Here is a 43,034-nt window from a genome sequence, read left to right as displayed (position 1 = left end):
GCCCAACCCGCTCCCGTCAGGGCCACCCGACCCACCCGGCCGTCACCCAGGGCCGCCACCAACGACGGCCGAGCCCGCCAGACCGCCCTCCCCCACCCGGCCGTCGCCCAGGGCCGCCACCAACGACGGCCGAGCCCGCCAGGCCACCCAGCTCCCCGGGCTACCGCACGCTCAGGCCGGCAAGGCACGCCGTGGACTACGGCAGCCCAACCCGGCCGTAGTCCACGGCTCCCCACGACCTGCAAAACCGCCACCGACAACGGCTGGGCGATTCGGGCCGTCCGCTACGGCTCGTCGGAGACCGCAAAACTGCAGCCGACGACGGCTGGCCGAGGCGAGCCGTGGGCTACGGCTCATTTCGGTAGGCAATAGCGCCATGAACGACGGCCCGGGTCGAGGAGCCGTCGCCGGCGGCTGCCACGGACTCGGGAATCGCCTTACACTACGGCTGGGGAGCACTCGAGACTCGAAGAAGACGCCGGGACCGGTCGAGCATCAGAAACAGACGGATCTTTCTGCATAAAAGGTGCCTCGTCTGAACACGAACACCTGACCGACCGTTGAACGTGCCTGACTGACGGCCGGGCACACCTCTCTGACGGCCGGGCAACACCTGCCTAACGGGCGGACACACCTCACCGACGGCCTGACTACAACTGCGGCCGCAACCGCGACTGCGACTGCGACTGCGACTGCGACTGCGACTGCGACGAGGGTGCAGGTCAGATCAGGGATGTGCCGGGCGTCGATGGTGATCGAGAGCGGACAGGGCAGCCATCACCATCCGAACCGTCGGCTCGGGGCGGCGAAGCACGTCGTCAGCTGTACAGCGCAGAATCATCCAACCGGCTAGCCGTAGGGCGTTCAACCGTTCCACATCGCGACGGAACTGGGCCGGCTCACGGTGGTGGTCGCCGTCGTATTCCAGGGCGAGCCGCCACTCGGGCCAGGCCAGGTCGACTCGGCCGATGGGACGGCCCGACAGGTCGCGCACCTCGAACTGGGTCACGGGCCGTGGCACGCCGCCGTCGATGAGCAGCAGCCGGAGCCGGCTCTCCATCGGCGATTCGGCTCCGGGGTCGGCCAGTGTCAGTATGGTGCGCAGCCGGTCGGTTCCGGGCCAGTTCTCCCGGCCTCGGATCAGCCGGCTCAGTGATTCCGGAGCCAAGATGTGACGGTGCAGCATGGCGTCCAGTACGGCCACCGCGTCGTCCCGCCCGGCCCGGCGTCCAAGGTCGAAGACGGTACGTTCCGGTGTCGTCAACGGGAGTCCCGGCCCGGACGTGACGAGACCCGCGGGGCCCCGGGCGGTGTGGACGACGCCGTCCGTGCCCGGCGCCGCGCGAACGAGGTCCGCCGGGCCTGAGGTCGTACGGACGATGTCTGCCGGGCCCAGGGTCGTGTGGTGGATGCGGAGCCGCGGGTCGGCCCGCATCTTCCGATCGCGGGGGATGACGAGGGATACCGGATCGGACGGCGGGCGGGTGCCGGCTCCCCACAGATGCGCGGCGCTCAGTGCGCCGACCGCGCTTCCGGCCGGCGCCACCAGCAGCGCCGCCGTGCACCAGTCGCGATGTGTCAGAGCGGTGGCACGGCAGGCGTACACGTCGGGGAAGAGCCGGACCCACCGCCCGCCGCGCAGCGCGCCCCGGGAGATCAGACCCGCGGTGACCGCGTCCGAGCCCCGGAACGGGCCGGTGGGGAGACCTGTGGGGAGACCCGCGGGGAGGCCGGTGGGCAGATCGGGCTGAGGCATGCCGCCACGGTGTCGCTATGCCGAGGCCGCCGCCGAGGAGACTGTGGACGACGCGGCATTGTGGAACCAGCCGTCGTGCAGGACCGGAACGGCGGTCGTGGCGTCGAGCTGGGCGGCGATGGTCACGTCGGCGGTGAAGCCCTTCGTGGTCAGTTCGCGGCCCGAGGCGGATGCGGCGAGTGCGGTGCCGAGCGTGTCGGCGACGGCACAATACGCCGCGACGGCGACACCGGCCTCCGGGGAGAGGCCGTCCGGGGGCAGGGCGTTGAGGAAGGCCCCGGCGCCCCACAGGTCTTCGATGGCCGGGCGCAGGGAGCCGTCGGGCCAGCGTTCGCCGGCGGCGACGACCGCGATCGGGCGTCCCGCGGCCTGGGCCCGCACCCAGACGGCGGCCGCGGTGGCGTTGCGCAGGCTGACGCCGACGACCGTGGCGCCCGATTCGGCGAGCAGGGCGGAGACGGTCGAGCCGTTCGGGGACGGCAGGACGAGCCGGTGCACGGTGCGGCGGGACGCCACCTGGGGGATCGTCGGCGGGGACAGGCTGATGTCGTCCGGGCCGGCCTGGCTGCGGCCGACGGCCAGGTCCGCGTCGTGGGCGGCGGCGGTGGTGGCCGCGGTGGCGTCGCGCCAGCGGTACGGCAGGACGGCGATGTCGTGTTCCGCCGCCACGGTCAGTGCCGTGGTGAACGAGAGCACGTCGATCACCGCGACGTAGGCGGCGCCGGATGCGACGGCGGCGGCCCCGGTCGGCCCCCACTCGAATCGTGTCAGGTGTTCGGTCTGCCGGAAGCAGGGATCCGTCATCGGAACTCCCTCGTCACCGTGATCGTCCCGACGATGTGGTCGTTGAAGGTCTCCAGTTCCTCGGCGGGCACCCACAGCTCCAGGATCGTGTCGCCGCCGGCCTGCCGCACCGGGTACCGCGCGGCGAACGCGGCGTCCACCTCGAACCGTGTCACGTATCCCACGCCGGACGCGGGCACGTTCCAGTCCCGGGCGATCATGATCGCGTACTCCTCGTTGAGCACCGGGTAGAAGATCGGCTGGTCCGGGAGCCGGGCCGGCCAGCGCCGGAATCCGCTCTCCCGGACCAGGTCGAGTTCCTCCGGGCCGGTCGGCCGCCAGAGCGTCATCGTCGTGGTCATCGGACGAGTCTGGCGGAGCGGACGACCACGATCAAAGGCGTTTCAGAAGTACGTGTCGAGCACGTCCACCACCCGATGATCGTTGTCGACGACCGGGATGTGCCGCCATTTGTCGAACGCCGTACACGGGTGGGAGATCCCGAACCGGATCAGGTCGCCCGGCGTCACCGAAGCGTCCGGGTCGGCCAGGTAGGTGTGGTGGTCGTTGAGTTTCACCACCTGCAGTCCGCCGGCCGGGGAGGTCGTGTCGCCCCGCCGGATCTCGATCGGCACGGGGAGCCCTTCGTCGATGGGTGCGTCCCGTTTGCCCATGCCGGCGATGGCCAGGCCCGGTTCGGGGGTGGACTGCACCTGCGCCCAGATCTCCAGGGCCGGGGCGAGTCCGCCGTCGATCCGGTTGAACGGGGTGTGTTCCCGGTAGAACCCGTCGTCGTGGGTGATCGATGCGCCGCTGCGAAGTATCAGCTGACAGTCGTCGAGAGCGGCGAACCGTTCGACGACCCGGTCGAACCACGCGCTGCCGCCCGCCGACACGATGGGCCGGTCCGGCAGGAGTCCGGCGGCCCGCAGCTGCCGCACCCCGTCGACCATCGTCGCGACGAACCGGTCCACGTCGTCCACCGTGGAGAGTTGACCTTCGTAGCCGGTCACGCCGGCGAGGGTGAGCCCGGGCGCCGCGGCGACCGCCTGCGCCACCTCGGACAGCGCGGGCAGTGACCGGATTCCGGTACGCCCGTTCGCATGCCCCAGCTCGACCAGGATCCGTAGTGGCCCGCCGGTCGCCGCGGCCGCCGCCACCCCTTCGAGCGAGTCGACCTGGAAGTAGACCTCCCAGCCGGCCGCCGACGCCGTGGCCAGCCAGCCGAGGGCTGTCGGGTCCAGGATCTGATTGGCGATCAGCACCCGCGGGATGCCCAGTTTGTGCAGTACCAGTGCCTGGTTGGGGGTGGCCACCGTCAGGCCCCACGCGCCCGCCGCCATCTGCGCGTCCAGCAGCCCGGGCGCCATCGTCGTCTTGGCGTGCGGCGCGAAGTCAAGTCCGTGCCGGGCGCAGTACGCCGCCATGGTCGCGATGTTCGCCCGCACCGCGTCCCCGCGGACCACCATCAGCGGCCAGGTGAAGTCGCCGTCGAAGATGCTCGGTTGCCGCGACGGGTCCCAGGTCCCGTCCGGGAGCCAGAAACCCTTGCTGCGCCAGTCGATCGTCACGCGGATCCTCCTATAGAAAGAGTGGATGCTTTCCACGACCATCGATGAGCTCATGACGGAGTGGGACCTGGAACCGGCCGGGGACCTGCCGTTGAGTATCAACTGGGTGGGCCGGGTGCGTCGGGCGGACGGTTCCGGCGCGGTGCTCAAGCTGGCCGTTCCGGGCGGCGGCCACCTCAACGACGAGGCGACCGCGTTGGAGTTCTTCGACGGCCGGGGTGCGGTGCGGGTGCTGGCCCGGGACCGTGAGCGCAACGCGCTGCTGCTCGATGAGGCCCGCCCGGGCAATCAACTTCGCGATGTGGTGCCGGCGAAGGACGAGGACGCCACGGCCGCGCTGATCACGGTGATGCGCGGGCTGCACCGTCCGGCCCCGGACGGCATCGCGCTGCCCGAGCTGTCCGACCGGGCCGCGAAGTTCACCGCGTGCCCGCCGCGACTGCCCCGCCGTCTGGTGGAGCGGGCCGGCCGGCTGTGGACGCAGTTGTGCGCGTCGGCGACCGAACGCGTCGTCCTGCACGGCGACCTGCACCACGACAACGTCCTGGCCGCGGAGTCCGGCTGGCTGGCGATCGACCCGCACGGCGTGGTCGGCGATCCCGGTTACGAGGTGGGCGCGATGCTCTACAACCCGTTCGGGTCGCTCGCCGACGACACCGTGCTGGACCTGGTGCCGGCCCGGATCGAGCAGCTCGCCGACGGTCTGGGCATGCCGGCCGAGCGCGTCGCCGCCTGGGGGTTCGTGCAGGCGGTGCTCTCCGAGATCTGGACCCTCGAGGACGGCGGCGTGGTGACCGGCCGCCCACTGCTGCTGGCGGAGCGGCTGCTGCCGCACCTTCCCTGAGGGCCCGGCGGTCATCGCAGCTCGGCGGTCATCTCACGCAGTTCGGCGAGACGATCTTCGAGGGTACGGGGATGGCCCGGAGCACCGTCGCGGCCGTCCGCGGGCCGGGGTCCGCTGAGGGGCCGGTAGTTGACCCCGAGCTTGTCGAGGCGTCCGAGGTGTTCGGTGAGTCGTGCGGAGAATTCGGCGAAGTCGCGGTCGGCCGGTCCCCACACCACTTCGGCGAACGCGCACAGCCGCGGGAACGCCATGTATTCGACGCGCCGCAGCGACTCCATGTGCTCGGTCCAGAGGTTGGCCTGGGCGCCGCGCACGAGTGGTGACGACGGCGGCTCGTAGGAGTAGACGTCCTCGAGCGTCAGCAGGGTGCCGACCGGTGTGGGTTCGCCGGGGTCGTCGGACTGCCGGTAGTCCAGGTAGAGCTTGACGTCGGGACAGCACACCACCTGGTGGCCCGCGGCGATGGCGACCTCGGCGGGTTCCTCACCGCGCCAGGCGGCGATCACGGCGCCCTCCGGTGCTCCGCCGGCCAGGATCTCGTCCCAGCCGTAGATCCGGCGTCCCCGCCCGGCCAGGTGTTCGGCCATCCGCGCGGTGAAGGCGGTCTGCAGTTCCCGGCCGCCGGGCCACTCGTCGGTGGGGCACTCGTCGCCGCCGATGCCGATCAGCTTGGACGGAAAGACGTCGCAGACGTGGTCCAGGACCTGGCGGCAGAAGTCCAGCGTCTCCTGGGAGAGGTTGAGAACGTGCGGCGAGATGCCCCAGCTGGTGCGGACCGGGCCGTCGAAGCCGTTGCCCAGTTCCGGGTACGCCGCGATCGCCGCCTGCATGTGGCCGGGCATGTCCACCTCGGGCACCACGGTCACGTGCCGTTCCGCCGCGTACGCGACGATCTCCCGCAGTTCGGCGGTGGTGTAGAAACCGCCGTGCGGGGTCCCGTCGTGGATCCCGTGCTGCCGGGAACCGAGCATCGACTCGGTGCGCCAGGCCCCGACCGACGTGAGGCGCGGCCATCCCGGCACCTCGATCCGCCAGCCCTGGTCGTCGGTCAGGTGCAGGTGCAGCACGTTGAGCTTGTGGAAGGCCATCAGGTCGACGAACCGCAGCACGTCGGCCACCGGCATGAAGTGCCGGGCCACGTCGAGGAGCACGCCCCGCCAGCCGAAGCGGGGCTGGTCGGAGATCCGGCCGCACGGCACGTCCGGTCCGAGCTGATCCAGCGTCTGCCGGCCGTAGAAGATGCCGGCCTCGCTGCCGCCGCGGATGAAGATGCCGGACTCGGTGCAGTAGAGCACGTACCCCTCGGGTGGGAGCGACGTGTCGATGCTGGTCTCGATCGGTCCGGGGGCGGCTGTACCGGGCAGCGCCCGTACATTCAAAGGTTTAGGTATCAATCTTTTACCGCTCCTCCCAGGCCGGCCACCAGGCGGCGGCGCACGATCAGGAAGAAGATCATGACAGGCAGCGTCATCAGGGTGGACGCGGCCATGATCGCGCCCCAGTCGTTCTCGTCGGGCTTGAAGAAGACGAGCAACGCCATCGGCAGGGTCTGGTTGTCGGCCGCGCTGATGATGAACGTCCGGGCGAACAGGAAGTCGTTCCACGCGTGGATGAAGGAGAACACGCTGACCGCGGCGAGACCGGGCGCCACCAGCGGGAACAGGATCCGCCACAGCACGGTGAAACGGCCCGCGCCGTCGAGTTGCGCGGCCTCGTCGAGTTCGTCGGGGATCGCCTGGACGAAGCCGCGCAGCATCCAGATCGCGAACGGCAGCGTGAACGCGGTGTGCACCAGCATCAGCGAGCCGAGCGTGTTCAGTCCGATCCCGGGCACGACCGTGCCGACGTCGCGGACCAGGAAGAACAGCGGGATGGTCAGCGCCTCGATCGGCACCATCTGCGCGATCAGGAAGGTCACCAGCAGGGTGGTGCGGAACCGGAACTTGAAGCGGGTCAGCGCGACCGCGGCCAGGAACGCGATCAGCCCGGAGATCAGCACCACGACCAGGGCCACCAGGAGGCTGTTGAGCAGGTACCGCCCGAAGTCGTTGACCGCCAGGACACGGCGGAACGCATCCAGCGAGGGCGCGAGCGTCCACGGCTTCTGGTCCAGCGACTGGATCTCGCCGGCCGGTTTCACCGCGGACAGCACCATCCAGTAGATCGGGAAGACGGTGATCAGCGCGATCAGCACCGCCACCGCGTCGAGCATCCGGCGTCCGGCTCTCATAGGGTCTCTCCCGAGCGGCGCAGGGTCCGCAGATAGAGCAGCGTGACGGCGAGCAGGATCAGCATCATCACCACGCCGATGGCAGCACCCCGGCCGTACTCGCTGGAGGCGAAGGCCTGCTGGTACGCGTACACGTTGAGGGTCATGTTCTGGCCGGCCAGGCCGCCGCCGCGGGTCATCACGTAGATCTGGGTGAAGACCTTGAAGTCCCAGATGATCGACTGGATCACCACGATGGCCAGCACCGGCCGCAGGATCGGCACCATGATCTGCCAGAACGCGCGCCACGCGTTCGCGCCGTCCAGGGCGGCCGCCTCCAGCACGGACTTCGGGATGGCCTCGATGCCGGCGTAGAGCGTGACCATGACGAACGGGAACGACGCCCACACCACCACCGCCCCGACCAGGGCGAACGCGGTGTACCTGTCGTACATCCAGTTGAAGCCCTCGATGCCGAGCAGCTGGTTGACGTAACCCAGGTCGGTGTCGAAGAGGAACATCCAGGTGGTCGACCCGGAGACCGCGGGCACCGCCCAGGCGGCCATCGCGGCCAGCGACAGCAGCAGTCGCGGGATCCGGCTGATCCGGGTCAGCAGGACGGCCAGGCCGGCGCCGACCGCGAGGGTGGCGAGCACGCACGCCGCGGCGAACAGCACCGTGGCCAGCAGCACGTCCCAGAACCGCGGATCGGTGAACAGCCGGGTGTAGTTGTCCGCGCCGACGAACCGGGTCGGCTGCCCACCGCTGACCTGCGCCTGGGTGAAGTCGAGCACCGAGAGCAGGCCGAGCTGGTACATCGGGTAGAGGAAGAGACCTCCGAGCACCACCGCGGCCGGCAGCAGCAGCCACAGTGGTGCCCGTGTGCGGACGCGAGTCACTTGGTGAGGGCCTCGTCGATCAGCTTGGCGGCCTCACCGGTGGCCTCGTCCACGCTCGCCTTGCCCGTCGCCACCTTCTCGATCATGGTGGGCAGCACCGCGGAGGCGTCGACCTTGCCCCAGCCCGGGTTCAGCGGGACGAACTTCGTACCGGCGGTGATGGTGTCGAGGAACGGCTTGACGAAGGCGTCCTTGGCGGCGACCTCGTCACTGGCCGACTTGAGGGTCGGCAGGTTGCCCATCGCGTCGTACATCTTCGCCTGGTACTTCTTGCCGGCCAGCAGGGTGAGGAAATCGGCGGCGAGGGCCGGGCGCTGGGCGTTCTTCATGACGCCGAGGTTGTTCCCACCGGCGAACGCGGGGGCCACCGAGCCGGCGGTGACACCGGGCAGCGGGACGACGGCGTACTTGCCCTTGGCCACGCCGGCGTCGACGGCGGCCCGGTTGAAGTTGCCGAGGATGCCCATCCCGGCCTTGCCACTGGCGAACAGGTCGACGGTCTTGCCGCCGGTCAGGTCGGCGCAGTTCTGCGGCGGGCAGTTGTCCTCGGCGATCAGGTCGGTGTAGCTCTTCAGACCGGTCTTCGACGCCGCCGAGTCGATCTCGGTCAACTCACCGCCGTTGGCCCAGACGAAGGGCATCGCGCCGTACGTGTACTTGCCGCCGACTGCGATGCCGTACATGTCCGGTTTTTTCGATCGAATAGTGCGGGCCGTGGTGGTCAGCTCGGCCAGTGTGGTGGGAGCAGTCAATCCCAGTGAGGTGAACACGTCGGTGCGGTAGTAGAGGGCGCGGACGCCGACGTACCACGGGACGCCGAGCAGGGTGCCCTCGTAGGTGGCGCTCGCCTTGGCGTCGGCGCTGAGGTCGGCGCCCTCGGACCAGCCGGAGACGACGGTCCCCAGGTCGGCCAGGCCACCGGCGGCGGCGTACTCGGGCAGGTCGGTGTTGCCGTACTCGACCACGTCCGGGGCACTGGCCGGGTCGTTGAAGGCGCCCTTGAACCGCTCGCTGCGGGTCTCCACCGCGATGTACTGGACGTCGACGCTCGTATCCGGGTGCGCGGCGGTGAACTCGGCGACCGCCTCCTTGACGACCGCCTCCTTGGGCGCGCGGTTCGGCTCGTCGAAGAGCCACACCTTGAGGGCGCCGGTGCGGGGGCCGCCGTCGGTGGCGGTCGCGGCGGGGGTGGAGGTGGAGGGGGCGCAGGCAGTCATCGTGAGGGCGAGGGCGGAGGCCACCGCGAGGCGTAGTCTCATCAACACTCCAGACGAACCAGGTTCGTTAATAGTTCGTTTCAGTGCGCAACAGCCTGCGGGTCTCATCGCTGGTCGTCAACCCTCTGTTTCCGCTTTTAACCGTGGAAACACGATGGTGACTTGACCGCGCCCGGCAGGTTGCAGCACGCTACGACGACTATTACGAACTACTTGAGAACCCCGGGGGCGAGATGATCGGACTGGTCGTGCACGCCGCACACCGGCAGCGGTTCGCCGACGCCGCGAGCACGCTCACCGGCGTCACCCTCGCCTGGGCGGTCTACGAGCACGAGGACGAGATCCGCGACCGGGTCGCCGGACTGCTCCGCGGCCACCGCCTCGACGGGCTGCTCCTCGGGCTCGTCCCGTACGCCCGGGCCCGCGACCTGATCCCCGCCGACCTGCCGGTGACCGTCACCCGTTCCGCCGCCCTCGACCTGGCCCTGGCCTGGGCACGCGCCCGCGGCAACGGCTGGCCGGCCACCCCGGTCAGCATCGACACCTTCGCCGGCGAGACGATCGACGAGGTCGCCACCGCGCTCGACCTGGACCGCACCGCCATCGCCGCGCTGCCGTTCGAACCGGGCCAGCCGGTCGCCGACGTCGCCGCCTTCCACCGCGAGCAACTGGCCCGCACCGGCGCGTCCTACGTGATCAGCGTCCGGATGGGCGTCGCCGCCGCCCTCGACGGGCAGACCGCCGTGCTGCACGCCCTCGCCACCCCCGGCACGATCCGCGCCGACCTGAACGAGCTGGCACTGCGCGTCCACACCAAACGCGCCGACGGGCAGCGCTTCGCCGCCGGGCTCTTCCGCACCGAGAAGATGAACGGCCTGCGCCAGCTGCTGCTCAACACCCCCGAGTTCGCCGACGCCTGGATCGACCAGCACGGCGCCCGCGGCGTGCTGGTGTTCGCCCCGGTCTCGCTCTTCGAGACGGTCACCCACCAATGGGTCGGCCTGCCCGTGCTCGCCGAGGCCCGCGACACCCTCGGCGTACGGACCGTGGCCGGCTTCGGCATCGGCGCGTCCGCCCGGCTCAGCGTCACCCTCGCCGAACGGGCCGCCGCCCGCGCCGAACAGGACACCGACCCGGGCGCCTACCTGTTCACCGGCGACGGCATGACGATCGGCCCGATGGGGGCGACCGCCGCGCCGCTGACCTACACCTACCGCGAACACGGTGACATCGAGGACCTGGCCGCCCGGGCCGGGCTCAGCGCGGCCACCCTGTCCCGCCTGGCCGCGATCGAACGCGGACTCGACGGCCGGCCGCTCTCCCCCAGCGAACTGGCCCGCGCCCTGGGCATCACCGACCCCAGCGGCCGCCGGCTGATCCGCAAACTCACCACCGCCGGACTGGTCAGCGAGTCCGGCAGCGCCCAGGAACACCGCAAGGGCCGGCCCACCCGCCTCTACCGGCTGTCGATCACGGCCGATCCCCAGGACCGCCGATGACCTGGGATCTTCTTCTCACCGGCGGTGATCCGCACGACATCGCGGTGCACAACGGGCGCATCGCCGCAGTAGGGTCCGACCTGCCCCGCGACGCCCGCCAGGTGCTCGACGTCTCCGGACGCCTGATCACTCCCGGACTGATCGATCTGCACACCCACGTCGGCCCGGGCTACTGGGGGATCGACCCGGACCCCGTCGCGTGGTACTCCGGCGTCACCACCTGGGTGGACGCCGGTTCGGCGGGCGCGTACACGGCAGCCGGACTGCGCCGCGTGGTGGCGGCGGCGACGGTCCGGGTGCGCGCCCTGCTGAACATCTCCGCCGTCGGCCTGGCCGGGCGCACCGGCGAGAGCCGCGACCTGGCCAACTGCGACGTGCCCCTGGCCGTCGACACGATCCAGGCGAACCGCGACCTCTTCCACGGGATCAAGGTGCGGATCGACCGGGAGACCGTCGGCGACAACGGGGTCGAGCCGCTACGCCGCGGACTGGCCGCCGCCGCCGCCTGCGACGTGCCCGTCATGGTGCACATCGGCACCGCGCCGCCGTCCCTCGACGAGGTGCTCGACCTGCTCCGGCCCGGCGACATCGTCACCCACTGCGCCAGCGGGATCGCCGCACCGCTCGGCCGCGCGGTCCGCGAGGCGGCCGCCCGCGGCGTACTCCTCGACCTGGGACACGGCTCCGGCGGCTTCGCCTTCGACGTGCTGGAACGCCAACTGGACGCGGGGCTTCACCCGTACACGATCTCCACCGATCTGCACGCCCGCAGCCTGCACGGACCGGTCTTCGACCTGCCCACCACAATGGCCAAACTGCTCGCCTGCGGCGTCGCCCTCCCCGACGTGCTCGCCGCCGCGACCACCCATCCGGCCCGCGCGCTGGGCCTGCCCGGCGGTTCCCTCACGGTGGGCGACCCCGCCGACTTCGCGATCTTCCGGGTACGCGCGGAGCCCACCCCCGTGGCCGACGCCCACCGCCAGATCCGTGTCTCCCCGGTCCGCCTGGTCAACGAGGCGACCTACGTGGACGGGCGTCCCCTGCCGCCGCGGCTGCCCGCCCCGCCCGCGCCGTGGATCCCGCTCACCGACACCCAGCGTGCCGCCCTGGACCGCCGGGCCCGCGACATCCGTGCCCTGCTCTCCACGCCGCTCGTCGACGTGGACGGCCTGGCCGAACAGTTCCCCCGCAACTCCCTCCACCACTCCCTTCGCAACGACCAGGAGTCTTGACATGCCGAAACGCGCCATCACCACCGACACCGCGGCCCCGGCCGGCGGCCCGTACTCGCACGCCGTCGTCGCCGGCGACACGATCTACCTGGCCGGCGCCATCCCGGCCCTGCCCGACGGCACCCGCGTCACCGGCACCTTCGCCGAGCAGGCGCACGCCGCCTTCAAGAACCTGGCCGCGGTCGCCGAGGCGGCCGGCTCCAGCCTGGACGACGCCGTGAAGATCGGCGTCTACCTGCGCGACTTCGCCGACTTCCCGGAGATGAACAAGATCTACGCCGAGTACATCACCGGCACCGACCTGCCGGTCCGCACCACGATCCCGGTCGCCCTGGTCGGCTTCGACATCGAGATCGACGCGGTCCTCTACACCGGCCCCTGACCGACCGCGGCCGACGGCCGAGCCGACCTGGACACCCTTCGTGGCCAGGGTGCGAAGCCCATCCGCGTGGCGACTTCGGGCGCGCTGGCCACCCGAATTCACCACGCTCGCAGGGGTGTGGTGTTTTCGGGCGCGCTGGACGCCCAAAGTCCCCACGCTCGCGGGGGTGTGGTGAGTTCGGGTGGTCAGCGCGCCCGAACTCACCACGCAGACCCTGACTGCGAAGGTGTCTAGCCGTTCACCACGGCTACCCGGACGACGAAACTCAGCCGCCGACAACGGCTCGGCCCGCCCAGCCGTCGTTGGCGGTCGACGCCAGCACCAGAACCGACCATCACCGACGGCTGGACGCCCTGAGCCGTTGCTGACGGCTGAGTTTGATCTCCGAAACAGCCGTGGCCGACGGCTCACCCAATCCAGCCGTCGGCCACGGCTCATCCACGAAGCAAAAACAGCCGTCAGCGACGGCCGCGGCCCCCGACCGTCGTTGACGGCTGAAAACTGCCTCCGAAACAGCCATAGGGGACGGCTCGTGCCCGGGCTGCGGGCTGCGGGCTGCGGGCTGCGGGCTGCGGGCTACGGGCTACGGGCTACGGCGGCCACGGGCTACGGCGACCACGGGCTGCGGGCTGCGGGCTGCGGGCTGCGGGCTGCGGGCTGCGGGCTGCGGGCTGCGGGCTGCGGGCTGCGGGCACTGAAGAGCGTCGATAGTGGCTACCGTGGCAGGCATGCCCTCTGCTGGAGAGACGCTCGGTGGGCGCTACCACCTCGACGACCGGATCGCCTCCGGCGGCATGGGCGAGGTGTGGCGGGCCACCGACACCGTGCTGGGGCGGTCGGTCGCGGTGAAGACACTGCTCGCGAGGCATGCGGGCGAGGAACGGTTCCGGAGCCGGTTCGAGCATGAGGCCCGCGTGATGGCCTCGCTGCGGCATCAGGGTATCGCGCCCGTCTACGACTACGGGACCACCGACGACGGCGCCTACCTGGTGATGGCGCATGTGGACGGGGAGCCGCTGGACCGCCGGCTGGACCGGGTCGGACGGCTGGAGCCGGTGGAGACGATGGCGGTGGTGGCGCAGGCGGCGCGGGCGCTCGCCGTCGCGCACCGGGCCGGGATCGTGCACCGCGACGTCAAGCCGGGCAACCTGATCGTGGAACCGGACGGGACCGTGGTACTCGTCGACTTCGGGGTGGCCCGGTCGGCGCGGTCACTCACCCTCACCGGCACGGATCACGTCGTGGGTACGGTCGTCTACATCGCACCGGAGCAGGTGGCGAAGCGGGAGGTCACCCCGGCGGCCGACCTGTATTCGCTGGGCGTGGTGGCGTACCACTGCCTGGCCGGGCAGCCGCCGTTCTTCGGTGACAATCCGGTGGCCATCGCGGTGCAGCACTTCCAGGAGGAGCCGCCACCGCTGCCGGACGATGTGCCCCGGCCGGTGCGGGACGTGGTCATGCGGGCGCTCGCCAAGGAACCCGAACAGCGGTGGCCGTCCGCGGCGGCGATGGCTGAGGCTGCGGCCGTCGCCGGGGCACCTTCGACGGAGGCTTTGCGGGCTTTGCGCGTACCCCCGAAGAAGCGCAACCGGCGCGCTGCGGCCCTGATCGTCGGGGGTGTGATCGTGTTCGCCGGAGGTGGCGCCGGCCTGGTGTTCGCCGACCCGTTCGGGATCATGCCGGGGGTGCTGCCGTCCCCGTCGGCGCCGATGTCGGTGTCCCCCACGCCGTCGCCGACACCACGGCCGTCGCAGAGTTCGGCGACGCCGAGCAGGACCGTGGTCGAACAGGAGAAGACCACCACTCGGAACCGGCCGCGGACCAACCGGCCGCCGGACCCCGGTGACGACGACGAGCCGACGTCACCGTCCGATTCGAGTTCTGAGAGTGAGCCGGACCCGGAACCGGACGACGGCGGTTCCGGATCGGCACCTGATGAGCCCGACGAGCCGGAAGGGTCCGCGGGATAGTCACGGTCTTAAGTGGGTACGTGTCTGCCCATGCCCTTTCCCGGAGAGACGCTCGGCGGCCGTTACCGACTGGACGACCGGATCGCGGCCGGCGGCATGGGTGAGGTCTGGCAGGCGACCGACACCGTGCTGGGCCGGTCCGTGGCGGTGAAGACGCTGCTCACCGACTATGTGGGCAACGAGGGTTTCCGCAACCGGTTCGAGCACGAGGCCCGGGTGATGGCGGCGCTGCGGCATCGCGGGGTGGCGCCGGTGTACGACTACGGCCGCACCGACGACGGCGCCTGGCTGGTGATGGCGCACGTCGACGGCGAGCCGCTCAACCACCGGCTGGCCGAACGCGGCCGCCTCTCCCCGATGGAGACCATGTCGGTGGTGTCGCAGGCCGCGGAGGCGCTGGCCGCCGCCCACGAGGCCGGCATCGTGCACCGCGACGTCAAACCCGGCAACCTGATCATCGAGCCGTCCGGCACGGTGGTGCTCGTCGACTTCGGGGTGGCCCGGTCGGCGCAGTCGGTGACGCTGACCGGGGCACGGGAGGTCGTCGGCACGGCCCTGTACATCGCGCCGGAACAGGTGGCGAAAAGCTCGATCGGCCCCGCCGCGGACCTGTACGCGCTGGGTGCCGTCGCCTACCACTGCCTCGCCGGCCACCCGCCGTTCGAGGGCAACAATCCGCTGATGGTGGCGCTGGCCCACATCGAGGAGGAGCCGCCGCCGCTGCCCGCAGACGTGCCCGATTCGGTTCGTTCCCTGGTCAGCACCGCACTCGCGAAGAACCCGGACGACCGTTTCGCATCGGCGTCGGCGATGGCCGCGGAGGCGGAGACGGCGGCGTCGTCCGGCACGGCCACGGTGATCCCGGTGTCGCCCGGCCGTCCCGGCCCGCTGACCGCCACCCTGGTGGGCCCGGCGCCGGCGGTGGGCGCGGCCCGCGTGCCCGATCCGTCCGGCCCCGCGGCGACCATCGCGCCCACGTCGCCGTTCCCCGCAGCGGATGCGGCCTCGTCGCCCTCGGCAGCCGTTCCCTCGGCAGCCGTTCCCTCGGCAGCCGTTCCCTCGGCTCCCGCTCCCTCAACCTCTCCTTCCCTTTCGCCCTTTCCCTCTCCTTCGCCGGTACGCAACCGGCGCCGGCTCGCCGTCGTCGGGCTGGTGCTGCTCACCCTGATCGGCCTGGGTGCGGTGGTGGCCCTGGCCGATCCGCTCGGCTTCTTCACCGACAAGCCTGCGCCGACGACCCCGTCCGCCCCCGCCGCGGTCCCGTCGAAGGCGGCACCCTCCCCCACCGAGGAGGAGACGGAGGAGTCCGGCACCGAAACCGGCCAGGAACAGACCACCAGGCCGACCGCGAACGACGAGGACACCTCGGAACAGACCGCGGCGACCACCCGGCCCACCACCCGCCCTGCCGAGACGACCGAGCCCACCTCCGCCCCGGAGACGACGACTCCGGAGGAGGAAGAGCCCACCGAGACCACCCCGGCCGACCCCGAGCCGACGACAACCACCGTCGCCCCGGAGCCCACCGGCACGTCGGACGAGACCGCGCCCTGACTTTCGGAGCCGTGACACCGGCCAGCGACGCCGGCCCGGAGACCAGGTCGGAGCCGCCGATGCTCTCGATCTCACCCCAGGCGACAGTGGTCGAACTCCCCAGAGTGCGGACCACCATGCCCTTCGGACCGGCGAGGACCCCCATCATCAGGGAACGGCCCCTCGCATACCCGCCGACAATCGTCATGCCCGCGAAGACGACGTTCCCCACGTTCCACGGGTCCAGAATCCGCTCGTACGTGACTCCAGCACCGAGGGCGGCGAATACACCCGTTCCGAGCGACGCGACGCATCAGTGCAGCCGTTTGTCGCAGCGCGGGGCCGCGTCCAAGGTCAACTTGAGCTGAGTGGCATGGCACGACTGCCGGCCGTCGACCACGGTCGTTTTCGGCTCGCGGACAGACCGCAGCAGACGGCCGAACCGGCCGGAACGCCACTCGACCTCTTCCCGATCTCGGCGACGGCCCCGAGGAGGCCGCGAGTGGCTGACCGGCGCCGACGCACGAGGCGACCGGAGACAGCGACCGGCAGACGGCGACCGGAGATGGCGATCGGAGACGTGATCGCAACCGCAGCAGAATCGACGGCCACATTCATAATCAACTGAGGGAAGGGTCACCGGGCAGGTCGGCGACCCTTCCCTTTTCGGTACGTACCGAACGGCGTCGCCTGCGTGTTCGCCGAAATCCCCGGTACTATCGCGAACTCCGTTCCGATGTCGCCCACCGCACCCCGAAGACAGGACATGTCGGTCACCTACGACAGTGCATCCGAGGTCACGCCGACTCCGGCCGCTCCGAGCCGTGCCGGTTTTCGGGGGGACATCGAGGGGCTGCGGGCCATCGCCGTCGTGCTCGTGGTGGCGGCGCACGTCGGCGTTCCCGGGTTCGCCGGGGGTTATGCCGGGGTCGACGTGTTCTTCGTCGTCTCCGGGTTCCTGATCACCACGTTGCTGCTCAAGGAGCTGGACCGGACCGGGTCGATCTCGCTGGGCGGGTTCTTCGCGCGCCGGATCGTGCGGCTGTTGCCGGCTGCCACGCTGGTGCTGGTGGCGACGCTGGCCGGGGCGTGGCTGTGGCTGCCGCCGACCCGGGTGCCGGAGATCAGCTGGGATGCGGCGTTCGCCGCCTTCTCCGGGATCAACTGGCGTCTGGCGTACGAGGGCGTGCAGTACCTCAACGCCGACGCCGTGCCGTCGCCGTTGCAGCATTACTGGTCGCTCGCGGTCGAGGAGCAGTTCTACCTGCTGTGGCCGTTGTTGATCCTGAGTGTGGCGGTGCTGTTCCGGCGGCGCGGACACCATCCGCGCGTACCGCTGGTCATGATCCTTTCGGTGATCACCGGGGCGTCGCTGGCGATGAGCGGCTCGCTGACCTCCTCGTGGGCCTACTTCGGGACGCACACCCGGGCCTGGGAGCTGGCCGTCGGCGCGCTGGTGGCGCTCTCCGCCGCCTGGCCGACGGTGCTGCCGGCCCGGCTCGCCGCGGTGCTGACCTGGGGTGGCGTGGCGGCGATCGGGCTGGCCGCGGTGCTCTTCGACGAGGACACCCACTTCCCCGGGACGGCGGCGCTGCTGCCGGTGCTGGGCACCGCGGCGGTCATCGCGGTGGGCATCGCCAACCCGGACGACGGCGCCGTCCGGTTCCTGCGCCGGCGACCGTTCCAGATCATCGGGCGGTACTCCTACGGCTGGTATCTGTGGCACTGGCCGCTGCTGATGATCGGCCCGGCGGCGCTGGGCACCACGTCGTCGGTCTGGCTCGGGCTGCTGCTCGCGGTGATCGCTTTCGGTCTGGCAGCGGCGTCGTATCACCTGCTCGAGCACCCGCTGCGGCGGATGGCCAGGTGGCGGGAACGACCGCGGCGCGGGCTGTGGCTCGGCGGCGGGCTGATCGCGGCCAGCACGGTGGCCGCCCTGCTGGCGGGCCTGTTCGCCCCGGCGATAAGCACCGGGGCGGCGACCACCGACGCGGCGAAGGAGCTCGCCGGTTCCCGCGATCAGGAGGCCCAGCTGCGGGCGCTGATCGCCCAGTCGACCTCGCTGAGCGACCTGCCGGCCAACCTGCGTCCCTCGATCACCGAGGCCAAGGCCGACCAACCTGTGGTGTACGCGGACAAGTGTCACCTCGACTACGACGCCACCCAGGTGACCAGCACCTCGGCGTCCTGCGTCTACGGGGTGCGCGACGGCGAGCAGACCATGGTGTTGTTCGGCGACTCGCACGCGGCGCACTGGTTCCCGGCGGTGAACACCATCGCCGGTCAGCGGGGCATGCGGCTGCTGAGCCTGACCAAGAGTGCCTGCCCGGCCGCCGACGCGCCGGTCTGGAACCTGGGGCTGGACCGGCCGTACCCGGAGTGCACCCGCTGGCGGGAGTCGGTCTTCAAGGAGATCGCCCGGGTCAAGCCGGCCGTCGTGATCCTGTCGTCGAACGGTGGCGACGGCGGCGGGCTGCTCGACGCAACCGGCAAGAAGCCGCTGACCGGGACCGACTCCGATCAGCAGTGGGTGGCCGCGTGGACGAAGACATTCGACCGGATCAAGGCGGCTGGGGCCCGGCCGGTGCTGATCCAGGACACGCCGTGGCCGTCCGGTGACGTCCCGGACTGTCTGGCCGGTCACGCCGACCGGGTGGAGACGTGCAGCCGGTCGGTGGCGAAGGCGATCCCGTCGCCGGCCCGCCGGGCGCTGGTCACCGCGGCGGCGAAGGCGCGGGGTGTGACGGTCGTCGACCCGCGTCCGTGGTTCTGCACCGAGACGGTCTGCCCGCCGATCGTCGGCAACGTCATGGTGTGGAAGGACGACAGCCACATGAGCACGGCCTACGCGGCGGTGCTGGCCCCGCTGCTCGCCGCCCGCCTCAAATAGACACGTTTCGGGTGCGAAGCCCGTCCGCGTGGTGACTTCGGGCGCGCTGGACGCCCAAAGTCACCACACCGGTGGGGGTGTGGTGACTACGGGCGCGCTGCACACCCCAAATCACCACACCCGTGGAGGTGTGGTGACTACGGGCGCGCTGCACACCCCAAATCACCACACCCGTGGAGGTGTGGTGACTACGGGCGCGCTGCACGCCCCAAATCACCACACCCGTGGAGGTGTGGTGACTACGGGCGCGCTGCACACCCCAAATCACCACACCCCTGGTGGTGTGGTCAGGCGAAGACGTCCTGCTGGAAGCGGCCGGACTCCTCCAGGTCGCTCAGCCAGGCCTCGGCTTCGGCATCCGTCGAGCCGGCCCGGCTCCGGTGCAGCGCGAGCAGTTCGGCGCGGACCGCCGGGGCCATCCGGGCGCCGTCGCCGCACAGATAGACGTGACCGCCGGCGGACAGCAGCTCCCACACCTCGTCACCGGCCGCGGCCAGCGCGTCCTGGACGTACCGGTGCGGGTGGTCCGCCTTGCCGGAGAACGCCAGGCGCAGGTCGACCACGCCGTCGTCGGCCCACCGGCGCATCTCGTCGCCGTAGAGCCAGTCGTGCTCCGGGTGCCGGCAGCCGAAGAACAGCAGTGCCGGACCGCGCGTCGCCAGTGCCGCCCGCTCCTGGAGGAAGCCCCGCAGCGGTGAGAAGCCGGTGCCCGGACCGATCAAGATCATCGGCACGCCCGGGTCGGCCGGTGCGCGGAACGGCGGCGCCGGCACCCGGACGTGCCCGAAGAAGGTGTCGCCGGGCGTCAGACGGGCCAGGTACTGCGAGCACATGCCCCGGTAGCGGCCGTTCCCGGTCAGCGCGGGACCGTCCACCAGGCCGACCGTGATGGTCGCCAGCGACGGGTCGGCCAGTGGCGACGACGAGATCGAGTAAAACCGCGGCCGGATGGTCCCGACCAGTTCCAGGAAGACGCCGAAGGGCAGTTCGATCGCGGGGAACCGCTCCAGCAGGGCGAGGATCGAGAGGCGCTTGGCCCGGACCTCGTCGGTGTAGGCGACGTCGTCGGTGGCCCAGCCGGTCAGCTGTCTGGTCGTCCACGGGCACTCGGTGTGCTGGACGAGAGTGGCGATCTGGCTGCGGGTGGCCGGCTCCTGGAGTTCCACGAACTCGGTGAGCAGCAGTCCGGCGGTGATCGGGACACCGATCGGGAGTCCGGTCGGCCGCTCGCCGTCCTGGCCGATCCTGATCACCAGGTCGGCGCGTACCCGCAGGACGTGCAGTGCCCAGTCGACGAGGTCGGGTTCGTTCTTCGCATAGACCGCGAGGTGATCGCCGGCCGCGTAGGAGACGCCCTCCGGCAGCCGCACGGTGACCGCCTTGACGCCGGGGCGGGGCGCCCGGGCGGTGAAGTCGGTGAGCCCGGCCGGGTCGCTGACCAGTTCGTCGACGGCGACCACGGTCATCGGGTACGCCTGCGCCGACACCACCGCCGGGCGGACCCGGTCCTCGCCGAGCACTTCGACGACGAACCGCGGTCCGGCCGGGACGGCGGTGGACTCGGCGCCGAAGTCGGCGGCGAGCGCCGTCCACAGCCCGTCGAGCCAGGCGGTGGCCATCCCGTCGAAGTCGGCGGACGCGTCGGTCTCGCCCCGTTCCACGATCGCCGCGGCGCCGGCCCGGGTCAGCTTGTCCTGCACCCGCTTCGGGAACGCCTGGTAGGTGTTCCATTGGGTGTTGCCGTTGCCGAGGAGTGCGAACCGGACCCCGGTCAGCGCACCGTCCGGGATGTCCAGTTCGTCGAAGCGTTGCGCGTTGTCCGGTGCCTTGCCGTTGTAGCTGGAGGTGACCACGGTCAGCAGGCCGTCGGTGGGCAGGTCGGCGGCGAGTTCGTCGAGGGTCTGCACGGTCACCGCGAACCCGGAGCGCCGGGCCCGGTCGGCCAGCTGCTGGGCGAGGTCCTCGGAGGTGCCGAGGTTCGAGCCGTAGGCGACACGGAGGCGTACCCCCGAGGCTTTGATCTCCGCCACCGGCGTGGCCGTGGCCGCGGCGACCGGGTCCACGCCGAAGACCATGCGTTCGTAATCCTGGCGGGACCGGATCCGCAGCCGGAAGTCGGTCGGCTTGATGGTCAGGGCCTGCTTGATCTGCAGCCGGTAACCCACCGGGTCGGTGATCGCGAACCGCTGCAGGATCATCGCGAGCGCCAGTTTGGCCTCGGTGAGCGCGAACTGCCGGCCGATGCAGGCCCGTTCGCCGTTGCCGAACGGCTTGTACGAGTGCGGATGGTGCCCGGCCTTGCCCTCGGTGGTCCACCGGTCGATGTCGAAGGTCTCCGGGTCCGGCCAGGCGGACGCGTTGGTGTGCAGGGGACGCAGCAGCACCGCGATCTTCTGGTCCGCCGGGATCTCGTAGCGGCCGGCGAGCGTGGTGGCCTCCCGGCTGGCCAGGCCGATCGCCGGGATCGGCGAGAGCAGGCGCAGCGTCTCGTCGAGGATCCGCGGGATCACGTCCAGCTTCATGATCGTTTCGTAGGTCGGCACCGTGTCGCCGGGCAGCAGCCGGTCCACCTCGGCGTAGGCCTGCGCCAGCACGTGCGGGTTGCGCAGCAGCAGGTGCAGCGCGAACGACAGGGTGCCGCTGGTGGTCTCGTGCCCGGCGATCAGGAAGGTGAGCACCTGGTTGCGGATGTTCTCGTCGGAGAGCGCAGCGCCGGTGACCGGGTCGGCCGCGCCGAGCATCAGGCCGAGCAGGTCGTTCGCCTTCTCGCCGCTGGTGCGCCGCTGCTGGATCACCTCGTCGACGAGCTCCTGCATGATGCCGATGTCGGCCTGGTACGCCGCGTCGGCCTTCTTCTTCAGGCCGGTGACCACCGGGAGCTGCCGGGTCCGGTGCATGGCCTCGGTGAGTGCCCGGCCCATCGCCTCCAGGAACGGGTGCAGTTCCGGCTTGTCGAAGGATTTGAACTTCTGGCCGAATCCGGCGAGCGTGATGGTGTCCAGCGTCAGCCGGGTCATGTCGTCGGTGACGTCCACCTCGGTGCGGTCCGACCAGGCCGCCACCAGGTCGTCCGCGATCTCCAGCATCTGCGGGAAGTACGCCTTCATCGACCGCTGGCTGAACGCCGGGAGCAGGATCCGGTGGGCCTGGCCCCAGACCTCCTCCTCGCCGCGGGCGGTGAACAGTCCGTCGCCGGCGAAGTCGCGCACGTGCGCCAGTGGTGGGTCGATCGGTTTGTAGAACCGGGTCTCGTCGCACACCTCGGCGACCAGGTCCGGGTCGTGCACGAAGACCACATGCCGGCCGGCGAGGTTCAGTTTGAAGACGCCGTCGGGGTGTTCGGCGGCCAGATCGGCGAGGAAGCGGTACGAGCCTTCCGCCGGGATCTGCAGTCCGTTGCCGACGATGGGCAGACCACGTGGGGCGGGGATTTCGGCGGTCACGGGGGAACCTCCTCAGCCATACGGTGTATGGCGCTACCATACGGCGTATGGCTGGGGGTACAAAGTCCGGTGATCGGCGTCTCACCAAGGACGCGATCCTGCGAGCGGCGTTGCGGATCGTCGATGCCGACGGCGTCGAGGCGCTGAGCATGCGCCGCCTGGGGGCCGACCTCGGGGTGAACCCGATGTCGCTCTACCACCACGTGGCGAACAAGGCGGCGCTGCTCGACGGGATCACCCGGATGGTCACCGACGGGGCCCGCGACATCGTGCCCACCGACGGGACCTGGCAGGACCAGCTGCGCGAACTGGCCGGCGCGTTCCGCGAACTCAGCCTCGCCCATCCCCACCTGATCCGGCACTCGTTCGCGGCCGACGACTTCATCCAGCGCGACGGGCCGATGTGGCGGTCGCTGCGCTCGGTGCTGCACGGCGCCGGACTGCCCGACGACACGGTGGACCAGACCGGGGCGGTCCTCGTGGTACTCGTCGGCGGCCTGCTGCACACCGAGGTGAACGGGACGATGCGCCGGCTCATCGGCGCCGGGGAGGCCGACGACACCGGATTCCGGCTGGCAGTGGAACTGCTGATCGACGGCGTGGCCGCCCGGATCTGAGGCGATACACGTGTTTTGATCGAGAAACACGTCCGAAACTTCCAGCTGCGAGCATTCCGGGGCGCATTCAGGAGGTCCCTTTGTTCCTCAGCCAGCATGAGCAGGACCGTCTGCTCATCCACGTCGCCGCCGACGTCGCCCAGCGCCGTCGCGACCGAGGCCTGAAGCTCAACTATCCCGAAGCGACCGCGATCATCACCGCCTTCCTGCTCGAGGGCGCCCGGGACGGCCGGACCGTCGCCGAGCTGATGGACTCCGGCCGCCGGGTGCTGACCCGCGAAGACGTCATGGAGGGGGTGCCCGAGATGCTGGCCGAGGTACAGGTCGAGGCGACCTTTCCGGACGGCACCAAGCTCGTCACCGTGCACGGGCCGATCTCGTGATCCCGGGCGAGGTCGTGTTCGGCACCGGGGACATCGTGATCAACCCGGGCCGGCCGGTTTTGAGCCTTCCGGTACGCAACACCGGTGACCGGCCCGTCCAGGTCGGATCGCACTACCACTTCGCCGAGTCCAACGCCGCTCTGGAATTCGACCGGGACGCCGCCTGGGGACACCGGCTCGCGGTGCCGGCCGGGACCTCGGTCCGTTTCGAGCCGGGCATCCCCCGCGACGTGACGCTGGTGCCGCTGGCCGGCCGCCGCATCGTCCCGGGCCTGCGCGGGCTGGCCGGTGGGGAACTCGACCGGGCCGCCGCGGCGGCGGCCGACCCCGCCGACATCGAACCCGCCGGGAGCCTGGACGAGGACACCGGCGAGGGCGCACACAACGGGAGCCCGCGATGACGCACTCACGTGGCTCTTCCGCCGCCGGCCCCAGCAACAGCGGAGGACACCGATGACTTCCCTGGAGCGCAGTCGCTACGCGGCCCTCTACGGGCCGACCGCCGGCGACCGGATCCGGCTCGCCGACACCAACCTGTTCATCGAGATCGAAGAGGACCTCAGCGCCGGCCCGCGGCCGGGCGACGAGGTCGTCTTCGGCGGCGGCAAGGTGATCCGCGAGTCGATGGGGCAGTCCCGGGCCACCCGGGCCGAGGGCACCCCGGACACCGTGATCACCGGCGCGGTGATCCTCGACCACTGGGGCATCGTCAAGGCCGACATCGGCATCCGGGACGGCCGGATCGTGGCGATCGGCAAGGCCGGCAACCCGGACACCATGGACGGTGTCCACCCGGACCTGGTGATCGGCGCGAGCACCGAGATCATCGCGGGCAACGGCAAGATCATCACGGCCGGGGCGATCGACAGCCACGTGCACCTGATCAGCCCGACCATCCTGGACACCGCGCTGGCCAGCGGCATCACCACGATCATCGGCGGCGGGACCGGCCCGGCCGAGGGCACCAAGGCCACCACGGTCACCCCGAACGCCTGGCACCTGGCCCGGATGCTCGAATCGCTGGACACCTGGCCGATCAACGTGCTGCTGCTCGGCAAGGGCAACACGATGTCCACCGAGTCGATGTGGGAACAGCTGCGCGGCGGAGCCGGCGGATTCAAACTGCACGAGGACTGGGGGACGACCCCGGCCGCGATCGACGCCTGCCTGAGCGTGGCCGACGCGTCCGGCGTGCAGGTGGCGATCCACACCGACACGCTGAACGAGGCCGGGTTCGTGGAGGAGACGCTGCGGGCCATCGCGGGACGGTCGATCCACGCGTACCACACCGAGGGGGCCGGCGGCGGGCACGCGCCGGACATCATCACGGTGGCGTCCCAGCCGCACATCCTGCCGTCGTCGACCAACCCGACCCGGCCGTACACCCGGAACACGCTCAGCGAACACCTCGACATGCTGATGGTGTGCCACCACCTGAACTCGGCGGTGCCGGAGGACCTCGCGTTCGCGGAGAGCCGGATCCGGCCGTCGACGATGGCGGCCGAGGACTATCTGCACGACCTCGGGGCGATCAGCATGATCGGCTCGGACTCGCAGGCCATGGGGCGGGTCGGCGAGGTCGTCACGCGTACCTGGCAGACCGCGCACGTGATGAAGGACAAGGTCGGATCGCTGGCCGGCGACGGTCCCGCGGACAACAACCGGGCGAAACGCTACGTCGCGAAATACACGATCTGCCCGGCCGTCGCGCACGGGATGGCCGCGCAGATCGGCTCGGTCGAACCCGGCAAACTCGCCGACCTGGTGCTGTGGGATCCGGCGTTCTTCGGCGTACGGCCGGCGCTCGTCCTCAAGGGCGGCATGATCGCCTCGGCGCAGATGGGCGACGCCAACGCCTCCATCCCCACACCGCAGCCGATGCTTCCCCGGCCGATGTTCGGCGCCTACGGGGTGGTGCCCGCGCAGACCTCGCTGGCATTCGTCGCGCCGGCCGCCATCGACGCGCTGCTCAGCGACCGGATCGGGGTCAAACGGGCCCTGGTGCCGGTGGCCGACACCCGGTCCGTGGGCAAGGCCGACATGCCGCTCAACGACGCCATGCCGCGGATCGAGGTCACCGCCGACACGTTCGAGGTGCGGATCGACGGCCAGGTCATCGAACCGTCGCCGGTGTCGGAACTGCCGATGGCTCAGCGGTACTTCCTCTTCTGATGAGCCTGGCCACCCTGCTCCTGCTGGCGGACGGACGGCTCCCCTCCGGAGGGCACGCGCACTCCGGAGGGCTCGAACCGCAGATCAGTGCGGGACGGGTCCGGGACGTGACCGGCCTGGAGGGCTTCCTGCACGGCAAGCTCGCCACCAGCGGGCTGGTCGCGGCGGCGTTCGCGGCCGCGACCTGCGCGGACGTGCGCCGCTGCGGCGAACTCGACGCGGGGATGGACGCCCGGACCCCGTCACCCGCGCTGCGCAAGGCCTCACGGGCCCAGGGCCGGGCCCTGCTCCGGGCGGGACGGGCGATGTGGCCGGTCTCCCCGCACACCGGCCGGGAACCCCACCAGCCCGTCGCCCTGGGCGCCCTCGCCGCGGCGGCCGGACTCCAGCCCCTCGAAGCGGCCGTCGCAGCCGCCCACGGGGTGACGACCGGGACGGCCAGCGCGGGGGTCCGGCTGCTGGGGCTCGACCCCTATGCGGTGCACGCGCTGCTGGCGCGGCTCGCCCCTGTTTGTGACCGGATCGCGGCACAGGCCGCGGACCGGTGCGGCGACGCGGTCGACGATCTGCCGGCCGCGGGCGCTCCCCTGCTCGACATCGGCGCCGAGCACCACGCCACCTGGGAGGTGCGTCTCTTTGCATCCTGAACTGCATGAACACGGTCCTGAAGAGGTTCCGCACACGCACCCCGACCCCGGGGTGGATCCGCACGAGCCGCTGCACGCGGGCCCCCGCGCCCTGCGGATCGGCATCGGCGGACCGGTCGGCTCGGGCAAGACCGCGCTGGTCGCGGCGCTGTGCCGGGCCCTCGGCGAGGAGTTGCGGCTGGCCGTCGTGACCAACGACATCTACACCACCGAGGACGCGGACTTCCTGCTGCGCAACGGGGTGCTGCCGGCCGAGCGGATCCGCGCGGTGGAGACCGGCTGCTGCCCGCACACCGCGATCCGGGACGACATCTCGGCGAACCTGGACGCGGTGGAAGACCTCGAGGCGACACTCGGCCCGCTGGACCTGGTGCTGGTGGAGAGCGGCGGCGACAACCTGACCGCCACCTTCAGCAAGGGCCTGATCGACCAGCAGATCTTCGTGGTGGACGTGTCGGGCGGCGACAAGGTGCCCCGCAAGGGCGGCCCCGGCGTCACCACGGCCGACCTCCTGGTGATCAACAAGACGGATCTGGCGCCGATGGTGGGCGCGGACCTCGCGGTGATGGACCGGGACGCCAAGGCCCGGCGGCACGAACTGCCCACGGTGTTCCTGTCGCTGGCCGAGGACAAGGCCGCCACTCCGGTCGCCGACTGGATCCGGGGGCTGATCGCGGCCCGGACCGACGCCGCCGTCGTCTCCTGAACCGGGGAACACGTCGTGCGCGCTGAGGCCCGCGTCGTCGCGGAGGCGGACGGGCGCGGCGGGACCCGGCTCGCCGTCCTGCGCGGCGAATCGCCACTGCTGCTGCGGCAGACCGGCCCGCGGTCCGGCACGGCCACCGTGCACCTGGTCGGCGGGGCCGCCGGCCCCCTGCGCGGCGACGAACTGCGCCTCGACATCACCGTCGGACCGGGCGCCGCGCTGGACATGCTCAGCGTGGCGGCCCAGCTGGCGCTCCCCGGACGGGCGGCGCCGGCATCCCGGATGACGGTGACGGCGTCGGTCGCGGACGGCGGGGTGCTGCGGTGGATGCCGGAGCCGCTGATCGCCGCGGCCGGATCCGATCACATCGTGGAGACCCGGGTCACGGTCGAGGCGGGTGGGACGGTGCTCTGGCGTGACGACCTGGTCTGCGGGCGGCACGGCGAGGACTCCGGCGACGTGCACACGGACGTCATCATCGGGTACGCCGGAACGACGGTCTACCGGCACGAGCTGACCGCCGGCCCCCGGGCGCCGGGGTGGTCGGGGGCCGCGGTGCTGGGTGAGGGCCGGGCGGTGGGGACGATCGTGGTCGCCGGGCCGGGGGTGTCCGCGACGGCGGGAGTGATGGGGGCCGACGCGGCGGTGATGCCACTGGCCGGGCCGGCTTACCTGGTGACCGCGGTCGGGGCGGACAGCCGGCGGGTCAAGGACGCGCTGGATCCCTACTGTTCGCGGGCGCTCGTCGCGGCGTGAAGCAGTCGCGGACTCGTCGTCTGCGGGGCGCTCGGCGTGGCCGTCAGCGGATCGCCGTCGTGTGCGGGGCGCTCGGCGTGGCCGTCAGCGGAACGCCGTCGTGTGCGGGGCGCTCGGTCGTGGTGCGGGCCGGACCAGGGTGCCTGTGGACGTCGGGGCGGGACGGCCGGCCCCCATCGTCAGCCCCGGGACGGCCGGACCGCTTCTGTGGGAGGTGTGGGCGTACCCCACACGGTCTTGATCCTGGGGCGAGGGCGGCAGACGACCGCCCTCGCCGCAGAGAGAGCGCGGTCAGGCGGCGGCCGCGATGGGTACGCCGTGACTGTCCGTCAACGCCAGGCGCGTGCGCAGGCTGCCCTGTTCGGCCACCTTGGCGAAGTACTCGGTACGACGGCGCTGCAGACACCCCTTGCGGGTGCGCGGGCCGCCCGTCGTCACCGTGAGCAGCTCCGGGGCGAGCGAACTGTTCAGTCCCTCACGGAGCAGGCGCAACGCCTCGGTCCGCAACTGGGAGATCCGGGACTCGGTGACCCCGAGCCGTGCCGCCACCTCGCTCAACGGCTGCTCCTGCAGGAACGACTCCTCCACCACCTGACGCAGACGCTCCGGGAGAGCCTGGATCGCCTGATGCAGGTAGCCGAGCCGTTCCCGCTTGAGCAGCAGGTCCTCCGGGCCGTCGGACAGCTCGGGAACCATCTCCTCGGCCGCCCCGGTCGGGAAGCCCTGCAGGCTGAGCAGCGACGCCTTCTGCACGTCGTCCTCGACACTCGCCAGTTCCGAGACGCCGATGCCGAGCACTTCGGCCACCTCGGCGTCGCTCGGCGTGCGGCCGAGCGCGGCGGTGAGTTCCTGCCGGGCGGTGGCGGCACGCCGCGCCCGGGCCCGCACCGAACGGCTCGCCCAGTCCTGGCCGCGCAACTCGTCGAGCAACGCACCACGGATCCGCACCGCGGCGAAGCGGTGGAAGGGGATGCCGCGGCTCACGTCGAACGAACGGGCCGCGCCGAGCAGGGCCGCGAATCCGGCGGACGAGAGGTCATCGGCGTGAACATGGCCGGGTACCCGGTTGAGCAGCTCCCGGACCAGATGGCCAACCATCGGCATGTGTTCGCGGATCAGGTCCTCGATGTCGCGCGCGGAGGGCGCGTCGGGCGTCGTGCCGATGGTGGCGGGGAGTTCGGTCGTGGTGGTCACGTGGTCCTCCTCGCTGGGGTTAACCGGCGTGGTGATGCCGGCTGACGAGGAGAACAGTGGTCGCCGTTGGGTGCAGCGTGGCCCGAACTCGGTTGCTTTTATGGAGTTTTTTCACAAAAAGCCTCAGTCTTGCCGGAGGCCGATATGGAACCGGCACGCCTCGACGGGCGTGCCCAGGCTCACCGTAGTCCCGGGTCCGGGGGTTTGTCCGGCGAGCAGGCGTGGACAAACCCCGGGGGGACACGTCAGTGCAGCGCCGGTGTCCTCGGCGCGAGCACGACGGCGAGCTCCTCCTGCACCCAGGTCATCCGGCGCACGGCGGCATCCGGGTGATCCCCGAACTCGGTGGCCACACCGGCGGCGCACCCGTCGCTGCCGTGCCGCAGGATCATGGTGGTGATGGCTTCCTCCACCGTCTGACGTGTCGGACTCTCCGAGGGCTGCAGAAACGAGACGAAGAGCGCCTCCGCAGCCAGGTCCTTCACAGTGTTGATCATGTCGAACTCCCCGATGTCGACGACCTGCTTGAACTCCGGGCATGCACCCACAGGGGCACGGACCGCCTCGGCCCATCTTCCCCACGGATGTCCCACCGGCCGGCAGCCACGCCGTGCGAGAGTGCCGCGATCGGGGCGCCGAAGCGGAACAGGCCCGTCGTCGTCCACCGCGCGGCTCAGAGCGGGAGCGCGTGTCGGTCCGGTCAACCGTATCGCGGCGATCGGTCCTGTGGCCTGCTCTTTTTCGCCCGATCGCCGCCTTTCACTCTCCGCTTCGCTCTTCGGCCCACACCCGCTTCGCTCTTCGGCTAGCCCCTGCTCCGTTCCCCGGCCGGCACCCGCTTCGCTCTTCGGCCAGCCCTGCTCCGTTCCCCGGCCGGCACCCGCTCCGTTGCCCGGCTCACTCGCCGCTGACGGAACAGTCCGCCGGATCGCACTCCTCCAGTGACGTGCCCGGATCGGGCGGCGGTGAGGTGCTCTCGGTCGGATCGCCGTCCGGCGGGTTCTGCGAGGCCGACGTCGGCGGCGGATCCGGTTCGATCGAGATCGACGGCTTTCCGGTCGGCGACTTCGAGCCGGACGAACTCGGCACCGGCTTCACCGGCGGACGCGGCGTCCTGGACCGGCTCGGCACCGGCGTGGGCGTGATGTGCACGTTGCCGTCCGGGTCGATCGAGACCCCGCCGGAGGGCGTGCTGGTGGTGCCCAGCCGGATGTGGCCGTCGGAGAGGTGCTCGACCTGCCGGGACGGCTCGCCCGGGGTGCTCGAAACATACGTCTCGCAGGTCTGGTTGTTGAGCTTGAAGACCAGCGGTGCCGCGTTGCTCTCCACGAACCGCCCGGTGATCTGCATGGTGGCGGTGCGCTGAGCGCCCAGTGCCTTCGTCGAGCTGATGTCCACCGCCGGGCCCTGCTGGTCGAGGTCGACCTTGCCGTTGCCGGAGACGGTCTGGTCGCCGGACATCAGGAACCACAGGTGCCAGTCGGTGACCGGCGTGTCGGTCCGGTTGGCGAGGGTCACCTGGGCCTTGAACCGCCCGTTCGCCTCGGACCAGACGGCGTAGCTGACCACGCAGTCGTCGGAGACCGGGACGATGGTGGGCTGCGGGGCGCTCGTCACGCCACCGGCCGCACCGGCCGGCTTGTCGTCGTGCGGCTGGCCGATCGCGGTCCAGCCGTACGTGAGGCCGCTGAGCATCGCCACGGTGGCGCCGACCACCACGATCCGGCGCAGCGCGACGTGCCGCCGGCCGGGACGGGACGGACGGGCCGGCGGTGCGGTGGCGGGTGCGCTCGCGACGCTGCGCCGCAACGGCGGCGGCGCCGGCTCCGGGACCGGGACCGGGTTGGCCGCGTCCGGCGACCCGGTCGGGGCGTCGTTGTCGGCGGTCTGGCCGAAACCGGCATAGGGGTAACCGGACGGGAGGATGAACGTGTCCTCGCCGTCCTCCCAGTCGGCGTCGAAGCCGGAGGTGACCGACGGCGCACCGGCCGCGAGACCGGCCAGCACATGCGCCAGTTCGGCCGACGGCGGCCGGTCGGCGGGCTGCTTCTCCAGGCAGCGGGCGATCAGCGCGCCCACCGCCGGCGGCAGTCCCTCGACCGGCGGGAGCGGCTCGGGTTCGGTGTATTGATGGGCGCGCAGCAGTGCGGTGGTGGTGCCGACGTCCCACGGCAGCTGGCCGATCAGCATGCGGTAGATCAGCAGGCCGACCGCGTAGACGTCGGTGGCCGGGCTGACCTGGCCGCCCTCGAGACGCTCCGGCGCCAGGTAGGCCGGGGTGCCCATCAGGCTGCCGTCCGGATCGGTGTCGTTCTCCCCGATCAGGGCCGAGATGCCGAAGTCGACCACCTTGGCGCCGCCCGGGGTCAGCATCACGTTGGCCGGGGTGACGTCGCGGTGCACGATGCCCCGCGAGTGCGCCGCGGCCAGGGCGGCGGCGACCTCGGCGCTGATCCGCACCGCGCTGGGCCACGGCAGCATCCGGACCCGGGCCAGGACAGCCGCCAGCGACTCGCCGTCGACGAGCTCCATCACGACGTAGGGCACCGGCTCGCCGTCGGCGGTGGTGGCCTCGCCGTAGTCGTAGACGTTGGTGATGTTGGGGTGGGTCAGCCGGGCGGCGGCCTGCGCCTCCGCCCGGAGTCGGCGTCGGAACGAGGGATCGGCACTGGTGGAGGGCGGCAGGACCTTGACGGCGACCTGACGCCCCAGCACTTCGTCGAACCCTCGCCACACCACTGACATCCCGCCGGCGCCGAGACGCTCGACCAGTCGGTAACGACCGGCGAGCAATCCCGGACCGGGCAGGTCCGTCGTGCTCATGTGCCCCCACATGCGCGCTTCGAGAAGAACACCGGGCCGCACCGCCATGCCGCCCGACGCCGGGCGAGTCGGGCTCACCATCGGACCCCGAGCATCCCCCATCGACGGCGTGGATGTTAGTCCCTATCGGTCACGGGTTCGACCCGTCACCAAGCGATCTACCAGGGGCTCGTTACCGACAGTTGGGCAGCGTGAGCCGGGTGTGCCTCGAAGATCACCCACACCGGTTGACCGTTGCGCCACCAGCCGGACACGTTGTGCCATCGGTCAGCGCGGGGTATGCCCGCTTCGTCGGATCTTTCGGCCCAACATGCGGGACCGGCCCCGCGGAGCAGAGTTCACGATCGGTCAATATATCGCTACGGAGAGAGATCGAAAGTGTCCAAGATCTGTCATTGATGGACCCGGGAATGCGACGCCGTCAGCGACCGGGCGATCGGAGCCGTCGCCCCGTACGCGATCGACACCGGCAGCGCCGGACCGGCCCCCATCGGCGCGCTCCCGGCCGGCACCGCACCCAGCTCGGTGAGGAACGCCCGCATCGGCGCCCACTTCTCGTAGATCGCCAGCACCACGTCACCCGGCGCCGCCAGCCGCACCGCCGCGGTCACCGCCTCCCGGAACCCGGACGCCTGGATCGCGTTCAGCTTCGGACGGCGGGCCCGCATCTCCCGCTCGACCAGGGCGGCCACCTCACCGCGCTCCCGGCCCCGCGGATCGGTGTCCTCGTAGAGCACCACCCGGGTCACCCCGTCCGCCAGCACCTGCGCCGACGCGGCCAGCAGATCGTCCCGACGGTCGCCGGGCAGGGTGACCGCGGCCAGACACCGTTCGGCGCCCCACAGCCGGTGCAGGGTCCGCAGTGTGGCGGCCAGCGCCGCCGGGTTGTGCGCGTAGTCGACGAACAGCGCGACGTCGCCCACCCGGAACAGCGTGCCCCGCCCCGGGTTGTCGACGGTCGCGTCGAACTCGCCCAGCCGGTCGACGAGCGTCTCCGGGCGGGCACCCAGTGCCCGGGCCGCGGCGATGGCGGCGAGCGTGTTCGCCGCCACGTGCAGGGCGGCGCCACCGTACGCCCCCGGCACCTCGGCCAGGCGCACCAGCGGGGTCCGGCGCGCCCCGGTCGCCTGCACCAGCCAGCCGTCGTGCAGCACGTACGCCGTGGCGCCCCGCGCCAGGTGCTCGGTGATCACCGGGTTCTCCGGGTCCAGCCCGAACCAGACCAGCCGTTTGCGGTCGGCCCGCACCCGGGGGCGGACGGCGATGGTCCGCACCCACGGGTCGTCGGCGTTGAGCACCAGCGTGCCGCCGTCCCGGACCCGCTCGGCCACCACCGCCTTCACGTGCGCCAGGTCCTCGATCGAGTCGAGACCGTCCTGCCCCAGGTGATCAGCGGTGATGTTGGTGATCACGCCGACGTCCGACCAGTCGTAGCCGAGCCCGCGCCGCAGCAGGCCGCCACGTGCGGTCTCCAGCACGGCCACCTCCACCTGCGGGTCGCCGAGCACCATCTGTGCCGACCGGGGGCCGGTGGCGTCGGCGACCTGGACCGCGCGCCCGTCCACGTAGACGCCGTCGGTGCAGGTCGCGCCGACCCGGGCACCGCCCGCGCCGAGGAGGTGCGCGGTGAGCCGGGTGACGGTGGTCTTGCCGTTGGTCCCGGTGACCGCGACGGTCGGGATACGCCCGTCCGAGCCGCCCGGGAACATCGCCCGCACGATGGCGTCGCCGACGTCCCGGGCCCGGCCGTGCACCGGCGCCAGGTGCATCCGCAGCCCCGGCACCGCGTTCACCTCGATCACCCCGGCGGTCACCAGGTCCGGGTCGCCGGTCGGCGGGACCGGCGACCCGATGTCCGGCAGCCGCAGGTCGATCCCGGCGATGTCCAGGCCGACCAGCACCGCGACCCGGCGGCAGAGCCGGGTCACGTCCGGGTGCACCTGGTCGGTGACGTCCCGGCTGGTCCCGCCGGTGGAGAGGTTCGCGTTGTCGCGCAGCCAGACGGTCACCCCGTCGGCCGGGATGGTCTCCGGGGTCAGGCCCTCCCTGCCGAGCACCCGCCGCACGACGTCGTCCACCACGATGCGGGTCAGCACCCGGGAGTGGCCGACACCGCGGCGTGGGTCGGCGTTGGTCCGTTCGACCAGCTCGGCGATCGAGGCGGAACCGTCGCCGACGACGTGCGCGGCGACCCGCTCGGCGGCGGCGACCACCTCGCCGGCCACCACGAGCACCCGGTAGTCCCGGCCGCCGAGCTGGCGTTCCACCACCATGTCGCCGCCGGCCGCGGCACACGCCGCCTCCACCTCGGCGGGACAGGTCAGGTTCAGTGCCACGCCCCGGCCCTGCCGGCCGTGCCGGGGCTTGACCACCACCGGGGCGCCCAGGTCGGCGAGCAGGCGTACCGCGTCGGCCGGGCTGTCCGCCGCGCCGCCCGGGGCGACCGGGATGCCGGCCTCGCCGAGCAGCCGCCGGGTGACGTGCTTGTCGCCGGCGATGTCCACGCCCACGCCGCTGGTCCGGTCGGTCATCGCCGCCCAGGCCAGCCGGCGGCGGATGCCCCAGCCCAGCCGGATCAGGCTCAGGTCGTCGAAACGCTCCACCGGGATGCCCCGCCGCCGGGCCGCCGCGATGATCGACCGGGTGCTCGGGCCGGTCGCCTCCCGTTCGGCGAGCGCGGCCAGCCCGGCCAGGCGCTGGGCCAGCGCCGGCGCGGACGAGCCGTGCCCGTCGTGCACCTCCTGGACCAGTTCGGCGGCGGCCCGCAGCAATTCGCCGGGTACCGGGGAGAGCGGCGACTCGTCGGCCGGGCACTCGACGATCACGTCGTACACACCGGGTTCGCCCGCACCGACCGTCCGGCCGAAATTGATCTCCCGGCCGATGAGCTGGGACATCTCGATGCAGGTGTGCTCGGTGACGTGCCCGAAGTAGGTGCCGTTGCGCAGCCGGCTGACGAACCCCCCTGGTACCCCGGCGGCGCAGTGGTGCTCGGCGAGTCCCGGCAGCACACGCAGCAGACGTTCGGTGAACCCGGTCACGTCCGCGGTCTCCCGGCCGGCGAGTTCCTCCAGGTGCAGCCGGGCCACCACGGCGGGCCGGGACAGGTAGACGTTGGGGCCGCGGAGGCGGCGCAGACTCTCGATCTTCATGCGGCTCGTTCCCGTTCCGGATCACGCGTGCCGGTGACCGGTCCGCGGCGCGTCAGATGAAAGGTGTAGCCGGCCGGCAGCACGTGGATGCGTGCCCCGGTCAGCGCGATCGGCCCGGCGGGCGGCACCCGGATCTCGGTGGCCGCCCCGGCGTCGACGACCGTGACCGCGCCGCTGCCGAGGACCTCGAAACAATTGCCGTCGGTCAGGATCGCGGTGTCCTCGTCGATGCCCAGGCCCAGTTCGTGCGGATACCGGGCGACCGCGCTGAGCAGCCGGTTCAGCCGTCCGCGCTGGGCGAAGTGCTGATCGATCAGCAGACCGGGCAGGAACTCGAGCCCCGGGCCGGTCCGTACGCTGTCCGCGGCCACCCCCGGCCGGTCGCCCCCGGTGATCATGGTGCCGGACATCATCGCGGCGCCCGCGCTGGTGCCGGCCAGCACCAGGGCACCCTCGGCGACCAGCTGGTGCAGCAGCGAGTCGGTCGCGGTGCCGCCCAGCACGCCGGTGATCCGTTCCTGGTCGCCGCCGGTGAAGAAGACCCCGGTCGCGGCGCGCAGCACCGCCTCGACGCCGGGGGCGTTCGCCTCGGACCGGGTGGAGAGGCGCAGGGGGCGGACGCTCGCGGCGGCGGCGAATCGTTGCGCGTACGCGGCCTCGGCGGTCTCCGGCGACTCACTGGCCGTCGCGATGATCACGATGTGGGCGCCGGGTCCCCCGGCCAGCTCGACGAACCGGACGAGCAGCGCCGGTCCGGCCGCGCCGCCCATGATCAAAAGCCGGCCACTGCCCTCCACCGATCCTCCTCGTTCGGGGTACCTACGAGGTTAATCGGAACAAAACCGAAACATCCGGCTAATCGGCATGCAAGAGGTGGGTGATCCGTGCCGGGCCCTCCGCCAGCGCCACCGCGTGCGTCTCCACCTTCTCGTCGTCCCCGGTCAGCCGCCCCTGGTGCTGACGCAGATGCTCCTCCCACGTCGGCACCAGGTAGACCTCGACGAACGCGGCCGGATCCGCGCCGTCCCGGAACAGGCCCCACTGCGTCGCGCCGGTCCGCTGCCGGGACAGCCGGACACCGTCCATCGCGGCGACGAACGCGGACCGGTTCTCCTCCGGCACCCGGTAGGCCGCGGTCACCAGCACCGGCCCGCGATCCAGGTGCGGCTGCAACATCAGGTGCGGCTCCGGCCAGTAGATCGCCGGCGTGTGGTCGTCGTCCTCGTGGGTGTGCACGGGCAGCAGGCGTACCGTCGCGGCGCCGGCCAACACCAGCAGACCGGCCGCGGTGAACGCGGGGACCAGCCCCAGATGCTCGGCGACCTGACCCCAGGCCAGCGCCCCGGCGGCCTGACCGCCGGCGAAGACCAGCTGATAGACGGCCAGGGCCCGGGCCCGCACCCAGTTCGGCAGCACGAGCTGCATCGCGGCGTTCATCCGGGAGACCAGCATCATCCAGGCCAGGCCCGCAACGACCAGGGCGAGGACCACCGGGACGACATGCCGGACCGTGGCGGTGACCAGCAGCGCGGCCCCGTAGGCGAGACCGGTCCCGGCGATCATCTGGTTGGTGCGCAGGAGCCGGCGGGCCCGGGGCATCGCCAGGGCGCCGGCTATCGCGCCGACGCCCAGGGCGGCGAGCAGGACGCCGTAACCGCGGGCGCCCATGGCGAGCCGGTCACGGGCCACCAGCGGCAGCAGACTCCACACCACGCTGCCGGGCAGGACGAAGACGGCGACCCGGGTGAGGATCTGCCGGACCTGCGGGTGATAGCGGATGTACCGCCCGCCGGCCTTCACCGCGGCGCCGAACCGCTCCGGCATCCGCGGCACCGCCTGCGGTTCCCGCCGCCAGCGCAGCAGCGCCACGGCGAACACGCCGAACGACAGGGCGTTGAGAGCGAACACGGTCGCCGACCCGAAATGCGCCACCAGCAGACCGCCGACGGCCGGGCCCGCGGAACGCGCCAGGTTGGTGTTGACGGCACCGAGAGCGGACGCGGCCGGCAGCCGGTCGTGCGGCACGATCTCCGGGATGACGGCCTGCCAGGCGGGCAGAGTCAGCGCCTGTCCCACCCCGAGCAGGAAGGTGAAGACCAGCAGGACCGGGGGCGCGATCCGGTCCAGGCCCGCGAGCACGGCCAGGACGACCCCGATCACGAGCATCGTCATCTGTACGCCGAGAAGCAGTCGCCGCCGATCCAGTGCGTCCGCGAGCGCCCCGGACGGCAGCGCGAACAGCAGGACCGGCAGCACGGTGGCGGCCTGCACCAGGCTCACCCAGGTCGCCGCGCCGGGCTCACCGACGACCAGCCACTGTGCGCCGACGGTCTGCATCCAGGTGCCGAGGTTGCCGGCCAGCACCGCGATCCAGAGCCCGCGGAACACGGGTTCCCGCAGTGGCGCCCAGGCTCCGTCGTGTTCCTTCGCGTCGGTCACCGCGTGAACCTATCGACCGCCGGTTGCGCCGCTCCACCCCCATTTATCGGTTTTTATCGCGCAATCTGGTGCCTGGACCGGGGCGCGGCAGGACGGCACGACGGTCGTCGATCACGTGACCGGCGGCGCAGTGCGTCTCCAGGTGGACCTTCGCGCCGCAGTCGCGGTGCACGTACTCGATCGGCGGGCCCTCCGGGTCGGCCAGGTGGCGGTTGCCCCAGCCGGCCAGGGCGATCAGCACCGGGTAGAGGTCGAAGCCCTTCTCCGTCAGCCGGTATTCGTGGCGTTCCCGGGCACCCGGCTCCCGGTAGGGCTCGCGTCGCAGCACGCCGTGCTCCACCAGGCCGGCCAGACGGTTCGCCAGCACCTGGCGGGGGATCTTCGTGCGGACCCGCATGTCGTCGAAGCGCCGGATGCCGGTGAACACCTCGCGCAGCACCACGATCGTCCACTTCTCCCCCAGGATCTCCATGGCCCGGGCGATCGTGCAGTTGTCGACGTCGAGGTCGAGCGGGTCCACCATGCCGTCGAGGCTAGCGCCTGCCCGCAGGCTAGGTCTGATTGACAGACTCAGCGGGCCCGTGACAGCCTGCGTCCATGACACAGACTCAGGATGCCGCCACCGCCGCCGACCGGCGGACCCGGACGTTCGAGTGGTCCGACCCGGCGGAACACGCGAGCCTGCTCGGGCAGCGCAGCGGCCTGGAGCTGATGCTCGCCATGGCATCCGGAGAACTCCCGCCGCCGCCGATCATGCGGCTCATCGACGTCGCCGGGTTCCACGCCCGGGAAGGCAGCATCACCGTCGAGATCGACCCGCAGGAGTTCCACTACAACCCGCTGGGGACGGTGCACGGCGGGATCATCTCCACCCTGCTGGACACCGCCGCCGCGTGTTCGGTGCACAGCACGCTGCCGGCCGGCGTCGGATACACCAGCATGGACCTCAACGTGAGGTTCCTGCGCGCCGTGACCATCGGATCCGGGCGGCTGACCTGCACCGGGGAGGTCCTCCAGCGGGGACGGCGGACCGCCCTGGCGCAGGCTCGGCTGACGGACGCGGCCGGCCGGCTGATCGCCCACGCGACCTCGACCTGCATGCTCTTCGACCTGCCGCCCGCCTGAGGAAGGCCCACCGGCCACGGAGGACGGACGGGAGTGAGCCCCCGGCGGTGAAACGGCCGAACCGTCTGGGGCCACCCCGGGACGGTCGGATTTCTCCGGGTAGGTGTGGCTCGTACCCACGAAAAAGGGCGACCCACCAGGGGCCGCCCTTCTCCCGTGAGATCTAGGACCAGGTCATGGTCTTGATCAGAAGTTCCTTCTTGGGGTGACCACCACCGGCCGAGGACGCGAACGCGCCGTCGTCACCGGCCTTGACCACGTCCTTGACCAGGTCGAGGCCGCTGGTGATGCTGCCCAGGAGGGTGTAGTTCGCCGGGAGGGAGGTGTCCTCCGAGCAGATGAAGAACTGGCTGCCGGTGCTGCCCGGCTGGCCGGTGTTGGCCATCGCGATGGAACCCGCCGGGTACGGCTTCTCGGTGTCGGTCGGCAGGTTCTCCTCGGCCATGGTGTAGCTCGGGCCGCCGGTGCCGTCGGTCTCGCGGTAGCCGTCGCCGGTCGCGAACGGGTCACCGCACTGGAGAACCTTGAAGGAGTCCTCGTTCACCAGACGGTGGCACTTGGTGTTGTCGAGGAACTTCTTCTCGGTCAGGTACTTGTAGCTGGCGCCGGTGCACGGAGCCTTCGCCAGGTCGACCGCCGCGACGATCGGGCCCAGGTTGGTGTCGAAGGTCAGCGTGCCGGTGCCGGTGTTCGGCACCGTGGTCGGCGGGGTGCCGACGTCCTTGACCTTGCCACCGGTGGCCTCGTCCGACGGGGTCCAGGTGCAGCTCACGGTGCCGGCCTGGGGGGCCGCGGCACTGGTCTTGTCGTCGTCGTCACTGACCAGTTCCCTGATCCAGAGTCCGGCTCCCACGATGACCACCACCGCGAGGGCCGACCCGATGATCGCCTGACGCTGGCGACGCTTACGTGCGGCCGTCGAGCGCTCGGCCATCTCTTTTTCGAGACGGGCCCGCGCCGCCGCGCGCTGCCGGTCCTTGATCGACGACACGGTGTTCCTCCTGCTGGGTCTTAAGCCTTCACGAAGTCAGGACTGGGCGCTGGCCGACGGGGCCGCACCGGCGGCGCTCGCGCCGACGGTCAGAGTCTGGATGGTGATCTTCTCGGACGGCTTGACCTCGTCACCGGCGCTGTTCGCCTCGGTTTTGATCTTGCCGATCTTGTCCAGGGTGGCGACACCGCCGGTCACGTGACCGACGATCGAGTACTCCGGCTCGACGTCGGCGGCGGGCGCGAAGTCCTTGAAGAAAACGAGGAACTGGCTGCTGTTCGCCCCCGGCGGGTTGCCGATCAGGGCGACGGTGCCCTTGGGGTAGAGCACCGTGTTCGTCGTGCCCGTCGCCGCGCTCGCGCTGGGCTCCGGGCGCACCGGCACGTTCTCGTCGTAGAACGAGTAGGTCGGACCGCCCTGACCGGTGCCGGCCGGGTCGCCGCAGCGCAGCGCGCCGTCGGCGGTGATCTCGTGACACTCGGTGTTGTCGTAGAAGCCCTTGCCCGCCAGGTAGGACAGGCTGGCCGCCGCGCACGGCGCGCTCGCCACGTCGAGGGCCACCGAGATCGGCTCACCCTTGTCCGTGGAGATCGTCATGGTCTCGGTTCCCGTCTCCGGGATGTCCTTGGTGGGCGGTTCACCGACGTCCTTGAGGGCCGGGTTGCTGCCCGCGTCCTGTGGCGTCCAGGCGCAGATGTCCACCGCCTCGGTGCTACCGCTGTCGTCGCTGTCGAAAGCGCCACCGATCCAGGCGCCACCAGCCGCGATGAGCACGACGGCGAGGCTGATGCCGACGCCCGCCGTGACCCTGCGACGGCGGCGCTCCCGCTCGGCCCGGCGGACCTGTTGCCGGTCGAATTTCGCGCGCGCGAGCTTGCGCTGCCGGTCCTTGCTGGAAGCCACCGAACGCTGTCCTTCCCTGTGCATGTCAAGGGGTGCGGCACGCCACACGCCCGCAAGAGTGTACGGGTACCTCCTGAGAAAGTGGTGTGCGGCCGCCCGGCTAGGCTCGTTACGATTTGCACCCGCTCCAGAGAGGTCGCCACCGTGCTCGTCACCGGCTTCCCGGCCGAGGCCTTCGGCACCAACTGCTATGTGGTGGCCGCAGGTCCGGGCGAGCAGTGCCTGATCGTCGATCCGGGCATCGGCGTGCTCGACCGCCTCGACGAGGTGCTGGCCCAGCACCGGCTGTCCCCGGCGGCCGTGCTGCTCACCCACGGCCACCTCGACCACACGTTCTCGGTCGCCCCGGTCTGCGGCGCCCGCGGAGTCACCGCATACGTGCACCCGGCCGACCGGGAGATGCTGGCCGACCCGTCCAAGGGGCTGAGCGCCGACCTGAGTTCACTCTTCGGTGGCCGGCTGGAATATTCCGAACCCGACGACGTCGCCGAGCTGACCGACGGCGCGACGCTGTCGATCGCCGGACTCGAGATCACCGTCGACCATGCGCCCGGCCATACCGGCGGGTCGGTGCTGTTCCGCCTGCCCGGCGACGAGGAGTCCGAGGTGTGTTTCTCGGGCGACGTCCTCTTCGCCGGCTCGATCGGGCGCACCGACCTGCCGGGCGGCAGCACCCCGACGATGATGACCAGCCTGCGGGACAAGATCCTGCCGCTGGCCGACGACACCGTCGTGCTGCCCGGCCACGGACCGGCCACCACCATCGGCCGTGAGCGCGCGTCTAACCCGTACCTGCGGGATCTGACCGCCGCGCCCGGCCGCTTCCTGTAGGAGTTCCAGTGCCCATTTCCGGTTTCCCCGAGTGGCTGCCGTCGCAGCGCATGATCGAGCAGTACACGCTCGACAAGATCCGTTCCACCTTCGAGCTCTACGGCTTCGCACCACTGGAGACCCGGGCCGTCGAGCCGCTGGACACGCTGCTCTCCAAGGGCGAGACGTCCAAGGAGGTCTACCTCCTGCGCCGCCTGCAGGAGGACTCCGGCGCTGCGTCGTCCGGCTCCTCCGATGATCAACTCGGTCTACACTTCGACCTGACCGTCCCGTTCGCACGGTTCGTCACGGAGAACCACGGGAAGCTGCAGTTCCCGTTCCGGCGCTACCAGATCCAGAAGGTGTGGCGGGGCGAACGCCCGCAGGAGGGCCGCTACCGCGAGTTCCTGCAGGCCGACATCGACGTGATCAACCGGGACACCCTGCCGTTCCACTTCGACACCGAGATGCCGCTGGTGATCGGGGACGCGTTCCGGTCGCTGCCCATCCCCGCCGCGACCATCCAGGTCAACAACCGCAAGGTGTGCGAGGGCTTCTACCGCGGACTCGGGCTCGCCGACACCGCCCAGGTGCTGCGCACTGTCGACAAGCTGGACAAAATCGGCCCGGACAAGGTCGCTGCCGCTCTGGTCGAGACGGCCGGTGCAACCGACGCGCAGGCAGCGGCATGTCTGAGATTGGCCGAGATCTCGGCATCCGATGGTTCGTTCGTGGACCGGGTGCGGGCGCTCGGCGTCGACGACCCGCTGCTCGACGAGGGACTGTCCGAGCTGCTCCAGGTGGTCGAGACCGCCGCCGAACACTCCCCCGGCCTGGTCCGTGCCGAGCTGAAGATCGCGCGCGGGCTGGACTACTACACCGGCACCGTCTACGAGACCCAGCTGCAGGGATATGAGCGTTTCGGCTCCATCTGCTCGGGTGGACGCTACGAGAACCTCGCCTCCGTCGGCAACACCCGCTTCCCCGGCGTCGGCATCTCCATCGGCGTCTCCCGCATGCTCGGCCTGCTCTTCGGCCAGAACGCGCTGACCGTCTCCCGCTCCGTACCGACCTGCGTGGTCGTGGCCCTCCCCAGCGAGGACAAGCGCACCGACTGCGAGCGCATCGCCACCGCCCTGCGCCGCCGCGGCATCCCCACCGAAGTAGCACCGTCAGCCGCCAAATTCGGCAAGCAGATCCAGTTCGCCGACCGGCGCGGCATCCCCTACGTCTGGTTCCCCGGCGACCCCGACACCGTCAAGGACATCCGCACCGGCGACCAGCTCGAAGCCGACCCCGCAACCTGGACCCCGCCGACCGCGGACCTCCACCCCAGCATCACCGGAGCCTGACCCCTTCCGGTCCAGCGAGGCGCGCTTCTCCCGCTCCTCATCCTGTACGCCCACACCCACCACAAACGCATCCGAGCCGTCGCGGGGCTTACCCGCGGCGGCTCGTCCCGTACCACGACCACAGGCCGGACCGCCGTCCCGCAGCGGTGCCGCTCTCTGCCCGTGCCCAGCCGGCGGCCGGACGGCGATGTTCCCACGCTCGAATACCGGAACAACCGGTCAGCGGCACACGGTGACGTCACGTCCAGTCCCGGCCTACGCGGCGACTAGGCACAGCGGCGGCGCGGCGCGGGGCGCAGGGCGTGGCACGCAGCGCGGGGCGCAGTGCCCGGCACGCAGCGCGGGGCGCAGGGCCCGGCACGCAGCGCGGGGCGCAGGGCGCGGCACGGCATGGCATGGGGCGGCACGGGGCAAAGCAGCACGGCACGGCACGGCGCGGCGCGGCGCGGCGCACGGCACGGCACGGCGCACGACACGGCACGGCGCACGGCACGGCACGGCACGGCACGGCGCACGGCACGGCGCACGGCACGGCACGGCGCACGACACGGCACGGCGCGGCACAACGGCGCGGCACGGCACAGCGCCCCCGGAGCCGCCGCCAAGATCGGAAGAGGTCAAGTGGCGTTCCGGCCATCCCGGCCGTCGCCCACGGTCCACCCGAGAGCCGAAAACAACCGCAGACGACGGCCGGGTGACCCCGAGCCGTCGCTCACGGCTGATTCCCACCCTCCCG

Annotated in this window: 35 protein-coding genes; 17 read left to right on the top strand and 18 right to left on the bottom strand. The window is 71.3% G+C overall.

Translation table 11 applies throughout. From position 1 onward, the window contains the following. Positions 1-727: 727 nt before the first annotated feature. Genes WH85_RS36610 through WH85_RS36595 form a run of 4 tightly spaced genes read right to left on the bottom strand, consistent with a single transcriptional unit; the run spans position 728 to position 4,110 of the window. Entirely contained in the window at positions 728-1,756 is a 1,029-nt protein-coding gene (locus WH85_RS36610) for a DUF559 domain-containing protein (protein ID WP_045746709.1), read from the bottom strand. 15 nt (positions 1,757-1,771) lie between these two features. Further along, complete coding sequence (locus WH85_RS36605; protein WP_045746708.1) at positions 1,772-2,560, bottom strand: 2-phosphosulfolactate phosphatase; 789 nt, start codon at positions 2,558-2,560, stop codon at positions 1,772-1,774. Next, positions 2,557-2,901 (bottom strand): hypothetical protein, encoded by a 345-nt coding sequence (locus WH85_RS36600; RefSeq protein ID WP_045746707.1) that lies wholly within the window; start codon positions 2,899-2,901, stop codon positions 2,557-2,559. Before WH85_RS36600 ends, WH85_RS36605 begins: the two co-directional genes overlap by 4 nt. Before the next feature lie 42 nt (positions 2,902-2,943). Further along, the gene (locus WH85_RS36595) at positions 2,944-4,110 is read right to left on the bottom strand and encodes an alanine racemase (protein ID WP_245674243.1); all 1,167 of its coding nucleotides are present in this window, start codon (positions 4,108-4,110) and stop codon (positions 2,944-2,946) included. A 25-nt stretch (positions 4,111-4,135) separates the two neighbouring features. Between WH85_RS36595 and WH85_RS36590 the strand changes: the two genes are divergently transcribed. Then, complete coding sequence (locus WH85_RS36590; protein WP_045746713.1) at positions 4,136-4,954, top strand: aminoglycoside phosphotransferase family protein; 819 nt, start codon at positions 4,136-4,138, stop codon at positions 4,952-4,954. Positions 4,955-4,965: 11 nt separating this feature from the next. On the opposite strand, the gene WH85_RS36585 is transcribed toward WH85_RS36590, so the two are convergent. The 4 genes from WH85_RS36585 to WH85_RS36570 are packed head-to-tail and all read right to left on the bottom strand — an operon-like array spanning position 4,966 to position 9,321. Continuing rightward, positions 4,966-6,333 carry a beta-N-acetylhexosaminidase gene (locus tag WH85_RS36585; protein WP_245674242.1) on the bottom strand — a complete coding sequence of 456 codons (1,368 nt, stop codon included), beginning with the start codon at positions 6,331-6,333 and terminating at the stop codon, positions 4,966-4,968. Positions 6,334-6,344: 11 nt separating this feature from the next. After that, positions 6,345-7,184 (bottom strand): carbohydrate ABC transporter permease, encoded by an 840-nt coding sequence (locus tag WH85_RS36580; protein WP_045746704.1) that lies wholly within the window; start codon positions 7,182-7,184, stop codon positions 6,345-6,347. Continuing rightward, complete coding sequence (locus tag WH85_RS36575; RefSeq protein WP_045746703.1) at positions 7,181-8,062, bottom strand: carbohydrate ABC transporter permease; 882 nt, start codon at positions 8,060-8,062, stop codon at positions 7,181-7,183. Before WH85_RS36575 ends, WH85_RS36580 begins: the two co-directional genes overlap by 4 nt. Continuing rightward, the gene (locus WH85_RS36570; RefSeq protein ID WP_045746702.1) at positions 8,059-9,321 is read right to left on the bottom strand and encodes an extracellular solute-binding protein; all 1,263 of its coding nucleotides are present in this window, start codon (positions 9,319-9,321) and stop codon (positions 8,059-8,061) included. Before WH85_RS36570 ends, WH85_RS36575 begins: the two co-directional genes overlap by 4 nt. 191 nt (positions 9,322-9,512) lie before the next feature. Between WH85_RS36570 and WH85_RS36565 the strand changes: the two genes are divergently transcribed. The 6 genes from WH85_RS36565 to WH85_RS36540 all read left to right on the top strand — a co-directional run bounded on the left by WH85_RS36565 (position 9,513) and on the right by WH85_RS36540 (position 18,785). After that, positions 9,513-10,778, top strand: coding sequence for a helix-turn-helix domain-containing protein (locus WH85_RS36565; RefSeq protein ID WP_045746701.1), 1,266 nt, complete (start codon positions 9,513-9,515; stop codon positions 10,776-10,778). Then, positions 10,775-12,010 (top strand): amidohydrolase family protein, encoded by a 1,236-nt coding sequence (locus WH85_RS36560; RefSeq protein ID WP_045746700.1) that lies wholly within the window; start codon positions 10,775-10,777, stop codon positions 12,008-12,010. The genes WH85_RS36565 and WH85_RS36560 overlap by 4 nt, the downstream gene beginning before the upstream one ends. A 1-nt stretch (position 12,011) precedes the next feature. Beyond that, a complete protein-coding gene (locus WH85_RS36555) occupies positions 12,012-12,392 on the top strand; it encodes a RidA family protein (RefSeq protein ID WP_045746699.1) in 381 nt (126 codons plus the stop codon). A 728-nt stretch (positions 12,393-13,120) separates the two neighbouring features. Continuing rightward, positions 13,121-14,362, top strand: coding sequence for a serine/threonine-protein kinase (locus WH85_RS36550; RefSeq protein ID WP_045746698.1), 1,242 nt, complete (start codon positions 13,121-13,123; stop codon positions 14,360-14,362). A gap of 30 nt (positions 14,363-14,392) precedes the next feature. Continuing rightward, the gene (locus WH85_RS36545) at positions 14,393-15,916 is read left to right on the top strand and encodes a serine/threonine-protein kinase (protein WP_045746697.1); all 1,524 of its coding nucleotides are present in this window, start codon (positions 14,393-14,395) and stop codon (positions 15,914-15,916) included. 745 nt (positions 15,917-16,661) lie between these two features. Next, positions 16,662-18,785, top strand: a complete 2,124-nt coding sequence (locus WH85_RS36540; protein WP_045746696.1) for an acyltransferase family protein — start codon at positions 16,662-16,664, stop codon at positions 18,783-18,785. A gap of 287 nt (positions 18,786-19,072) precedes the next feature. On the opposite strand, the gene WH85_RS36535 is transcribed toward WH85_RS36540, so the two are convergent. After that, entirely contained in the window at positions 19,073-22,228 is a 3,156-nt protein-coding gene (locus WH85_RS36535; protein WP_045746695.1) for a bifunctional cytochrome P450/NADPH--P450 reductase, read from the bottom strand. Between the two features lie 47 nt (positions 22,229-22,275). Here WH85_RS36535 and WH85_RS52505 point away from each other — a divergent pair, with 47 nt between their 5' ends. The 7 genes from WH85_RS52505 to WH85_RS36500 all read left to right on the top strand — a co-directional run bounded on the left by WH85_RS52505 (position 22,276) and on the right by WH85_RS36500 (position 27,509). Further along, positions 22,276-22,845 (top strand): TetR/AcrR family transcriptional regulator, encoded by a 570-nt coding sequence (locus WH85_RS52505; RefSeq protein WP_045746694.1) that lies wholly within the window; start codon positions 22,276-22,278, stop codon positions 22,843-22,845. 80 nt (positions 22,846-22,925) lie between these two features. Continuing rightward, complete coding sequence (locus WH85_RS36525; protein WP_045746693.1) at positions 22,926-23,228, top strand: urease subunit gamma; 303 nt, start codon at positions 22,926-22,928, stop codon at positions 23,226-23,228. Further along, positions 23,225-23,629, top strand: a complete 405-nt coding sequence (locus WH85_RS36520) for an urease subunit beta (RefSeq protein WP_045746692.1) — start codon at positions 23,225-23,227, stop codon at positions 23,627-23,629. The genes WH85_RS36525 and WH85_RS36520 overlap by 4 nt, the downstream gene beginning before the upstream one ends. A gap of 52 nt (positions 23,630-23,681) precedes the next feature. Next, entirely contained in the window at positions 23,682-25,400 is a 1,719-nt protein-coding gene (locus WH85_RS36515; protein WP_045746691.1) for an urease subunit alpha, read from the top strand. Beyond that, positions 25,400-26,047: an urease accessory protein UreF gene (locus WH85_RS36510; protein WP_045746690.1), complete on the top strand. Its 648-nt coding sequence runs from the start codon at positions 25,400-25,402 to the stop codon at positions 26,045-26,047. Before WH85_RS36515 ends, WH85_RS36510 begins: the two co-directional genes overlap by 1 nt. Beyond that, positions 26,037-26,753, top strand: a complete 717-nt coding sequence (gene ureG / locus WH85_RS36505) for an urease accessory protein UreG (RefSeq protein WP_045746689.1) — start codon at positions 26,037-26,039, stop codon at positions 26,751-26,753. The genes WH85_RS36510 and ureG overlap by 11 nt, the downstream gene beginning before the upstream one ends. 15 nt (positions 26,754-26,768) lie before the next feature. Beyond that, the gene (locus WH85_RS36500; protein WP_045746688.1) at positions 26,769-27,509 is read left to right on the top strand and encodes an urease accessory protein UreD; all 741 of its coding nucleotides are present in this window, start codon (positions 26,769-26,771) and stop codon (positions 27,507-27,509) included. Between the two features lie 291 nt (positions 27,510-27,800). Here the strand turns inward: WH85_RS36500 and WH85_RS36495 are convergent, their stop codons facing one another. From WH85_RS36495 to WH85_RS36465, 7 genes are all read right to left on the bottom strand, one after another. Continuing rightward, entirely contained in the window at positions 27,801-28,703 is a 903-nt protein-coding gene (locus tag WH85_RS36495) for a sigma-70 family RNA polymerase sigma factor (protein ID WP_045746687.1), read from the bottom strand. 245 nt (positions 28,704-28,948) lie between these two features. Next, complete coding sequence (locus WH85_RS36490; protein ID WP_045746712.1) at positions 28,949-29,200, bottom strand: hypothetical protein; 252 nt, start codon at positions 29,198-29,200, stop codon at positions 28,949-28,951. Between the two features lie 400 nt (positions 29,201-29,600). Then, complete coding sequence (locus WH85_RS51030; protein WP_045746686.1) at positions 29,601-31,526, bottom strand: serine/threonine-protein kinase; 1,926 nt, start codon at positions 31,524-31,526, stop codon at positions 29,601-29,603. Positions 31,527-31,918: 392 nt separating this feature from the next. Further along, entirely contained in the window at positions 31,919-34,678 is a 2,760-nt protein-coding gene (gene cphA / locus WH85_RS36480) for a cyanophycin synthetase (RefSeq protein WP_045746685.1), read from the bottom strand. Next, a complete protein-coding gene (locus WH85_RS36475; RefSeq protein WP_245674241.1) occupies positions 34,675-35,475 on the bottom strand; it encodes a cyanophycinase in 801 nt (266 codons plus the stop codon). The genes cphA and WH85_RS36475 overlap by 4 nt, the downstream gene beginning before the upstream one ends. Positions 35,476-35,533: 58 nt before the next feature. Continuing rightward, positions 35,534-37,117: an MFS transporter gene (locus tag WH85_RS36470; protein ID WP_045746683.1), complete on the bottom strand. Its 1,584-nt coding sequence runs from the start codon at positions 37,115-37,117 to the stop codon at positions 35,534-35,536. Positions 37,118-37,160: 43 nt separating this feature from the next. Further along, positions 37,161-37,640 carry a winged helix-turn-helix transcriptional regulator gene (locus WH85_RS36465; protein ID WP_157411444.1) on the bottom strand — a complete coding sequence of 160 codons (480 nt, stop codon included), beginning with the start codon at positions 37,638-37,640 and terminating at the stop codon, positions 37,161-37,163. A 74-nt stretch (positions 37,641-37,714) separates the two neighbouring features. Here WH85_RS36465 and WH85_RS36460 point away from each other — a divergent pair, with 74 nt between their 5' ends. Next, a complete protein-coding gene (locus WH85_RS36460; protein WP_045746682.1) occupies positions 37,715-38,242 on the top strand; it encodes a PaaI family thioesterase in 528 nt (175 codons plus the stop codon). A 163-nt stretch (positions 38,243-38,405) separates the two neighbouring features. Here the strand turns inward: WH85_RS36460 and WH85_RS36455 are convergent, their stop codons facing one another. Both WH85_RS36455 and WH85_RS36450 read right to left on the bottom strand, forming a co-directional pair. After that, the gene (locus WH85_RS36455) at positions 38,406-39,233 is read right to left on the bottom strand and encodes a peptidylprolyl isomerase (protein WP_045746681.1); all 828 of its coding nucleotides are present in this window, start codon (positions 39,231-39,233) and stop codon (positions 38,406-38,408) included. 36 nt (positions 39,234-39,269) lie between these two features. Next, positions 39,270-40,136, bottom strand: a complete 867-nt coding sequence (locus tag WH85_RS36450; RefSeq protein WP_045746680.1) for a peptidylprolyl isomerase — start codon at positions 40,134-40,136, stop codon at positions 39,270-39,272. Positions 40,137-40,280: 144 nt separating this feature from the next. Here WH85_RS36450 and WH85_RS36445 point away from each other — a divergent pair, with 144 nt between their 5' ends. Beyond that, positions 40,281-40,967 carry an MBL fold metallo-hydrolase gene (locus WH85_RS36445; RefSeq protein ID WP_045746679.1) on the top strand — a complete coding sequence of 229 codons (687 nt, stop codon included), beginning with the start codon at positions 40,281-40,283 and terminating at the stop codon, positions 40,965-40,967. A gap of 8 nt (positions 40,968-40,975) precedes the next feature. Further along, on the top strand, positions 40,976-42,298 hold the full coding sequence (gene hisS, locus WH85_RS36440; RefSeq protein ID WP_083449527.1) for a histidine--tRNA ligase: 1,323 nt from the start codon (positions 40,976-40,978) through the stop codon (positions 42,296-42,298). Positions 42,299-43,034: the final 736 nt, after the last annotated feature.

Source organism: Actinoplanes rectilineatus (genome assembly GCF_000962825.1).
Classification (GTDB): Bacteria; Actinomycetota; Actinomycetes; order Mycobacteriales; family Micromonosporaceae; genus Actinoplanes; species Actinoplanes rectilineatus.
Note: the sequence above shows the minus strand (reverse complement) of the source record. Positions and strands in the feature narration are given on the sequence as shown.

Bases quoted from the DNA above. Each gene is read 5' to 3' on its own strand.
- WH85_RS36610 (WP_045746709.1), bottom strand. From the start codon at position 1,756: ATGCCTCAGCCCGATCTGCCCACCGGCCTCCCCGCGGGTCTCCCCACA.
- WH85_RS36605 (WP_045746708.1), bottom strand. From the start codon at position 2,560: ATGACGGATCCCTGCTTCCGGCAGACCGAACACCTGACACGATTCGAG.
- WH85_RS36600 (WP_045746707.1), bottom strand. From the start codon at position 2,901: ATGACCACGACGATGACGCTCTGGCGGCCGACCGGCCCGGAGGAACTC.
- WH85_RS36590 (WP_045746713.1), top strand. From the start codon at position 4,136: ATGCTTTCCACGACCATCGATGAGCTCATGACGGAGTGGGACCTGGAA.
- WH85_RS36580 (WP_045746704.1), bottom strand. From the start codon at position 7,184: ATGAGAGCCGGACGCCGGATGCTCGACGCGGTGGCGGTGCTGATCGCG.
- WH85_RS36570 (WP_045746702.1), bottom strand. From the start codon at position 9,321: ATGAGACTACGCCTCGCGGTGGCCTCCGCCCTCGCCCTCACGATGACT.
- WH85_RS36565 (WP_045746701.1), top strand. From the start codon at position 9,513: ATGATCGGACTGGTCGTGCACGCCGCACACCGGCAGCGGTTCGCCGAC.
- WH85_RS36560 (WP_045746700.1), top strand. From the start codon at position 10,775: ATGACCTGGGATCTTCTTCTCACCGGCGGTGATCCGCACGACATCGCG.
- WH85_RS36555 (WP_045746699.1), top strand. From the start codon at position 12,012: ATGCCGAAACGCGCCATCACCACCGACACCGCGGCCCCGGCCGGCGGC.
- WH85_RS36550 (WP_045746698.1), top strand. From the start codon at position 13,121: ATGCCCTCTGCTGGAGAGACGCTCGGTGGGCGCTACCACCTCGACGAC.
- WH85_RS36545 (WP_045746697.1), top strand. From the start codon at position 14,393: ATGCCCTTTCCCGGAGAGACGCTCGGCGGCCGTTACCGACTGGACGAC.
- WH85_RS36540 (WP_045746696.1), top strand. From the start codon at position 16,662: ATGTCGGTCACCTACGACAGTGCATCCGAGGTCACGCCGACTCCGGCC.
- WH85_RS52505 (WP_045746694.1), top strand. From the start codon at position 22,276: ATGGCTGGGGGTACAAAGTCCGGTGATCGGCGTCTCACCAAGGACGCG.
- WH85_RS36515 (WP_045746691.1), top strand. From the start codon at position 23,682: ATGACTTCCCTGGAGCGCAGTCGCTACGCGGCCCTCTACGGGCCGACC.
- WH85_RS36510 (WP_045746690.1), top strand. From the start codon at position 25,400: ATGAGCCTGGCCACCCTGCTCCTGCTGGCGGACGGACGGCTCCCCTCC.
- WH85_RS36490 (WP_045746712.1), bottom strand. From the start codon at position 29,200: ATGATCAACACTGTGAAGGACCTGGCTGCGGAGGCGCTCTTCGTCTCG.
- WH85_RS51030 (WP_045746686.1), bottom strand. From the start codon at position 31,526: ATGAGCACGACGGACCTGCCCGGTCCGGGATTGCTCGCCGGTCGTTAC.
- cphA (WP_045746685.1), bottom strand. From the start codon at position 34,678: ATGAAGATCGAGAGTCTGCGCCGCCTCCGCGGCCCCAACGTCTACCTG.
- WH85_RS36465 (WP_157411444.1), bottom strand. From the start codon at position 37,640: ATGGTGGACCCGCTCGACCTCGACGTCGACAACTGCACGATCGCCCGG.
- WH85_RS36460 (WP_045746682.1), top strand. From the start codon at position 37,715: ATGACACAGACTCAGGATGCCGCCACCGCCGCCGACCGGCGGACCCGG.